This is a genomic window from Sphingobium sp. TomTYG73 (assembly GCF_055394245.1).
The window spans coordinates 1,956,182-2,010,735 of the sequence record NZ_AP027339.1 but is presented as its reverse complement, the minus strand read 5'-3'; the positions used below and the strand labels follow the sequence as shown (position 1 = coordinate 2,010,735).

The 54,554-nt window shown below is 61.5% G+C and carries 59 protein-coding genes, 1 tRNA gene and 1 other annotated feature (2 of these 61 running past the window's edge); of the genes, 29 read left to right on the top strand and 31 right to left on the bottom strand.

Annotated features, from left to right (window positions below; genetic code table 11):
* From ACZ5TH_RS10160 to ACZ5TH_RS10140, 5 genes are all read right to left on the bottom strand, one after another.
* On the bottom strand, positions 1-127 hold the beginning of the coding sequence (locus ACZ5TH_RS10160) for a UdgX family uracil-DNA binding protein (RefSeq protein WP_464793821.1). 1,274 nt of this gene lie to the left of the window's left edge; the window shows 127 of its 1,401 coding nt (coding positions 1-127); it begins with the start codon at positions 125-127; the stop codon falls past the left edge of the window.
* A gap of 6 nt (positions 128-133) precedes the next feature.
* Positions 134-598: a hemerythrin domain-containing protein gene (locus ACZ5TH_RS10155; RefSeq protein WP_464793820.1), complete on the bottom strand. Its 465-nt coding sequence runs from the start codon at positions 596-598 to the stop codon at positions 134-136.
* A 60-nt stretch (positions 599-658) separates the two neighbouring features.
* A complete protein-coding gene (locus tag ACZ5TH_RS10150) occupies positions 659-1,015 on the bottom strand; it encodes a hypothetical protein (RefSeq protein WP_449474688.1) in 357 nt (118 codons plus the stop codon).
* A 76-nt stretch (positions 1,016-1,091) separates the two neighbouring features.
* Complete coding sequence (locus tag ACZ5TH_RS10145) at positions 1,092-2,342, bottom strand: putative DNA modification/repair radical SAM protein (protein ID WP_464793819.1); 1,251 nt, start codon at positions 2,340-2,342, stop codon at positions 1,092-1,094.
* A 68-nt stretch (positions 2,343-2,410) separates the two neighbouring features.
* Complete coding sequence (locus ACZ5TH_RS10140) at positions 2,411-3,169, bottom strand: class II aldolase/adducin family protein (protein ID WP_464793818.1); 759 nt, start codon at positions 3,167-3,169, stop codon at positions 2,411-2,413.
* Between the two features lie 222 nt (positions 3,170-3,391).
* Here ACZ5TH_RS10140 and rpsU point away from each other — a divergent pair, with 222 nt between their 5' ends.
* The gene (gene rpsU / locus ACZ5TH_RS10135) at positions 3,392-3,598 is read left to right on the top strand and encodes a 30S ribosomal protein S21 (RefSeq protein ID WP_004208618.1); all 207 of its coding nucleotides are present in this window, start codon (positions 3,392-3,394) and stop codon (positions 3,596-3,598) included.
* Positions 3,599-3,671: 73 nt separating this feature from the next.
* Positions 3,672-4,232: an FKBP-type peptidyl-prolyl cis-trans isomerase gene (locus ACZ5TH_RS10130; protein WP_449474321.1), complete on the top strand. Its 561-nt coding sequence runs from the start codon at positions 3,672-3,674 to the stop codon at positions 4,230-4,232.
* Between the two features lie 52 nt (positions 4,233-4,284).
* Here ACZ5TH_RS10130 and ACZ5TH_RS10125 read toward each other — a convergent pair whose 3' ends face one another.
* Genes ACZ5TH_RS10125 through pyrE form a run of 5 tightly spaced genes read right to left on the bottom strand, consistent with a single transcriptional unit; the run spans position 4,285 to position 8,037 of the window.
* Positions 4,285-5,364, bottom strand: coding sequence for an AI-2E family transporter (locus ACZ5TH_RS10125; RefSeq protein WP_464793817.1), 1,080 nt, complete (start codon positions 5,362-5,364; stop codon positions 4,285-4,287).
* Between the two features lie 21 nt (positions 5,365-5,385).
* Complete coding sequence (lepB, locus tag ACZ5TH_RS10120) at positions 5,386-6,282, bottom strand: signal peptidase I (RefSeq protein ID WP_464793816.1); 897 nt, start codon at positions 6,280-6,282, stop codon at positions 5,386-5,388.
* A 32-nt stretch (positions 6,283-6,314) separates the two neighbouring features.
* Positions 6,315-6,716 carry a holo-ACP synthase gene (acpS, locus tag ACZ5TH_RS10115; protein ID WP_196224700.1) on the bottom strand — a complete coding sequence of 134 codons (402 nt, stop codon included), beginning with the start codon at positions 6,714-6,716 and terminating at the stop codon, positions 6,315-6,317.
* Entirely contained in the window at positions 6,713-7,450 is a 738-nt protein-coding gene (locus ACZ5TH_RS10110) for a pyridoxine 5'-phosphate synthase (protein WP_464793815.1), read from the bottom strand. Before ACZ5TH_RS10110 ends, acpS begins: the two co-directional genes overlap by 4 nt.
* 5 nt (positions 7,451-7,455) lie before the next feature.
* On the bottom strand, positions 7,456-8,037 hold the full coding sequence (gene pyrE, locus ACZ5TH_RS10105) for an orotate phosphoribosyltransferase (protein ID WP_449474318.1): 582 nt from the start codon (positions 8,035-8,037) through the stop codon (positions 7,456-7,458).
* Positions 8,038-8,319: 282 nt separating this feature from the next.
* Between pyrE and coxB the strand changes: the two genes are divergently transcribed.
* From coxB to ACZ5TH_RS10060, 9 genes are all read left to right on the top strand, one after another.
* The gene (gene coxB / locus ACZ5TH_RS10100; protein ID WP_464793814.1) at positions 8,320-9,330 is read left to right on the top strand and encodes a cytochrome c oxidase subunit II; all 1,011 of its coding nucleotides are present in this window, start codon (positions 8,320-8,322) and stop codon (positions 9,328-9,330) included.
* Positions 9,331-9,347: 17 nt separating this feature from the next.
* Positions 9,348-11,015, top strand: coding sequence for a cytochrome c oxidase subunit I (gene ctaD, locus ACZ5TH_RS10095; protein WP_196224696.1), 1,668 nt, complete (start codon positions 9,348-9,350; stop codon positions 11,013-11,015).
* A gap of 113 nt (positions 11,016-11,128) precedes the next feature.
* Positions 11,129-12,049 (top strand): heme o synthase, encoded by a 921-nt coding sequence (locus tag ACZ5TH_RS10090; protein WP_464795094.1) that lies wholly within the window; start codon positions 11,129-11,131, stop codon positions 12,047-12,049.
* Positions 12,046-12,177, top strand: a complete 132-nt coding sequence (locus ACZ5TH_RS10085; RefSeq protein WP_268934763.1) for a hypothetical protein — start codon at positions 12,046-12,048, stop codon at positions 12,175-12,177. Before ACZ5TH_RS10090 ends, ACZ5TH_RS10085 begins: the two co-directional genes overlap by 4 nt.
* Positions 12,177-12,752 (top strand): cytochrome c oxidase assembly protein, encoded by a 576-nt coding sequence (locus ACZ5TH_RS10080; RefSeq protein WP_464793813.1) that lies wholly within the window; start codon positions 12,177-12,179, stop codon positions 12,750-12,752. Before ACZ5TH_RS10085 ends, ACZ5TH_RS10080 begins: the two co-directional genes overlap by 1 nt.
* A gap of 43 nt (positions 12,753-12,795) precedes the next feature.
* On the top strand, positions 12,796-13,626 hold the full coding sequence (locus ACZ5TH_RS10075) for a cytochrome c oxidase subunit 3 (protein ID WP_449474314.1): 831 nt from the start codon (positions 12,796-12,798) through the stop codon (positions 13,624-13,626).
* Positions 13,627-13,854: 228 nt separating this feature from the next.
* The gene (locus tag ACZ5TH_RS10070; RefSeq protein WP_460986869.1) at positions 13,855-14,496 is read left to right on the top strand and encodes an SURF1 family protein; all 642 of its coding nucleotides are present in this window, start codon (positions 13,855-13,857) and stop codon (positions 14,494-14,496) included.
* Positions 14,497-14,540: 44 nt separating this feature from the next.
* Positions 14,541-15,941, top strand: coding sequence for a threonine synthase (gene thrC, locus ACZ5TH_RS10065; protein ID WP_464793812.1), 1,401 nt, complete (start codon positions 14,541-14,543; stop codon positions 15,939-15,941).
* Positions 15,938-16,807, top strand: a complete 870-nt coding sequence (locus ACZ5TH_RS10060) for a class I SAM-dependent methyltransferase (protein ID WP_464771387.1) — start codon at positions 15,938-15,940, stop codon at positions 16,805-16,807. The genes thrC and ACZ5TH_RS10060 overlap by 4 nt, the downstream gene beginning before the upstream one ends.
* A 57-nt stretch (positions 16,808-16,864) precedes the next feature.
* On the opposite strand, the gene ACZ5TH_RS10055 is transcribed toward ACZ5TH_RS10060, so the two are convergent.
* From ACZ5TH_RS10055 to ACZ5TH_RS10010, 10 genes are all read right to left on the bottom strand, one after another.
* Positions 16,865-18,100, bottom strand: coding sequence for a murein hydrolase activator EnvC family protein (locus ACZ5TH_RS10055; RefSeq protein ID WP_464793811.1), 1,236 nt, complete (start codon positions 18,098-18,100; stop codon positions 16,865-16,867).
* An 82-nt stretch (positions 18,101-18,182) separates the two neighbouring features.
* Complete coding sequence (locus ACZ5TH_RS10050; protein WP_196224688.1) at positions 18,183-18,605, bottom strand: 23S rRNA (pseudouridine(1915)-N(3))-methyltransferase RlmH; 423 nt, start codon at positions 18,603-18,605, stop codon at positions 18,183-18,185.
* Positions 18,606-18,687: 82 nt separating this feature from the next.
* A complete protein-coding gene (gene rsfS, locus ACZ5TH_RS10045; protein ID WP_449474303.1) occupies positions 18,688-19,074 on the bottom strand; it encodes a ribosome silencing factor in 387 nt (128 codons plus the stop codon).
* 12 nt (positions 19,075-19,086) lie between these two features.
* Complete coding sequence (locus tag ACZ5TH_RS10040) at positions 19,087-19,716, bottom strand: nicotinate-nucleotide adenylyltransferase (RefSeq protein WP_464771384.1); 630 nt, start codon at positions 19,714-19,716, stop codon at positions 19,087-19,089.
* A 47-nt stretch (positions 19,717-19,763) separates the two neighbouring features.
* Complete coding sequence (locus ACZ5TH_RS10035; protein ID WP_464793810.1) at positions 19,764-20,279, bottom strand: sterol desaturase family protein; 516 nt, start codon at positions 20,277-20,279, stop codon at positions 19,764-19,766.
* A 110-nt stretch (positions 20,280-20,389) separates the two neighbouring features.
* Positions 20,390-21,136 carry a TorF family putative porin gene (locus tag ACZ5TH_RS10030; RefSeq protein WP_464793809.1) on the bottom strand — a complete coding sequence of 249 codons (747 nt, stop codon included), beginning with the start codon at positions 21,134-21,136 and terminating at the stop codon, positions 20,390-20,392.
* 170 nt (positions 21,137-21,306) lie between these two features.
* Positions 21,307-22,572 (bottom strand): mechanosensitive ion channel family protein, encoded by a 1,266-nt coding sequence (locus tag ACZ5TH_RS10025; RefSeq protein WP_464793808.1) that lies wholly within the window; start codon positions 22,570-22,572, stop codon positions 21,307-21,309.
* The gene (gene metC, locus ACZ5TH_RS10020; RefSeq protein ID WP_464793807.1) at positions 22,569-23,777 is read right to left on the bottom strand and encodes a cystathionine beta-lyase; all 1,209 of its coding nucleotides are present in this window, start codon (positions 23,775-23,777) and stop codon (positions 22,569-22,571) included. The genes ACZ5TH_RS10025 and metC overlap by 4 nt, the downstream gene beginning before the upstream one ends.
* Positions 23,774-24,622 (bottom strand): 3-mercaptopyruvate sulfurtransferase, encoded by an 849-nt coding sequence (gene sseA, locus ACZ5TH_RS10015; protein WP_464793806.1) that lies wholly within the window; start codon positions 24,620-24,622, stop codon positions 23,774-23,776. Before sseA ends, metC begins: the two co-directional genes overlap by 4 nt.
* 164 nt (positions 24,623-24,786) lie before the next feature.
* A complete protein-coding gene (locus ACZ5TH_RS10010; RefSeq protein ID WP_464793805.1) occupies positions 24,787-26,052 on the bottom strand; it encodes a hypothetical protein in 1,266 nt (421 codons plus the stop codon).
* A 74-nt stretch (positions 26,053-26,126) separates the two neighbouring features.
* Here ACZ5TH_RS10010 and queF point away from each other — a divergent pair, with 74 nt between their 5' ends.
* From queF to ACZ5TH_RS09995, 3 genes are all read left to right on the top strand, one after another.
* Positions 26,127-26,573, top strand: coding sequence for a preQ(1) synthase (gene queF, locus ACZ5TH_RS10005; protein WP_464795093.1), 447 nt, complete (start codon positions 26,127-26,129; stop codon positions 26,571-26,573).
* A 118-nt stretch (positions 26,574-26,691) separates the two neighbouring features.
* Positions 26,692-26,979 (top strand): GIY-YIG nuclease family protein, encoded by a 288-nt coding sequence (locus ACZ5TH_RS10000; RefSeq protein WP_464793804.1) that lies wholly within the window; start codon positions 26,692-26,694, stop codon positions 26,977-26,979.
* 238 nt (positions 26,980-27,217) lie between these two features.
* Positions 27,218-29,848 carry a M1 family metallopeptidase gene (locus tag ACZ5TH_RS09995; RefSeq protein ID WP_464793803.1) on the top strand — a complete coding sequence of 877 codons (2,631 nt, stop codon included), beginning with the start codon at positions 27,218-27,220 and terminating at the stop codon, positions 29,846-29,848.
* A gap of 123 nt (positions 29,849-29,971) precedes the next feature.
* On the opposite strand, the gene ACZ5TH_RS09990 is transcribed toward ACZ5TH_RS09995, so the two are convergent.
* The 4 genes from ACZ5TH_RS09990 to hspQ all read right to left on the bottom strand — a co-directional run bounded on the left by ACZ5TH_RS09990 (position 29,972) and on the right by hspQ (position 34,881).
* Positions 29,972-31,468 (bottom strand): SulP family inorganic anion transporter, encoded by a 1,497-nt coding sequence (locus ACZ5TH_RS09990; protein ID WP_460986855.1) that lies wholly within the window; start codon positions 31,466-31,468, stop codon positions 29,972-29,974.
* Positions 31,469-31,523: 55 nt separating this feature from the next.
* Positions 31,524-31,579: a sequence feature (sul1 is cis-regulatory element that is thought to sense ions involved in sulfur or methionine metabolism; They are found in Alphaproteobacteria), on the bottom strand.
* Between the two features lie 121 nt (positions 31,580-31,700).
* Positions 31,701-33,638 carry an OPT family oligopeptide transporter gene (locus ACZ5TH_RS09985; RefSeq protein ID WP_464795092.1) on the bottom strand — a complete coding sequence of 646 codons (1,938 nt, stop codon included), beginning with the start codon at positions 33,636-33,638 and terminating at the stop codon, positions 31,701-31,703.
* Between the two features lie 105 nt (positions 33,639-33,743).
* Positions 33,744-34,553: a GDSL-type esterase/lipase family protein gene (locus tag ACZ5TH_RS09980; protein ID WP_464793802.1), complete on the bottom strand. Its 810-nt coding sequence runs from the start codon at positions 34,551-34,553 to the stop codon at positions 33,744-33,746.
* The gene (gene hspQ / locus ACZ5TH_RS09975) at positions 34,510-34,881 is read right to left on the bottom strand and encodes a heat shock protein HspQ (protein ID WP_196224676.1); all 372 of its coding nucleotides are present in this window, start codon (positions 34,879-34,881) and stop codon (positions 34,510-34,512) included. The genes ACZ5TH_RS09980 and hspQ overlap by 44 nt, the downstream gene beginning before the upstream one ends.
* A gap of 124 nt (positions 34,882-35,005) precedes the next feature.
* Here hspQ and ACZ5TH_RS09970 point away from each other — a divergent pair.
* Positions 35,006-35,095 (top strand) — tRNA-Ser (locus tag ACZ5TH_RS09970).
* 194 nt (positions 35,096-35,289) lie between these two features.
* Positions 35,290-36,810 carry a site-specific integrase gene (locus ACZ5TH_RS09965; RefSeq protein WP_464793801.1) on the top strand — a complete coding sequence of 507 codons (1,521 nt, stop codon included), beginning with the start codon at positions 35,290-35,292 and terminating at the stop codon, positions 36,808-36,810.
* A 56-nt stretch (positions 36,811-36,866) separates the two neighbouring features.
* Here ACZ5TH_RS09965 and ACZ5TH_RS09960 read toward each other — a convergent pair whose 3' ends face one another.
* Entirely contained in the window at positions 36,867-37,949 is a 1,083-nt protein-coding gene (locus ACZ5TH_RS09960) for a hypothetical protein (protein ID WP_464793800.1), read from the bottom strand.
* A 34-nt stretch (positions 37,950-37,983) separates the two neighbouring features.
* On the opposite strand from ACZ5TH_RS09960, the gene ACZ5TH_RS09955 reads away from it, so the two are divergent.
* The 4 genes from ACZ5TH_RS09955 to ACZ5TH_RS09940 all read left to right on the top strand — a co-directional run bounded on the left by ACZ5TH_RS09955 (position 37,984) and on the right by ACZ5TH_RS09940 (position 41,825).
* Positions 37,984-39,153: a DNA cytosine methyltransferase gene (locus ACZ5TH_RS09955; RefSeq protein ID WP_464793799.1), complete on the top strand. Its 1,170-nt coding sequence runs from the start codon at positions 37,984-37,986 to the stop codon at positions 39,151-39,153.
* 254 nt (positions 39,154-39,407) lie between these two features.
* Positions 39,408-40,979 carry an HNH endonuclease family protein gene (locus ACZ5TH_RS09950; protein ID WP_464793798.1) on the top strand — a complete coding sequence of 524 codons (1,572 nt, stop codon included), beginning with the start codon at positions 39,408-39,410 and terminating at the stop codon, positions 40,977-40,979.
* A gap of 85 nt (positions 40,980-41,064) precedes the next feature.
* Positions 41,065-41,637 (top strand): recombinase family protein, encoded by a 573-nt coding sequence (locus tag ACZ5TH_RS09945; protein ID WP_464793797.1) that lies wholly within the window; start codon positions 41,065-41,067, stop codon positions 41,635-41,637.
* Positions 41,634-41,825, top strand: a complete 192-nt coding sequence (locus tag ACZ5TH_RS09940) for a hypothetical protein (RefSeq protein WP_464793796.1) — start codon at positions 41,634-41,636, stop codon at positions 41,823-41,825. The genes ACZ5TH_RS09945 and ACZ5TH_RS09940 overlap by 4 nt, the downstream gene beginning before the upstream one ends.
* Positions 41,826-42,195: 370 nt before the next feature.
* On the opposite strand, the gene ACZ5TH_RS09935 is transcribed toward ACZ5TH_RS09940, so the two are convergent.
* Both ACZ5TH_RS09935 and ACZ5TH_RS09930 read right to left on the bottom strand, forming a co-directional pair.
* Positions 42,196-43,569 (bottom strand): reverse transcriptase domain-containing protein, encoded by a 1,374-nt coding sequence (locus ACZ5TH_RS09935; RefSeq protein ID WP_464793795.1) that lies wholly within the window; start codon positions 43,567-43,569, stop codon positions 42,196-42,198.
* A 79-nt stretch (positions 43,570-43,648) separates the two neighbouring features.
* Complete coding sequence (locus tag ACZ5TH_RS09930) at positions 43,649-43,855, bottom strand: helix-turn-helix domain-containing protein (RefSeq protein ID WP_464793794.1); 207 nt, start codon at positions 43,853-43,855, stop codon at positions 43,649-43,651.
* Between the two features lie 133 nt (positions 43,856-43,988).
* On the opposite strand from ACZ5TH_RS09930, the gene ACZ5TH_RS09925 reads away from it, so the two are divergent.
* From ACZ5TH_RS09925 to ACZ5TH_RS09915, 3 genes are read left to right on the top strand one after another with little or no spacing between them, the layout of a single operon-like run.
* Positions 43,989-44,816, top strand: coding sequence for a hypothetical protein (locus ACZ5TH_RS09925; RefSeq protein WP_464793793.1), 828 nt, complete (start codon positions 43,989-43,991; stop codon positions 44,814-44,816).
* Positions 44,817-44,831: 15 nt separating this feature from the next.
* A complete protein-coding gene (locus ACZ5TH_RS09920; protein WP_464793792.1) occupies positions 44,832-45,491 on the top strand; it encodes a hypothetical protein in 660 nt (219 codons plus the stop codon).
* Positions 45,492-45,547: 56 nt separating this feature from the next.
* Positions 45,548-46,387 carry a DUF6998 domain-containing protein gene (locus ACZ5TH_RS09915; protein WP_464793791.1) on the top strand — a complete coding sequence of 280 codons (840 nt, stop codon included), beginning with the start codon at positions 45,548-45,550 and terminating at the stop codon, positions 46,385-46,387.
* Positions 46,388-46,694: 307 nt separating this feature from the next.
* On the opposite strand, the gene ACZ5TH_RS09910 is transcribed toward ACZ5TH_RS09915, so the two are convergent.
* The 3 genes from ACZ5TH_RS09910 to ACZ5TH_RS09900 are packed head-to-tail and all read right to left on the bottom strand — an operon-like array spanning position 46,695 to position 49,124.
* Positions 46,695-47,351 carry an anti-sigma factor family protein gene (locus tag ACZ5TH_RS09910; protein WP_464793790.1) on the bottom strand — a complete coding sequence of 219 codons (657 nt, stop codon included), beginning with the start codon at positions 47,349-47,351 and terminating at the stop codon, positions 46,695-46,697.
* A complete protein-coding gene (locus ACZ5TH_RS09905) occupies positions 47,344-47,877 on the bottom strand; it encodes a sigma-70 family RNA polymerase sigma factor (RefSeq protein WP_464793789.1) in 534 nt (177 codons plus the stop codon). The genes ACZ5TH_RS09910 and ACZ5TH_RS09905 overlap by 8 nt, the downstream gene beginning before the upstream one ends.
* Positions 47,865-49,124: a glycosyltransferase family 4 protein gene (locus tag ACZ5TH_RS09900; RefSeq protein ID WP_464793788.1), complete on the bottom strand. Its 1,260-nt coding sequence runs from the start codon at positions 49,122-49,124 to the stop codon at positions 47,865-47,867. Before ACZ5TH_RS09900 ends, ACZ5TH_RS09905 begins: the two co-directional genes overlap by 13 nt.
* A 213-nt stretch (positions 49,125-49,337) precedes the next feature.
* On the opposite strand from ACZ5TH_RS09900, the gene ACZ5TH_RS09895 reads away from it, so the two are divergent.
* The 4 genes from ACZ5TH_RS09895 (at position 49,338) to ACZ5TH_RS09880 (ending at position 52,444) form a co-directional block, all read left to right on the top strand.
* Positions 49,338-49,970, top strand: a complete 633-nt coding sequence (locus ACZ5TH_RS09895; protein ID WP_449474685.1) for a peptidylprolyl isomerase — start codon at positions 49,338-49,340, stop codon at positions 49,968-49,970.
* Between the two features lie 59 nt (positions 49,971-50,029).
* Positions 50,030-50,773: a DUF72 domain-containing protein gene (locus ACZ5TH_RS09890; RefSeq protein WP_464793787.1), complete on the top strand. Its 744-nt coding sequence runs from the start codon at positions 50,030-50,032 to the stop codon at positions 50,771-50,773.
* A 304-nt stretch (positions 50,774-51,077) separates the two neighbouring features.
* Positions 51,078-51,464, top strand: a complete 387-nt coding sequence (locus tag ACZ5TH_RS09885) for a gamma-glutamylcyclotransferase family protein (RefSeq protein ID WP_464793786.1) — start codon at positions 51,078-51,080, stop codon at positions 51,462-51,464.
* 65 nt (positions 51,465-51,529) lie between these two features.
* Positions 51,530-52,444: a dienelactone hydrolase family protein gene (locus ACZ5TH_RS09880; protein WP_464793785.1), complete on the top strand. Its 915-nt coding sequence runs from the start codon at positions 51,530-51,532 to the stop codon at positions 52,442-52,444.
* 106 nt (positions 52,445-52,550) lie between these two features.
* Here ACZ5TH_RS09880 and ACZ5TH_RS09875 read toward each other — a convergent pair whose 3' ends face one another.
* Positions 52,551-53,084 carry a peroxiredoxin gene (locus ACZ5TH_RS09875; RefSeq protein WP_464795091.1) on the bottom strand — a complete coding sequence of 178 codons (534 nt, stop codon included), beginning with the start codon at positions 53,082-53,084 and terminating at the stop codon, positions 52,551-52,553.
* A 107-nt stretch (positions 53,085-53,191) separates the two neighbouring features.
* Here ACZ5TH_RS09875 and ACZ5TH_RS09870 point away from each other — a divergent pair, with 107 nt between their 5' ends.
* Both ACZ5TH_RS09870 and recF read left to right on the top strand, forming a co-directional pair.
* Entirely contained in the window at positions 53,192-53,716 is a 525-nt protein-coding gene (locus ACZ5TH_RS09870) for a hypothetical protein (protein WP_464793784.1), read from the top strand.
* 40 nt (positions 53,717-53,756) lie between these two features.
* Positions 53,757-54,554, top strand: the 5' portion of a protein-coding gene (gene recF, locus ACZ5TH_RS09865) for a DNA replication/repair protein RecF (protein ID WP_464793783.1). It continues 273 nt past the right edge of the window; only the first 798 of its 1,071 coding nucleotides appear in the window; the start codon lies at positions 53,757-53,759; its stop codon lies beyond the right edge, outside the window.

The following is a 54,554-nucleotide window of genomic DNA, read 5'->3' as shown; positions in this document are numbered from 1 at the left end:
TCGACCCGCCTTCTCCTTCGACCCGCCAATCAATATCGTGAGCAGGCACAGCAGCCAAAGCGAAGCGACGGGCGGCATTGCGCCACCCGTCGAAATCATCCGGCCTGCTCAGCAGCACCTGATACATGAGAGATCAATCCGACGATTCCGCTCGCTCCAATTCGGCGGGCTTGCGCCGGGCAAAGGTGGCGGCGAGTTTCAGTTCCTCTTCATCCGTCAACTCCGCAGCCGCATCGGGAAACATCTCCTCTTCCTCCTCCTCGATATGGTGGAGATAACGCTTCTTCAGGTTGGCGAAGGTTTCCCGCCATTCAGGGCCGTTGAAGGGCTGCTCCTGCAGCTCCTCCAGATAATCGTCGATTTCCTTATGCTCGGCTACACTATGCTGTGCATCTTCGCGCAGGTCGGGACGGGCGAGCATCGTTGCATATAGCGTTTCTTCCTCCGCCGCCGCATGTGCGGTGACTTCCACACGGAACTGCTCGAACAGCTTCTCCAGCCGATCATTATCCTCCTTCACGTCAGCCATTTTCTCAAACAGCTGGCGATGGGCGTCATGATCTTGCTTCAGTTTGTCGAAAATCGTGGCATTGGCCATGATGTGCTCCTCTTGATTTAGAGGGCACAACGAAAGGCGAGGAGCTTTGGGTCCGCTGGTTCAGCCGAACAGGAAGCGGAAGATGATGGCGACGGGAATCCATAGCAGGCTGCTGGCGATGCTCGTCAGCCACACCTGTGCTACATCTCTGCGAAAGCGAAGGTCCAGGCCCGACATCGACAGGCCGCTCTCATCCAGTAATTCCCACCGGCGTTCCATGTCCCTCGCCACCATTGCAAAGCCGCCGATTGCGATGATCAGGGCGAGGTGTAGCACCAGCGAGCCGCCCATCCTGGCGACGATGCCAATTTGAAGAAGGCAAAAAACAACAAGCGCAATAGCCAGATGGCTGCTCATGCGCTTGGCATACCGCCCGCCATGAGATCGTGCGGAATCATTGTTGAATGCCGTTGCCACCAGCGCCTTCCCCTCGATTTTTATTGAATCTCAAGAAATCACGAAGTGCCGGACTTATCAATAAGGAAAACTACCGTCAGTCGAAAAGCTCCAGTTGCGAAGGGGGAGGGGTGAGCTGCCGTTGAAGGTCTGCCTTGTCGGTGAGGTGAACCGGCCTCCAATCGCTGGCGACCAAAAAGGGCCGCAGCTTGGCAATCGAATTTGTCACCCGCGCGACATCATCCAGCCGAAGGCGGCGGACCCTGCGGCTCGCCAATATGCGATCGACGGCTTTTACGCCAAGGCCCGGCACGCGCAGCAACATCTCACGCGGCGCGCGGTTCACATCTACCGGAAATATGGCCCGGTGCCGCAAGGCCCAGGCCAGCTTGGGATCAATGTCGAGGGGCAAATGCCCCGTTGCGGGGTCGGTCGCTTGCTCAAGATCATCCACTGAAAAACCATAAAAGCGCATCATCCAGTCCGACTGATACAGGCGGTGTTCGCGCAGCAGTGGAGGACGCTTTAACGGAAGGACGCTGCTCGGCGAGGGAATGGGCGAAAAGGCGCTGTAATAGACGCGCCGTAGAGCATGGCGGTCATATAGAGATCGCGCACGCCGGATGATGGCCCGGTCATCTGCTCCGTCGGCCCCTATGATCATCTGCGTGGATTGTCCTGCGGGGGCAAATCGCGGCGCGTGGCGGTAGCGCTTTCTCGCATCGCGCGTATCTTCGATGGCTGTGCGCAGCCCGCTCATCGCGCCTTCGATCCGTGTTCCATCCTTTTCGGGCGCCAGTCGTCGAAGCCCCTGCTCGGTCGGCATCTCGACATTGATCGACAGCCGGTCAGCAAAAAGACCGGCCTGATGCGTCAGTTCCGGATCGGCATCAGGGATCGTCTTGAGATGAATATAACCGCGAAAGTCATGCTCTTCCCGCAACGCTCGGGCAACGCCCACCAGCTGTTCCATCGTATAATCGGGCGATCGTATGATCCCGGAGGACAGGAAAAGTCCCTCGATATAATTGCGCCGGTAAAAGCTCAGCGTCAGTTCGACCACTTCGCCCACAGTGAAGCGCGCCCGGCGAACGTCGCTCGACCGGCGATTGATGCAATAGTGGCAATCAAAGATACAACTGTTCGTCAGCAAAATCTTGAGCAGCGATATGCATCGTCCGTCAGGTGCGTAGGCATGGCAGATGCCCATGCCTTCGGTCGAACCCAAGCCGCCCTTCTGCCCTGACAGGCTATCGCGCTTCTTCGTTCCGGAGGATGCGCATGATGCATCATATTTGGCCGCGTCGGCGAGGATTTTCAATTTCTGCGGAATGGAAAGGGCAGTCATTAGTTCACGCTATGTTCTTTTTCTCCGCTTGTCGTTGATCCAGATTGCAAATCGCGTTGAGTCGGACATCAGTTTTTCCATCCTGGATCGATCCGATCGATCAACCGAACCATTGCTTCAAAATCGGGAACGCCCGGTCCAACAGGCAACTGCACACCGCTGATATCGCGTTGATGCACGGCAATCACTTCGTCCGGAATGTCGACCGGGGTGCCTGCCGAACCCGTCGCTACCTGTATCTCGCAGGCGCGCTGAAGCATCCAATGCATGAGGAATGCCTTGGGAAGGGTGTCCGCCATGACCAGCGTGCCGTGGTTGCGCAGCATCATCAACCGCCGGTCACCAAGATTGGCGATAAGTCTCTCGCCTTCTTCACGGCGCAGGGTGATGCCTTCAAAATCGTGATAGGCGATTCGCCCGGCAAAGGCGGCGGCATAGAAATTGGTGGGACGCAGCCCCTCCTGTGTCGCGCTGACCGCCATGGCGGCGGTCGTGTGCGTATGAATGACGCAATGGGCATCGGGCAGGCGGCGGTGGAAGACGCTGTGCTGGGTAAAACCGGCGCGGTTCACTGGATAGGGACTGCCGTCCAATATGTGCCCGTCAATGTCGATCTTGACGAGGTTGGACGCCGTCACCTCGGAATAAAGCAAGCCGAACGGGTTGATCAGGAACGCGCTGTCGTCGCCGGGCACGCGCAGCGTGATATGATTGTAGATAAGTTCTGACCATCCCATGTGGTCAAATATGCGGTAGCATGCAGCAAGTTGCTGGCGCGCTTTCCATTCTTCGATGGGCATGTCATCAGCGGAAGCGGCGGTTGCCATGGTGGTCCTCCTATACCCTGTCGCCGTAACTATCCTCCCCGGCGGCGCTGCTGTCGAGCGAAACGGCTTTGGGGTTGAATTTGGCCGACTCTGCTGGTAGGGCGCGCCCCACACGGCGCAGGCTGCCCTGCGACGACTCATCGCTATTACTTTCGGTAGGCCCGTCGGGAAGGGTTTTTTTCCTGACGAACCGCCCGTTTTCGACTGGAGTTTGACTGGATTATGCAAATCATCGTTCGCGACAACAATGTCGACCAGGCCCTGCGCGCGCTCAAGAAGAAGCTGCAGCGTGAGGGCGTGTATCGCGAGATGAAGCTGCGCCGTCACTACGAAAAGCCCTCGGAAAAGCGCGCCCGCGAAAAGGCCGCTGCGGTTCGCCGCGCGCGCAAGCTGGAGCGCAAGCGCGCTGAGCGTGACGGCGTTCGTTAAGACGTTCGTTTTTAAGGGGCGGCGGTTCTCCGCCTCTTTCTGCTGATCATCCGCATCTGCGAGGCTTAGGTCCATGTCCACGACCGCTGTTCCCCTTCGTCCCATCGCCAAGGGGTCGCTGACGCGTCTCTGGATCGGTGTTGCCGCCGTGGCGATCGCCGCGGGTGGCTTGGCCTGGGCCGGGCAGCGCGGGGTCGAGCCTTCGCCTGCCAGCTACCTCGCCCGCAATGCCGGGGAGGAAGGTGTAGTCACGACCGAATCGGGCCTCCAGTACAAGGTTCTGGAAGAGGGCACTGGCCCCAGCCCCACCGCAGCGGACGTGGCGCTGGTTGGATATAAGGGCACTTTGCTCGATGGCACTGTCTTCGACGAAAATGCCCAGACCGCGATGCCGGTCGATGGCGTTGTGCCGGGCTTTTCCGAAGGTCTGCAAAAGATGAAGAAGGGCGGCAAGTACCGTCTCTGGATCCCGCCGCAGCTCGGCTATGGTGAGCAGGCGGCTGGACCTATCCCCGCCAATTCCGTGCTGGTCTTCGATGTTCAACTGCACGATTTCAAATCGAAGGCAGACATCATGCGGATGCAGCAGATGATGCAGCAGGGCGCGGCTCCTCCGCCGCTTCCCGGCCGCTGATCGCATCGCCGAAATGTAAAGAATAGAAGGGTCCGGTTTTCGGACCCTTTTTTTATTCGGCGACGACGATCCCCTTTGATTCGGAACCATCGTTCATCGCCTTGGACCGTTCCTCCAGATAGACCTTGATCATCGCCACGATCGGGTCGGCCAGGAACAGGCCCATTATTCCAAACAGCGCGCCGAACAATATCTGCGCGGCCAGGACCAGCGCGGGGGCAAGGTCGGTTGCCCGCTTCGCCACCATGGGAACGATCAGGTAACCATCGACGATCTGCACTACTAGATACACGAAAAAGGCGTAGATCCCGGCGTCCACCCCCGCCGAAAATCCGACGAGCACGATCAATACGCCCGATATGATCGACCCGATGTTCGGCAGAAAAGCGAACAGCCCGGTCAGGATTCCCAGCAGGCCAGCCATTGGGACACCCCCCGCGAGCAGCAGCAGCCAAGTTCCAACGCCCTCTACCGCCATGCCAATCAGTCGGCCGAACATCAAACGTCGTAGCGTCCAACCCATCCTGTCGACGACATTATAGAAGCTTAAACGGCTGCTCATGGGCAGCATCCAAGCGACGCCGCGCTCATAGAGACGTGGCTCCACCGCAATGAAAATCGCGAGCACCAGCATCATTACGCCGCTGGTCACGGCGCCCATGACGGTGCCGACCGCCGCAGTGACCCGACCGATCGAATTGAAAGCCTGCGTCGCCAGGCTTTTGAAATCATTAGGTGTCGTCGTCACGCCCAATTGCTGCATCCAGCCACCGATGCGGGTGACCTGAGTCTCCACGATCGTGCGCATGGCCTGCGCCTGCGCGGCCAAACTCGCGCCTGTCAGGTAAAATGTATAAGCTAGGAACAGCAGGGCGGAGAGGAGCACGATCGCGAGGCGCCAGCCTCGACCTATCGGCAAGATACGGCTGAGTAGCCGCGTGCCGCCGTCCATCATGCTGGTCAGGACCAGTGCTCCAAGGATGAGCATGATCGGTTGCGCGAGCAAGGCCAGCAGTGCGACGGCGACCGCCATGGCGATCCACACGCCGGCGCGTTTTATCTCATGCTGAACGAGCGGGCTGCGCAGTTCACTCGGACCCGGTTGCTCAATGTGGACGTGTTTCCCGCTCAATCACCAGCCCCTTCAGATGTATTATTTCGGGGGTGGAACGCTCTCCGGGCGTAAGCTGTTCCCCGCCCGGCCACTACGCAGCGCGTGAATCCAGGTAACGGGATTCCAGCTGGAATTGCCGTCGAGCGAAAAAGTAATGAACTCCGCCCGTCCGCCAATCGCTTCCCAAGGGACAGGCCCACCAAGGCCGTTCTCCTCAAGCGGCGCGCGGCTGTCAGCGCTATTATCCCTGTTGTCACCCATCAGGAAGACATGGTTGCGTGGAACGCGCACCGGACCATACCAATCCAGCGCGCTCGGCCCCATGTCGATCGTCACATAGCTTTTGCCGTTCGGTAGAATCTCCTGCCGGACAGGCAGCTGACAATATTCCCGCCCGTCTGCCCCCGTGATGCGGGCGCCGGGGAACTGGGTGGGGGAACAGGGGGCGTTGCCATCGACCGGGATCAGGACCGGCTTGATTGCCTTCTGGGGAACAGCGGTGCCGTTCAGGATTACCTGTCCGCCCCGGACCTCGATGATGTCACCCGGCAGGCCGATCACACGCTTTATATAGTCTTCCCGCCGGTTATGCGGCGACACGATGACGATGTCGCCCCGCTCGGGCAAGCGACCGAAAATGCGGCCCTTCAGAAAGGGCAGGGGGTGGAAACTCGGTGAAACATAGGACCAGCCATACGGGAATTTGCTGACCACCAGCCGGTCGCCCTTCAGCAGCACCGGCATCATGGATTCGCTCGGGATGTAGAAGGGTTTGGCGACGAAGCTGTGAAAGGCCAGGACCGCAAGAATCAGAAGCGCGATGCTCTTCACCTCATGCCACCAGTCGATCGCACTTTTGTCCGTTCGGGCTGGCGATGCCGCCGCCGGTTCTTCTGTGGAAAGCGGGTCGTTCTCGCTCATGTCGGCTGCCGTCATGGATGGCTTCTCGGATGCTGGTGGTGCCGTGGTCACTGGGGCTGGGCCTCAAGGATGACGAATGCCTGCGCCCATGGATGATCATCGGTTAGCGTGACGTGAATGACCGCCTTGTGTCCATCGGGCAGCATTGTTTGAAGCTGTGCGAGCGCGCCGCCGGTCAGCTCGAGCGTCGGTGCGCCGCCGGGGCGATTGACGACGCCGATGTCCTTCATGAACACGCCACGATTAAAGCCCGTCCCCACGGCTTTGGAAAAGGCTTCCTTGGCGGCGAAACGCTTGGCGAGCGTCCCGGCCTTGGTGAACGGTCGGCGGTTTGCCTTGGCGCGTTCGACTTCGGTGAAAACGCGCTGCTCGAACCGCTCGCCAAAGCGATCGAGCGAATTTTGGATCCGCTCGATGTTGCATAGGTCGGAGCCGAGGCCGATGATCAACGCGCCAGGTCCATCTGCCGCCGCATTTCGCGGATGCTGCTTTCCAACCCGCTGAAAATGGCCTCGCCAATCAGGAAGTGGCCGATGTTGAGTTCGGCCACCTGCGGAATTGCCGCCACCGGGCCTACATTGTCGAAAGTGAGGCCATGACCAGCATGGGGTTCGATACCGTTTTTGGCCGCCAGCGCCGCAGCATCTGAGATTCGCCGCAACTCTTTCGCGCGCGCTGAGCCAGAAATATGCGCATAGCGCCCCGTATGAAACTCCACCACCGGAGCGCCTAGATGCATCGCTGCCTCGATTTGCGCCGAATCAGGTTCGATGAAAAGGCTGACGCGAATCCCCGCGTCCCCCAAGGCGCCGACGATCGGTCGCAGCGTCTCGATCTGTCCGGCGGCATCCAGACCGCCCTCGGTCGTCCGCTCCTCGCGTTTTTCAGGGACGATGCATGCCGCATGCGGCCGATGCTTCAATGCAATGTCCAGCATCTCCCGCGTTGCGGCCATTTCCAGGTTCAGCGGAACGGTAAGAGCCGCCATCAGCGTGGCGATGTCCTCGTCCCGGATGTGCCGCCGGTCCTCGCGCAGGTGCGCCGTGATGCCATCGGCCCCCGCCTTCACGGCCAGCAACGCCGCCTTGACGGGATCAGGATGTTCTCCCCCCCGCGCATTCCGGATGGTGGCAACATGGTCGATGTTGACACCCAGGCGCAGGTGGGCGGGAGTTTGCTGCATGATGCCTATTGTTTCCGGCTTCCAGGTTTGATCGCGGGGATGGCCGCTAGTTCCGGCGGGACATCATCTGCTTCATATACAGGGAAATTGATGCTGACGAGCGGGTAGAAGGGGACGCCCAGATCCACTTCTCCTGCGGATCGATCGACTAGCGCTACCTCGGCGACAACGATGCCGCCTTCGGCTTCCACGGCTTCGATCGCCTGGCGCGACGACAGCCCGGTCGTGACGACGTCTTCGACCATCAGCACCTTTTGGCCGGGTGTTATGGCAAAGCCGCGCCGCAGCTCGAACTTTCCCTCGGGCCGTTCCAGAAATACAGCATCCTTGTCGAGCGCGCGACCGACTTCATGGCCGATGATAAGGCCGCCCATGGCAGGCGAGACGACAAGGTCGATGTCCTGCCGCAGTTCGCGGGGCAGCTTCTGCACGACTGCGCGCGCGAGGCCGCCTGCGCGTTCGGCGTTCATCAATACCCGCGCGCATTGCAGGTAATTGGCGCTACGGCGGCCCGAGGACAGAATGAAATGTCCCTCCAGCAGCGCTCCTGCGGCCCTGAATTCTGCCAGTACTTCCTCGTCGGTCATCCGATTCTTCGATCCATCAGTATATGCCCAGGCCTATTTCGGGGCCATCTGGCACATCAACTTCTAACATGGGTAATGCCCATGAACGCGCCCCTGCGCGCGAGGTGCGAGATAGGCGGACGACCGGGGCGTTGCAACAGCGAAGAAAATCTGCTCCTGCCCGCTTGAGGCAGGAAAAAAGCATGCCTATAAGCCGCGGCAGACCGACCGGGCGGAGGGGGATGCGCATGCGCGCGCCTTCGTTGCAGCGGCGCCAAGGGGTTACGGGGTAAGAAGACGCTTATGAAAATGGTGAAATCGCTCGTTCTCGCCGGGTTGCTGGCCTTTGCGCCAGCTGCGGTGTTGAACAGTCAGGCGCTGGCGCAGGACAATGCCGCCGTCGCAGCCGCCGCTGCGGGCAATGCCGCCGCACCGGCCGACTCGGGCGCCAATGCGGCCGCTGCCGAGGCTGCGCCTGCGGCCAAGGTTGCCGCGCCGCCCCGCATGAAGCCGACCGAAGGCATCGGCATGCCGCGCCCCGGCGAGATCACCCTACAGGAACAGTTCACCCCCACGGGTCATACCGCTCGCTGGTTGCACGACGTGCTGCTTCTGCCGCTCATCACGATCATTTCGGTCTTCGTGGCCCTCCTGATGCTCTATGTGATGATCCGCTTCCGCCGCAGCGCCAATCCGGTGCCGTCGAAGACATCGCACAATACGCTGATCGAAGTGATTTGGACCGTGGTTCCGGTAGTGATCCTCCTTGTTATCGCGGTGCCCTCGATCGGCCTGCTGGCTGACCAGTACAAGCCCGCGCCCAAGGATGCGCTGACCGTGAAGGTCACCGGCTACCAGTGGTATTGGGGTTATGAATATCCCGACAACGGCATTCCTGAATATGTCTCGAACATGCTTCCCAGGGAAAAGGCCGAGGCGAATGGCGAGCCTTATCTGCTCGCGCCTGACAACCGCATGGTTCTTCCTGCTGGCCGCCCGATCAAGCTGATCATCACCGGTGCTGACGTGATCCACGCCTTTGCGGTCCCGTCGCTCTGGGTGAAGATGGACGCTGTTCCTGGCCGTCTCAATGAGAAGACCTTCACCATTGAGAAGCCGGGCGTCTATTACGGGCAGTGTTCTGAACTGTGCGGCGCGCGTCACGGGTTCATGCCGATCGCGATCGAGGCGCTGCCTCCTGCCCAGTTTGACCAGTGGGTTCTCTCGCAGGGCGGCAAGCTCCAGGGCGCTGACCCAGCAGCCACGGCTGCCGCTCCCGCAGCGCCTGCCGCCGCTCCCGCCGAAAAGCTTTGATGTAAGGGCATAACGCCATGACCACGATTACTGCAGATCATCACGGCGATCATGCTCATGATCATCATGACGCCGATCACAAGCCAGCCTTCTTCCAGCGCTGGTTCATGTCGACGAACCACAAGGACATCGGCACTCTCTATCTGATCTTCGCGATCCTTGCCGGCGTGATCGGCGGCGCGATTTCGGGTCTGATGCGTGCTGAGCTTGCGCAGCCCGGCATTCAGTATCTCCACACTTGGGCCCAGATGACTGATGGTCCTTCGGCCACGATGGACCAGGCCTATCACCTCTGGAACGTGCTGATCACCGCGCACGGTCTGATCATGGTCTTTTTCATGGTCATGCCCGCCATCATCGGTGGCTTTGGTAACTGGTTCGTGCCGATCATGATCGGTGCGCCGGACATGGCCTTCCCGCGCATGAACAATATTAGCTTCTGGCTGCTGATCCCCGCTTTTTCTCTGCTGCTCGGTTCGACATTCGTTCCTGGTGGTACGGGTAATGGCGCGGGCACGGGCTGGACGGTCTATGCTCCGCTCTCGACCAGCGGTTCTGCGGGGCCAGCTGTGGATATGGCTATCCTGTCGCTGCACATCGCGGGCGCCAGCTCTATTCTGGGTGCCGTCAACTTCATCACCACCATCCTGAACATGCGCGCGCCGGGCATGACCCTGCACAAGATGCCGTTGTTCGTATGGTCGGTTTTGGTCACCGCCTTCCTCCTGCTGCTCGCGCTGCCGGTTCTTGCCGCCGCTATCACCATGCTGCTGACCGATCGTAACTTCGGCACCACTTTCTACGATGCCGCCGGGGGTGGCGATCCGGAGCTTTACCAGCATCTTTTCTGGTTCTTTGGGCACCCTGAAGTGTACATCATGATCCTGCCGGGTTTTGGTATCGTCAGCCAGATCATCTCGACCTTCAGCCGTAAGCCGGTGTTCGGCTACCTCGGCATGGCATATGCCATGGTCGCGATTGGCGTCGTCGGGTTCGTCGTCTGGGCGCACCATATGTTCACCACCGGCATGTCGGTGAACGTGAAGATGTACTTCACGGCCGCGACGATGGTCATTGCCGTTCCCACCGGCATCAAGATCTTCTCGTGGATCGCGACGATTTGGGGCGGTTCGATCAGCTACAAGACCCCCATGGTCTGGGCGCTGGGCTTCATCTTCCTGTTCACCGTGGGTGGTGTTACCGGCGTGGTCCTGGCAAATGGCGGCGTCGATGACGTGCTGCACGACACCTATTATGTTGTTGCTCACTTCCACTATGTGTTGTCGCTGGGTGCCGTTTTCGGGCTCTTCGCGGGCTTCTACTATTGGTTTCCGAAGATGTCGGGCCGCATGTACAGCGAATTCCTCGGCCACCTGCACTTCTGGGTGTTCTTCGTGGGCGTGAACCTGCTGTTCTTCCCCATGCACTTCCTCGGACTGTCGGGCATGCCTCGTCGCTATCCCGACTATCCGGAGGCCTTTGCCTATTGGAACAGCGTGGCCAGCCATGGCTATGAGATCATGGCCGTGGGCGTGTTGATCTTCTTCGTGAACGTCTTCTGGTCGCTTGCATTTGGCAAGAAGGCAGAAGGCAATCCGTGGGGCGAAGGCGCGACGACGCTGGAATGGACACTGCCCAGCCCGCCGCCGTTCCACCAGTTCGAAACATTGCCGGTCATCGACTGACGATCGGCGAAAAGAATGCATCCAGCAGGATGCCGGGTGGCGACGAATATCGCGGACCCGCAGTTAGCAGCCCCGGCGCCTGTGATGGTGCCGGGCTGCCGCATGAGGAGCATATGGCAAGTTCGCCGTTCATGACCGGGAGCGCCGCTTCCACGATTCCCGCGCACTGGCGCGACTTTGTCGCGTTGACCAAGCCGCGCGTGATGACATTGGTCGTTTTCACCGGTCTTTGCGGGCTGCTCGCGGCGCCCGGTCAAATCCATCCCGTACTCGCCTTCACTGCCATCCTGTGCATAGCGCTGGGCGCTGGCGCAGCGGCGGCGCTCAACCAATGGTATGAGGCGGATATTGACGCAAAGATGAAGCGGACCGCCAACCGTCCACTGCCCGCTGGCCGTATGGACCGGCAGTCGGCGCTTCATTTCGGCGTCGGCCTTTCCTTCTTCTCGGTCCTGCTGATGGGCGTGGCGACGAATTGGCTCGCCTCTGCCATCCTGGCGGTGTCGATTCTTTTCTATGTTTTCATTTACACTATTTGGCTCAAGCCCCGGACAACACAGAACATCGTCATCGGCGGTGCTGCGGGGGCCTTTCCTCCCGTTATTGGCTGGGCTGCAGTCACAGGTGACGTCGGCGCCCTCCCGGTGGCGCTTTTCATGCTCACCTTCTTCTGGACGCCGCCGCATTTCTGGGCACTCGCGCTGTTCGTGAAGACCGACTATGCTGCGGCAAACATCCCGATGTTGCCCGTCGTATCAGGTGAAGTTGCTACGCGCCGTCAGATATGGTTGTACACCGCAATCATGGCCGCCGCGGCGATGGCACCCATTCTGCTTCGCCTTACGGGTCTGATTTACGGTCTCACCGCTCTGTTCGGTACGGGCCTGTTCGTGATCTTCGCCTTTCAGGTTTACCGGCGCCGTGAAATGGATCCGAGCCGCATGGGTCCTGAACGCCGATTGTTCAAATATTCGATCCTCTATCTTTTCCTTCTGTTCGGAGCGGTTGTCATTGATCGTTGGTTGCTGGCATGACGCCTGAGGAGGAAAAGCAGGTACGCAGTCGGCAGAAGTCGCGCGCCATTGTCACTGGACTGCTGCTCGGGGCGCTCGTCATTCTCTTTTACGCGATCACGATCGTGAAGATTGGCGCGGGGCAATAATGGCCAGCTTGCCGCCGTCGCCTTTTGATCGGGATCGCCGGAACCGCCGCACCCTCATCACTATGACGGGGGTAGGATTGGCCATGCTTGGGCTCGGTTTCGCATCGGTCCCGCTCTACCGGATTTTCTGCCAGCAGACGGGATATGGCGGCACGACGCAGCGCGCCGCTGCTGATGTCAAGTTGCAGCCAGCGGTCGGCCATACAATGTCGATCCGGTTCGATTCCAATGTTCAACCTGGCATGCCCTGGCAATTCTATCCCGAACACCGGACGGATACGGTGACCGTTGGCGCGCGCGACATGGCGATCTTCATCGCAAAGAATATGTCGGACAAGCCGGTTACGGGCACGGCCAGCTTCAACGTGACGCCGATCCAGTCTGGCGCCTACTTCACCAAGATTCAGTGTTTCTGCTTCACCCAGCAGACATTGCAGCCGGGCGAGCAGGTCCGCATGCCGGTGATTTATTATGTTGATCCCAAAATACTGAATGATCCCGACAATAGGGACACTCAGCAAATTACGCTAAGCTACACCTTCTATCCTGTTGAGCAGGACAAGAAGCCGAGCTAAGGCAATCCACGATAACGCGAACGCGAACAGGGAAGAGTACGTCATGGCAGGCGCCAAGCAGCACGATTATCATATTCTACCGCCCAGCATCTGGCCGCTATTCGGGTCCATGTCGGCGCTGGTAATGGCGCTCGGCGCGATCATGTGGATGCACCCTGATGCCATGCCTGCCGGTGGTGGCTGGGTATTCCTGATCGGCGTCGCGGGCGTGCTGTTCACCATGTATAGCTGGTGGGCGAACGTGATCGCAGAGGCGCATGCCGGTGACCATACGCCGGTGGTGCAATTGCATCTGCGCTATGGGATGATCCTGTTCATTGCTTCGGAAGTCATGTTCTTCGTCGGCTGGTTCTGGGCGTTCTTCGACTTCTCGCTCTTCCCGAGCCAGCTTGCTCCGATCGAAGGGTTGTTCCCGTCCAAGGGTATCGAGGTGATGAACGCGTTTGAGCTGCCGCTGCTCAACACGCTGATCCTGCTCTGCTCGGGCACGACCGTCACCTGGGCGCACCACGCGCTCATTCATGGAGATCGTGAGAGTCTGAAAACCGGCCTGTGGTTGACGGTGATCCTCGGCCTGCTCTTCTCTTCGATCCAGGCCTATGAATATATGCACGCGCCGTTCCCGTTCGGCGGCAGCCCCTACAGCTCGGCCTTCTACATGGCGACGGGCTTCCACGGCTTCCACGTTCTGATCGGTACGATCTTCCTGATCGTCAATCTGGTCCGCGTCTATAAGGGGCACTTCACTCCCCGCCAGCATTTCGGTTTTGAGGCCGCTGCCTGGTACTGGCACTTTGTCGACGTCGTCTGGCTGTTCCTGTTCGTCGCCATCTATGTGTGGGGCGGCTGGGGCGCTCCGATGCACGGCGGCTAAGGCCTCTGTCTTATCCATCAAGCAAACGGCCGGTAACAACCGGCCGTTTTCTTTTGGGCGGAAGATAATTATGCCTGTCGTTATGCTTCTTTCCACACCAGTGCTTCTCCAGCCGTCCAGCCTCTCTCTGCCCGGCGTTCGGCTGCCGAATGCGAGTGCCGTGCCTGCCTGCCGGCAACTCGGCCCGTCCGCTTTGACCGGGGCGACCATATCGTCGGCGGTCAAGCTATGACCGCGCGTCGCGTCCCCCTTTTTGCCAGCATTATCGTGGCAGGCGCCGTGCTGGTCATGATCGCCCTTGGCATCTGGCAGTTGCAACGCCGCGGCGAGAAGGAGGCGATGCTGGCCCTTGCGTCGGCTAATCCAGCCAAGCCGACTGTCAGCTTCCCGCAAATGCCACCTGTTCCGCCCGTGCTGCTGTTCCGGCGCTCTTCCATTCATTGCCTGAATGTCGTCGGCTGGCAGACGGAAGCGGGGCGGGCCGCCGATGGGTCGGTCGGCTACCGCTATATCGCGCAATGCGCCACCGGAGCAGAAGGGCCTGGAGCGCTCGTTGCCTTGGGCGTCGCCAAGCAGCCGGACCTGAGGCCAAATTGGAAAGGCGGCCAAGTCACCGGCTGGATATCCGAAGAGCCTGATCATCGGACGTTGTTGTCGCGGTTCACGGCCAATGTCCTTCCGCTGCGGCCGATGTTGATCGCGGAGCGCGCGCCGGAAGGGTTGAAACCGGTCGCCCCGCCGAGCGTCAACGACGTTCCGAACAATCACCTCGCTTATGCCATCCAGTGGTTCTTCTTCGCAGCGGTGGCCGTGGTTATCTACGTTCTTGCGCTTCGCAAGCGGATGCCTCCATCGGCCGATCCGTCGTAAAGGCTTGCTCCAACGCTCCAGCCTCGTTACCGCGCTTCCCCATCATGCAATATGTGAGCACCAGGGGAAGCGCGCCTGCGCTGGGTTTCGAGGATGTGACGCTGGCAGGGCTGGCGTCCGACGGCGGCCTTTATGTTCCGGAAAGCTGGCCGCGCTTTTCGGAGGCGGACATACGCGCGCTCGCCGGGCTTTCCTACGTGGAAACCGCCGTTCGCGTCATGGCCCCCTATGTCGCGGGCTCGCTCAGCGAAGATGAACTGCGCGAGCTGTGCACTGCCGCCTATGGCCGGTTCAGCCACAACGCGGTGACGCCGCTGGTTCAACTGGACCACCAGCATTGGCTGCTCGAACTTTTCCATGGCCCGACCCTGGCGTTCAAGGATGTCGCGCTGCAATTGCTGGGGCAGCTGTTCGAGCGGTTCCTGTCTCGCCGCGATGATCATCTGACGATCGTCGGTGCGACGTCGGGCGACACCGGGTCGGCGGCGATCGACGCCGTTGCAGGGCGCGAGAAGATCGACATCTTCATGCTGCACCCCGAAGGCCGCGTGTCCGACGTGCAGCGCCGCCAGATGACCACAGTGCGCGCGCCCAACGTCCATAATATCGCGATCGAGGGCAGCTTCGACGACGCGCAGGCACTCGTGAAGGCGATGTTCAACGACCCTGCCTTTTCGAAGAAGTTCAATCTGTCGGCGGTGAACAGCATCAACTGGGCGCGGCTGATGGCGCAGGTGGTCTATTATTTCTACGCCGCCGTAAGACTGGGCGCGCCCGAGCGGCAAATTGCCTTTTCAGTGCCGACCGGCAATTTCGGTGACGTGTTCGCTGGTTATGTCGCGGCGCAGATGGGCCTTCCCGTTGCGAAGCTGATGGTCGCGACCAACGTCAACGACATTCTGCACCGCGCGCTGGCGGATGGTGACTATAGCCAGGGCCAGGTCGTTCAGACGTCCACGCCCAGCATGGATATCCAGATTAGTTCGAATTTCGAACGACTGCTGTTCGACGCTGGTGGCCGTGGCGGTCCGGCGCTTGCTGAGCAGATGAAGGGGTTTGAGACCAGCCGGGCGATGCGTCTGACCAATGCGCAGCGGGCTGGCGCGGCTAAGCTGTTCGCTTCGGCGCGCGTCGATGGCGATGCAATGAACATGGCGATTCGTTGGGCCTTTGATGGAGCGGGTCAGGTCATTGACCCCCATACCGCCGTGGGCCTTGCCGCCGCGCGCGAGATGGAGGTTGAGGCAGGCGTTCCGATCGTCACGCTGGCGACGGCGCATCCAGCCAAGTTCCGCGAGGCCGTGGAGCGCGCCACCGGGCTTCGTCCGCCTCTGCCTGCCCGCATGGGTGACCTGTTCGCCCGAGAGGAAGCCTATGCCAAGCTGCCCGCGACCTTTGAGGCGATCACCGCCTATGTCGCGGAGCGCGCTACGCCGCGAGCATGAAGCTCGACACGCTCATCGGTGAGCCGTGGGCCGATTATGGCCTGCTCGATTCGGGTCATGGCCGCAAGCTGGAACGCTATGGCCGTTATCGTTTCATCCGACCCGAGCCGCAGGCGATGTGGGCGCCCGCGAGTGCCGACTGGCAGGCCGATGGCGAATTCGTGCCGGGATCGGATGAAGAGGGCGGCGGGCGCTGGTTCTATGATCGCCCGGTGCCCGCTGAAGGTTGGCCGCTCAGCTGGAACGAGGTGACGTTTCAGGCGAGTTGCACGCCTTTCCGGCATCTCGGCTTCTTTCCCGATATGGCGCCGGTGTGGAACTGGATGCGCGAGCAGACGGCCGGGCTGGAGCAGCCGCAGATCATGAACCTGTTCGGCTATACCGGCGTCGGGACATTGGCGATGTCGGCTACCGGCGCGCAGATGGTGCATGTCGATGCGTCGAAGAAGTCGGTGGCGCAGGCGCGGGCTAATGCCGCCGCATCGGGGATGGAAGACCGCCCCGTTCGCTGGATCGTTGACGATGCGGCCAAGTTCGTCGCTCGCGAGGTCCGACGAGAGCGGCGCTATGACGGCATATTGCTTGACCCGCCTAAATATGGCCGTGGGCCGGACGGTGAAATCTGGAGGCTGGAAGAGGATCTGCCTCGGCTGATCGCGGATTGCCGCCGTCTGCTGGATGCCGACAGCCGCTTCCTGTTCCTGACCGTTTATGCCGTCCGCATGTCCGCGCTGGCGATCGGGGAATTGCTGAAGCAGGCCTTTGCTGACCTTCCGGGCACGGTCGAAGCGGGCGAATTGGCCGTGCGGGAGGAAGCAAGAGGGCTGGAACTGCCAACGGCCATCTGGGCGCGCTGGCGGCGCTAGCGCGCACTGCGCAACACTTTTGCGCCCGATACTAATCAGCGGCGCGTCCGAACGCTTTCAGCCTAGCCCGACCAACGGCACGATGTCGACCGGACGGCCATTGCGACGCAGTTCGATCGTGATGGTCGGACGCCCGCTTCCGGCGTTCCCCAGCGGATCACCCTGTCGCACATCATCGCCCACGGCGGCGGAAAGCCGATGCAATCCGGTGATCAACGTGGTCCAGCCGCCGCCATGATCCAGGATCATGATCTGGCCGTAGCCGCGATAAGGCCCTGCGAAGACGACGCGCCCCGCCGTAGGTGCGACGGCGAGCGCGCCCGATTGGGTGACGATGGTGAGGCCCCGCGATCGTACGCCGCTTTCCGACAATTCACCCATGCCGGTGACCAGTTGGCCCATCACCGGCAAGCGATAGGGTGGAGGTCCGCCCGCACTGCGCTGCCTTGCCTGTGCGGGCGCCATGGCGAGGTCTGGGCGTGCTGGCCTGAGCAGGGGGCCGGGGAGCGCCGCCAGTTCCTCCCGCAGATCGCCTGCGGCCTGGAGGCGATCCATCAGGTCGACAATGTCGCGGGCTCTTTCGCCCAGGGCGAGAGCGCGGTCACTCTCCAGATTGGCGTTGGAGCGATAGTCCCTCGCCGCCAGCCGCTTTTGCGTTTCCAACGTGCGTAAAGCGGCTTGGCTATTGCGGAGGTCGGCTTGGCTTTGTGCGAGTGAAGCGGCCGCCTGCTCGGCGGTCTCACGCAAGGCGCGGCTGCGCTCCAGTTCAGCGCGTAAGCCAGCTGTGCGCTCCTGAATGACGGGCAATATCTGTCCCAGCACGGCGCGCATGTGGACGGCATCGCTCAGCGACCCCGGTTGCACCAGCGCCAGAGCCAAAGGTCGCCGCGCCATCATCTGGAGAGCGGCGGTCAAGCGGACAACCGGCTCCTGCTTGGCCGCCAGCCGAGCCGCCTGCGAACGCTGCATGCGGGCTATGATCGCGATACGCGCTTGGGCCGCTTGAATGTCGGCCTCGGCCTGCTGGATACGGGCAGCCATGGCGGCGGCGCGGCGGCGCGCCTGTTCGGCCTCGTCCCGCGCGACCGTTGCCTGCTGTTCCAACCGCTGGGAGCGCTCGCGCGCTTGTTCGGACTGTATGCGGGCCGCCTTCAGCGCAGCCTGTTCCTGACGCAGGCTGGTTTCGCCCGTGCCGCCAAGGATGATGCCTGCTTGAGGAGCCGCCGCCAGGCGCGCGGCGGCGATGACCGCTGCGCCGCCGATGATCGCCGCGAAGGCTGTTGACCTTTTCACACCTTGCCCCCTGCCGGTCCTGCTGGCGACCGGCGATATCTGACTAGGCGCAAACGCCCATCCATGTCGAGCGGTGGCGGCATCAGCCTTCGCGATGATAGGGGTGGCCTGAAAGGATGGAACAGGCGCGCCACAATTGTTCGGCTAGCATGGCGCGGGCCATCATGTGGGGCCAGGTCATCGCGCCAAAGGCGATCAGCAGGTCTGCCCCGGCGCGGGCTTCGTCGTCAAAGCCGTCCGCCGCGCCGATCAGAAAGCGGCATTCGCGCGCGCCCTGGTCTCGCCAGCCTTCGAGCCGTTTGGCGAAGTCCATGGAGCTGAGCTGGCGGCCTTTCTCGTCGAGCATCACGGTGATCGTGCCAGTCGGAGCGGGCGGCAGCTTGCCGCCACGGTCGGGCAGTTCGGTGATCCTGTGCGGCATGGTCAGCCGTTTCACATAACGTTCGACCAGTTCCGCTTCGGCCGAACGTCCGATCTTGCCGCGCGCGATGATGTGGAGGAGCATGGCTCACGCTCCTAACGGGTCAGTGCGCGCTTGTCGAAGGTCTGCATGCATCGGCGGGACGAAGCCGATGCAGCAGAAGCCTTCAGGCCGTGCCAGCTACCGGCGCGTCGACAAAGCCCCACATCCGTTCCAGATTGTAGAAGCTGCGCACTTCGGGCCGGAACAGGTGGACGATCACGTCGCCCGCATCGATCAGCACCCAGTCGGCGACCGGCAGTCCCTCCACGCGCGCGGAGCGGCCGGTGGCCTGCTTGATGCGCTCGGCAAGCTTCTGCGCCATCGACGCGACCTGACGCGATGAACGCCCGCTGGCGATCACCATATGGTCGGCAATGCTGCTCTTGCCTTCAAGCGGGATGGAGATGGTTTCCTGCGCCTGGTCATCGTCGAGCGATTTCAGGACAAGGTCGTGCAGGGCGGCAACGCTGTCGGCATCAGCCGGGTCGTTGGCAGGATGTGGTCTGGTCAAAAATGCTCCATTCTAGACAATCAACCGGCGCGTGAGCGGATCGCGCACGCGTGCATGTTCATATTCGCGATGCCAGAGGGGTTTCGCCTGCCGCAGCAGGGTCGCCGATCTTGGATCAGGGCGAAAGCGCAAAAGCACAAGCGCCGGCGGTCTCCAATCCGTCCAGTCTGCACTCTGGCGCGCGGGCCGGACGAAACGCCGCAGCCAGGCCATGGCCCCAGAGCCACGGGCAACTCCATCATAGCCGGGCCGGGCGATTACGGCAATGGGCATCTGTCGCGCGATGCCGCGCCAATCTTTCCACTGGCCGAACTGGGCCAGATTGTCCGCGCCCATCAGCCAGATAAACTGATTGCGGGGGAAGCGGTGCCTGATCATCTTAAGCGAATCGACGGTGTATCGGGTGCCCAGCGCTTGCTCGATCGCGGTGGACCGAATCGGCGCGCCTCTAGCGACATGGCGGGCATGGGCGAGGCGCGCGGGGAGGGACGCCATGCCAGCACGGGGCTTGAGCGGATTACCCGGCGAGACCAGCCACCAGACTTCGTCCAGCCGCAGCGCCTTCGCAGCGAACAGCGAGATTGCGCGATGGCCGCCATGTGCCGGATTGAAGGAGCCGCCCAGAAGGCCGATGCGTGCCATTCAGCTTGCCGCCGTCGCTGCCAATGGGCCAGAAATGAACCGATTGCTCACTCTGCTTCCATGAGCCCGCGTGCCTTCCGCACGCCCTTCCGCCGATTCTCTTGCGCCAGTTGCCTTTTGAGTTCTTCCGGCCGCGGGGCGACCAGGAAGCCGAAGCTGACGCAGCCCTCGCGCGTTTCGACCGCATGATGCAGCCGGTGTGCCTGAACGATCCGCTTCATATATGGAGCGCGGGAAACATGCCGGTGGGTGATCCGCTGATGGACGAGGATGTCGTGAAAGCCGAGATAGATGAGGCCATAAGCCGCGATGCCCGCGCCGCAGGCTGTCGCCCAATCGCCCCAGCCCCATTGCACGCCCCCCAGCAGCAGCAGGATCGAGGGGAGCGCGAAGATCACGAAATAGAGGTCATTCGCTTCCCACATTCCGTTGCGAGGACGATGATGGCTGGCATGCAGGAACCAGCCCGGCCCATGCATCACCCAGCGGTGCATGACATAGGCAAAGCCCTCCATCGCGGTGACGGTGGCGGCGAAGATCAGGAACAGCAGGAACGCGGACATGGTGCCCTGTATAAGCGCGCGAATGGAGGTGCGCGACCCCGTATAATTCCGGACACGAAAAAGGCCGCGATCATCGAGATCGCGGCCTCTTCATTCAATAATCGAAGAAATCAGAAGGAGGCGGTGATCGAACCCACTACGCCAGCCTTGCTGATGTTACGGCCGCTGGGGCTGTAGAGCGACTTGTCGGTGTCAACATAGCTGACGCCGAAGGTCAGGTGGCTCCAGGTGTAGGTGGCGCCAATGTTCCAGTCGGTATATTCCTTGCCGATGGTCAGGTAGCTGGGGCCGAAGCTGTGGCCCAGATGCGCCGAAACGCCCAGTGGCGTGTTGGGAATGCTGCCCGACAGGTCGCCCGCGACATAGAGATTGTCTTCGCGGGTCAGGCCGCCATCGACCGAAAGGGCGCGCGACTTGGGTGCATAGGCGGCGCTGAGCTTGGCCGTTGCCGGGCCGAAGGTGCCCTTGACCGAAGCGTAGGGCTCAACGAAGTCGGTGTTCGCACCGCCCGAACCGGGATAGTAATAATAGAGCACGCCGACATCGACGGTCGCGGCGCCGAAGGTCCGCGAATAGCCTGCGATCAGGTCGAGTTCCTGATCGCTGCCAGCGGCCACATAATCGTCGATGGACGAGCCCCAGGTCGAGACATAGAAGCCCGATTCATGGGTGACGGTGATGCCGCCCTGCAGCGCGAAACGCTTGTCGGTCTGTGAAATGCCACGGAAGCGATAGTCGCTGACTACGGCTGCATTGCCGGTGACGGTGAGCGCTGGCGTAGCTTCGTCCTGGGCGAGCGCCGGGACGGACAGAGCAGCGAGAGCGACGGCCGAGAGGCCGAGAATGGACTTACGCATTGGATTCCCCTTGATGGTTTTCTGCGATGGTCCCGCCTGCGTCAGGATCCCGAATTCTCTATTCCCGCAAAGGGCCGGATCGGATGACCTGAACAGGCACGACATGCCGACGCATGCCGCGCTGCACAAGAAATTATTGCTACTGGTTGTCTTTTACGTCCATAATGTTGCTACTCTGCAACAAAAGGCTGAGCGCTTGGCGCAGCCTGATGCACCACCCGCTGGGGATAGGGGATCGTGATCCCATGCTCGCGAAACAACAGCCAGAGGCGGTTCAGCACGTCCGATTTGACACTTCCGACGCCCCCTTCCGGGTCGCTGATCCACACCAATATGTCATGTTCGACGCGGTTTTCGCCAAAGCCCGTCAACCAGACATTGGGCTTGGGATTGCGCAGGACGCGGGGGCTTTCCTGCGCGGCGCGAAGCATGAGCTCCTGCGCGAGCTTGAGGTCGCTGTCGTAACCGATGCCGACTGGAATGCGGATGCGGACATTGCGGTCGGAATAGGACCAGTTTTCCACCTCCTGCGTCATCAGGTTTTCGTTCGGGATCAGATGTTCCTTGCCGTCTCGGGTCAGGACGGAGACGGCGCGAACACCGATCTTGTTCACCCAGCCAAAGCTGTCGCCGACAACGATGACGTCGCCCGGCTTGATCGAGCGGTCCATGAGCAGGATGATCCCGGCGAACAGATTGCCGAAGGTTTTTTGCAGGCCGAAACCGACCGCCAGGCCCAGTGCGCCGGAAAAGACGGCAAAGGCCGTAAGGTCGATGCCGAGCAGATCGACGCCGATGAAGAAGGCGGCGACGACGGCGGCGATGGCGGCAAGCTTTTGGGCCAACAGCTTTTGCGTGGGATCGAGCCCTTTTGCTCGGTCGATGCTGCGGGCGAACAGGCGATTGGCGAGCCGCACCAGCGCAAAGAGCAGGACGCAGATCGCGGCGGTGCTGACAAGGCCAAGCAGCGTGATCCGTCGTTTGCCAAGGTCTATGCCAATGCCGTCGAGCATGTCGGCAACGGGCGCGAAGCCGCCGCTGCTGCCGGAAAGGATCATGATGAACAGCAACAGGGCGAGCGGAACGACAGCCCAGCGCGGAATGGCGAGGCTGCGCAGGATATGGACGGCGAGCAAGGCGACGGAGAGCGCGAAGGCTCCGCCAAGGATGAGGTGGGCGAGCGCGCCGACGGGCCATAGCATGACAGCTAGGGCGAAAAGACCGCTTCCAAGGCTGTGGCGAAGGATGGGGCGGAAATGTCCGGCCAACGCTTCCCCTAATGGTCGTGCCCGGCGGCGCAGGGGCGGGGCGGCGATATGGGCAATTCCATCGGCGATCAGGAACAGAACCCCCACGATCGTGAGCGCTACAAGGGGATGAACGATCGCCGGATTTCCGGGCAGAAATGCCAGCAGGTTGGGGAGGCCCCGGCTCATCCCCGGACCTTGCGGAAACGAGCGAGACCAGCATCGAGGTCGGCAATGAGATCGGCGGGATCTTCTAGACCGATCTGCAGCCGGACGAGAGGACCTTCCGCCTGCCATATGGTGGCGGTGCGGTAGCGTGCTGGATCGACGGGCAAGGCCAGGCTTTCGAAACCGCCCCAGCTATACCCTATGCCGAAATGTTCGAGGCCATCGATCAGCGCGGCGCGGGCTTCTTCATTGCCGCCTTTCAGGACGAAGCTGAAAAGGCCGCTGGAGCCGGAAAAGTCACGCGCCCAGTTCTCATGGCCGGGACAACTTGGCAGCGCGGGGTGGAGGACGCGGGCGACGTCGGGCTGGTCGGCGAGCCAGCGGGCGACCTGGAGCGCGCTGTCCTGATGCTGGTTCAGGCGGACGCCGAGGGTGCGGAGACCACGGCTGGCGAGCCAGGCGTCATCGGGGCTGACCATTTGGCCCAGGAGATAGGCGGTCTGGCGGAGCTTCGGGAAATGCTCAGGTGTCGCGGTGACGGAGCCGAGCATGACGTCGCTGTGTCCGACGATATATTTGGTGCAAGCCAGGATGGTGATGTCGATGCCGTGGGCGAGGGCGGGGAAGAAGAAGGGCGTGGCCCAGGTATTGTCGAGGAGAGTGACGATGCCCTTTTCCCTGGCGAGGGTGGTGATGGCGAGGATGTCCTGCACTTCGAAAGTCAGGCTGCCGGGGCTTTCCAGGAAAATGGCGCGGGTGTTTTCATTAAGGAGTTGGCGAATTGAAACGGAATCGGCGAGGGGGTCATAGTAGACCGTTTCGATACCGTAACCTTTTAGCATCTGTTCGCAGAAGTTGCGGGTGGGGTCGTAGGCGCTGTCGACCATGAGCAGCTGGTCGCCGGGTTTCAGGACCGAAAGCAGCGCGCAGGCGATTGCGGCGACGCCGGAGGGGAAGAGCATCGTCCCTTCCGCGCCGGGCTCCATCTCGGTGAGCGCGTCGGCGAGGCTCCAGGCGGTGGGCGTGCCCTTGCGGCCGTAGAAGAGCCGTTCGTGCGTGCTGCTGCGGGCCGCGCTGCGCAGATGGGCGACATCGTCATAGAGGATAGTCGAGGCGCGCCAGACCGGCGGGTTGACGATCGCGCCGGGCTGGCCGGGCATGCCGGTCCATTCAGGTTTGCGTCCCGCCTGCGCCAATTGGGTGAGCGGCTTGCGGTCCTTGCTCATGCGGCTGGCCCTGTCGCCTTTGGCGTCGAGGGATCGAGGCCCCATTCCGACCAGCTGCCGTCATAGAGGGTGACGTCCGTCTTGCCGAGCAGCTCAAGTCCCGCCAGCAGGATCGCTGCCGTCACGCCGCTGCCGCAGCTGGTGATGATGGGGCGGGCGAAGTCCGCGCCCGCGTCGAGGAACAGTTGCCGCAGTTCCTCGCCCCTTTTCATGCTGTTGTCGGCGTTGAAGAGGGAGGCGGACGGGATGTTGCGGGAGCCGGGTATATGGCCCGATGCCATGCCGGGGCGGGGTTCTTTCTCCTCGCCGGTGAAGCGGGCCGCGCCGCGCGCGTCGAGGACCTGCGCTGTATGGCTGTCGAGATTGGCGAGCAGATCGTCCTTGGTGCGGACCTGACCCTCCGCACGCCGGGCTGTGGCGTTACCGCGCGGGATGACGGGCCAGCCGCTTTCCGTCGGGCGGCCTTCGGCGAGCCACTTTGGGAGGCCGCCGTCAAGGATCGCGGCGGACTTGCCCACGCCATAGAGGCGCATCATCCACCAGGCGCGGGCGGCGCTGTGGGTGGGGCTGTTGTCGTAGAGGATGACGCGGCTGTCCGCGTTGAGGCCGAGCGCGCGGCAGCGTTCGGTCATGAAGGCGTCGGTCGGCAACATGCCGGGGCGCGGGTCGTCTGCATCGGAAAGGCTGGGGAGGTCGAGATAGGCGGCGCCGGGGATGTGGGCGGCTTCGAACTCGGCGCGGGGGTCGCGTGGCGTGCCGGGAAGGAAGAGGCTGGCGTCGAGTATCTTGAGGTCGTCCTGGCCCAGTTCTGCTGCGAGCCAATCGGTGGAGATGAGGATGTCCATGCCGCCTCTTTTGTTAGTGCGTGGCGACCTTTTTAGGCGGGTGATGAGGGTGTGGGAAGGGTGTTGGGGGCATTCGTCATTCCAGCGGAAGCTGGAATCTTGGGAGGGGCGGCGTGACGGGGCCTGAGATCCCAGCTTTCGCTGGGATGACGACTTGGGCGGACTTAGCTCGCGAGTTCGAGCGCGGTGGCGCGGCTGCCGGGGGTGCGGAACTGGCGTGGTCCCTGATCGACGCGGAAGGGGGCGAGGCGGTCGGCGGGCGGAGTTTTTTCCTGTCCGACGATGAAGGCGCGGCCGGTGCGGCCTGATCCGACAGGAGCGCCATCCGGTTCGTCGGACCAGCGATATTGGGCGTCGAAGGCGACAAGCGGGATGAGCAGCGCGCGGTCGCCCATCTGCACGGGCGCGATCTGGTCGGGCAGGAGGCGTAGCTCGCCGGTCAGGCTGTGGCTTTGCCCCGGTGCGAGCGAGACGGCGGAATGAGCCGGTAGTCCGGTGGCTCCGGCGAAGAACTGCTGTAGCTGCGCCTGCTGGTTGGCGTCCGCATTGGCCATGAAGGTGCGGATCAGAATGTCGTCCGCGCTGCGTTCGCCGCGATTGTGGAGCGTCAGAGCGTAGCCAATGGTGGCGCCCATCAGCGAGAGACGGGCGCTGCGGACTTCAAGGGTCAGGTCTATCCATGGCCGCTGGATGGTAGCGGCGGCGGGTGCGGGGGGTGGCGCCTTGGGTTGGGGCGCGGGAGGCACAGGAACCGGCTTTGCAGCTACTGGCGCGGCCTCCCGCTCTTCGACGAAGGGCTGCTGTTCTTCTTCGGGACGGCGGCGCAGGAAAAGCCAGGCGGCGGCCACGATCGCCGCGAGCAAGGCGATGCTTCCTGCGATCCAGCCCCAGGAAGAGGCATCCGCAGGCGCGCTGAGCGGGGGTTCGGCGGCGGGAGTGGTGGGCGCTGGGGCAGGGGCGGCTTGCGGTGCGGCGGGTTCCGCTGGCGCGGGCTGAGGTGCCAGAGACTGGGGTGCCGGAGATTGCGGTGCCTTGGGCTGGGGCGCGGGGCGGCTGCTTTCGGGCTCGCGGGCGGGCGTGGCGGGTTCAGCGGGGGCCGGGCGCGGCGCCGTTGTGGTCGGGCGCTGCGGCGGGGCTGGGCTCGCTGGTTGGGGTTGCGCGACGACTGGCGGAGGCGGGGTGATGACAGGCGTGCTGGCTGGCGGCGTCACCGGCGCGCCACGGAATACGTCCAGCTCTGGCCCTTGTCGGCTGGGATCAGCAGGCGGCTGGGACGTGCGCGGCAGGGTGAAGACGGGATCACTGCCGCCTTGTTCCTGCGCGAGCGAAGGCGTGGCCAGCAGCAGCGGCAAGGTGATCAAGGCGGCAGGACGCATCCCCATGGCAAGCAGCCAAGGCAATGATGACGCTGAACGGGAGATGAACGGCATGGCGGGATCAGGTTGCGGTGACATTAGGCGTGCAATGGCGTAGATGGCCGGGCATGACCGATATACCCGAAAACATGGCACCGATCCATCTGGGGCAGAGCAGTGCGCTGCCTGCGAGTCCAGAGGAAGCGGTCCTCGATTATGTACCCAATCCACGGCCGGGGAAGCCCTATCTGGTGCGCTTTACCGCGCCGGAGTTTACGTCGTTGTGCCCGGTGACGGGGCAGCCTGACTTCGCCCATTTGGTGATCGATTATGCGCCTGCCGCGACGATCGTCGAATCAAAGTCGTTGAAGCTGTTTCTGGGGGCATTTCGTAATCATGCCGCTTTCCATGAGGATTGCACGGTAGGGATTGGCGAGCGGCTGTTTGCCGAGATGCGGCCTTTGTGGTTGCGGATTGGCGGATACTGGTATCCGCGTGGGGGGATTCCGATCGATGTGTTCTGGCAGTCGGGCGAGCCGCCTGCGGGACTGTGGCTGCCTGCGCAGGATGTGCCGGGGTATCGGGGGCGGGGTTGAGGCCGCGTCTGTTCGGTATAGCGGCTTGAGATCCCAGCTTTCGCTGGGATGACGGATCAAAATTAGCGTCATGCCAGCGAACGCTGGCATCTCGTGAGGCTCGGAGTGAGCTTGTTCAATGCGCCGCAGTTGGACTTACATCATGACCAACAGGCCGCGTGGCGTGCTGTATGTAGGGGTGACGACTGACCTTGCGGCGCGGGTGGATCAGCATCGGCGGGGCGAAGGTTCGGCGTTCTGCCGGAAATATAATCTGCACCGGCTGGTGCTTGCCGAAGAACATGGGGAGATCGACTTCGCCATCGCTCGCGAGAAAGCGCTGAAGGCGTGGAAGCGCGATTGGAAGATTGCGTTGATTGAGGCCAGCAATCCGGAGTGGCGGGATTTGTTTAAGTTCATCATGTAGCGGCCTGAGATCCCAGCTTCCGCTGGGATGACGGAAATCAAAATTAGCGTCATGCCGACGAATGCTGGCATCTCGGGAGAGGTCGAGTAACTCATCCCAAGCCCTCCCTGTTAAACAAACGAACAACAAAATTCCGACAACCGCTTGACCGCAGGCGAGAAAGGTTCGATCCCGCAACTATCATGGCACATGGCCGCACGGGCCGTGCCGTTCTCAACGTGTCGGAGTTGCGAACCTGATGTCTCTTTCCAAAATTTCGTCCCTCTTGCTGGCCGCCGCGCCGCTTGCCCTTGTTCAGCCTGCTATCGCCCAAACGCCCGCCGGGCCTGCGCCGGAGATCACGACGCAGTTGCCGCGTGGGGCGGCTCCCAGTCATTATGCCATTGAGGTGGTGCCGGATGCGGCGAACCTCAAATTCACGGGCAAGGTGACGGTCGACCTGAATGTCGCGCAGGCGATGCCGGTGCTGGTGTTGAATGCGGCTGACCTTAGCATTGGCGGTGTTATGCTGACGCCTGCGCAAGGCAAGGCGATGGTGGGTGCCGCGAAGATCGATGCCAATGCGCAGACCGTAACGCTGGATTTTGGCAAGCCGGTGCAGCCGGGCGCCTACAAGCTGGACATTGCCTATGGCGGTGTCATCAACACGCAGGCGAACGGGATGTTCGCGCTGGATTACAAGGACAATGCGGGGGCGCAGAAGCGGGCGCTCTTCACCCAGTTCGAGGCGCCCGATGCGCGGCGGTTTGTGCCGAGCTTTGATGAGCCGAGCTATAAGGCGACGTTCGATCTTTCCGCGATCGTGCCGACGGGACAGCTGGCGGTCAGCAACATGCCGGTCAAGGCGTCGCAGGATCTGGGCGGGGGCAGGACGCGGGTGACGTTTGGCACTTCGCCGAAAATGTCATCCTATCTGCTGTTCTTCGGGCTGGGCGATTTGGAACGCGCCACCAAGATGGCTGGGGCGACCGAGGTGGGCGTCATCACCGGCAAGGGGAATACGGGCAAGGCGCTGCTGGCGCTGGATGCGTCGGCGGCGATCCTGCCCTGGTATAACGACTATTTCGGCGTGCCTTTCCCGCTGCCCAAGCTCGATAATGTCGCGGGGCCTGGCCAGAGCCAATTCTTCTCCGCGATGGAGAATTGGGGGGCGATCTTCACCTTTGAGCGGGCGCTGCTGGTCGATCCGAAATTCACGTCGGAGGGGACGAAGCGGACCATTTACTCGATCGTCGCGCATGAAATGGCGCATCAGTGGTTCGGCGATCTGGTCACCATGGCCTGGTGGGACGATTTGTGGCTCAACGAGGGCTTTGCGAGCTGGATGGCGACCAAGGTCAGCGACAAGTTGCAGCCCGATTGGGAAATGCTGCTGACCCGCGTGGGCGGGCGTGAGCGGGCGATGGCATTGGACGCGCTGGTGACCACGCATCCCGTGGTGCAGAAAATCCATACCGTCGATGAGGTGAACCAGGCGTTTGACGACATCACCTATGAAAAGGGCGAGGCGGTCATCACCATGCTGGAAGGCTATGCGGGCGAGGATGTGTGGCGCGAGGGTATTCGCGGCTACATGAAGGCGCATGCCTATGGGAATACGGTGACGGACGATCTGTGGAAGGCGGTCGAGGGCGCGGGGGCCAAGGGGCTGGTCGGTATTGCGCATGACTTTACCAGCCAGCCGGGTATCCCGCTGGTGAAGGTGGACAGCGCGTTGTGCAAGGGCGGCTCGACGCTGGTGTCGCTGAGCCAGGGCGAGTTCAGCCGCGATCGCAAGGACAAGGCGCCGCTCCGCTGGAATGTGCCGGTGATGGCGCAGACGATCGGCGGGGCGCCGCAGCGGCTGATCCTGAATGGGACGGCTTCTGTGACGCTGCCCGGTTGCGGGGCCTATGTGATCAATGGGGGGCAGACGGGCTATTATCGCTCGCTCTATCCGGAGGCGAATGTGAAGGCGCTGGCGGCGGGCTTTACCCGGCTGTCGTCGATGGACCAGATCGGGCTGATGGCGGATAATTTCCAGCTGGGGCTGGGCGGTTATCAGCCGATCGGGCTGGCGCTGGACATGGTGGACGCGGTGCCCGCCAACGCAAGCCCGGCCGTGCTGGCCGAGGTGCCGGACTATTTGGACAGCGTCTATACGATGCTGGAGGGCGACAAGGTGGCGCAGGCGCGGGTGGCTGCCTATGCCTCGCGCAAGCTGGGGCCGGTGCTGAAGGGCGTCGGCTATGATGCGAAGCCCGGTGAAGGGGCGCAGGTGCCGGTGCTGCGGTCGGCGCTGATCGCGACGTTGGGAAGCGTGGGTGACAAGGCGGTCGTGGCCGAAGCGCGGCGGCGCTTTGCCGAGCCTGCGTTGATGGAAGGGCCGCTGCGCAATGTGTGGCTGCGCATCATCGCCCACAATGCCGGTGCCGCGACATGGGACAAGCTGCGCGCGATGGCCAATGGCGCGAAGAGCGATCTCGACAAGAGCACGCTCTTTGCGCTGCTCGGTTCGGCGAAGGATGAGGCGCTGGCGCGCAAGGCGCTCGACCTCGCCATGACGGATGAGCCGGGCAAGACGACCAGCGCGGCGATCATCTCCTCCGTGGGTGGGGAGCATCCGATGCTGGCGGTGGACTATGTGCTGGCGCACCGGCAGCAATATGAGGCGCTGATCGATGTGTCGGCGCGGTCCCAGGCGATTGCGCGGCTGGGCGGCGGGTCGGCTGATCCGGCGATGGCGGCGAAGCTGGATGCCTATGCGACCCAGTATCTGACGCCCGAATCGCGCAAGGTGGTGGATCGGTCGATCTCCGCCATCAAGACCCGGATCGAAACGCGGGCGCGGTTGAAGCCTGCGCTGACGGCGTGGTTTGCCAAGAGGTGATTGGAGGGGCGGCGAAATGATTTGCCGCCCTATTCATTGCTGCGGCCTAGAGGGGGCGACGGTTTTGGGTGGAGAGCGGAAGGGCAGTCTTTAGCTGTTTATCGTCAGAAGCTGCCCATCGGCTTAGTGGGGGACCACGCCCAGCTCAACACCGGTTTTGTCATGCAGTGCGAAGCGATCTACAATGTCTGCACTGGCGCGGTTGTAGCCGACCACCTCGACTGAACGACCGTCTCGGCGCAACCGTGCTACGATCTTGTCGAGTGCGCCGACACCGGAAATATCCCAGAAGTGCGCATCGGCGACATCGATACGCACCTTCTCTGCGGTGTCCTCTGCGTTGAACGCGCGCCTGAACCGCTCCACGGATGCGAAGAAGATCTCACCCCTGACACGATAGGTCGCCTGTGCGCCATCGACCGATACTTCGCGCTGGACAGAGAACATGCGCTGCACCTTGCTGGCGAAGAAGATGCCGGAGAGCAGCACACCGGCCAGTACTCCGAGCGACAGATCATGTGTGGCGACGACCACTATTACGGTGGTCAGCATAACGACCGACGAGGTGGGCGGATGTCGGCGCAGGTTTGGAATCGAGTTCCAGCTGAACGTCCCAATCGACACCATGACCATTACGGCGACCAGAGCAGGCATCGGCACGCGACCGACATAAGGTCCTAGCACCGCCAGCAAGAAGAGGAGAAACGCGCCAGCGACGAAGGTCGACAGCCTACTGCGGCCGCCCGAGGTTACGTTGATCACCGACTGGCCGATCATCGCGCAGCCGCCCATGCCGCCGAACAGAGCCGCAACAATGTTAGCACCGCCCTGCCCGGCGCATTCCTGCCGCTTGTCGCTGTCAGTGTCCGTCATATCGTCGACGATCTGCGCAGTGAGAAGCGACTCCAGCAGTCCGACCGCTGCCATCGTAAGCGAATACGGCAGGATGATCCGCAGCGTGTCCATTGTCAGAGGGACGTTGGGCAGGACCAGGCTGGGCAGACCCTCTGGCAGCTTACCCATGTCGCCCACAGTATTGACCGGGAGACCCAGACCAATGCTAATCGCGCTCAGCACCAGAATTGCGACCAGCGGCGAAGGAATCGCCTTTGTGATGCGGGGGAACCCGTAGATGATCGCAAGGCCGCCAGCCACCATCGCGTAGGTCTCCCATCCGACATTGGTAAGTTGCGGAAGCTGAGCCATGAAGATCAGGATGGCGAGCGCGTTAACGAATCCGGTAATGACCGAGCGCGACACGAACTGCATGACAAGATCTAGCCGCAATAGACCAGCGATGATCTGAATGACGCCCATCAGGATGGTGGCGGCGAACAGATACTCGACACCGTGATCCCGCACGAGTGGCACGACAAGGACTGCGACGGCTGCTGTAGCTGCCGAAATCATCCCCGGTCGACCGCCTATGAGAGCGATGGTCATCGCAATGGCGACAGAAGCATACAGACCGACACGCGGATCGACGCCCGCGATGATGGAGAAGCCGATCGCCTCAGGGATAAGCGCGAGCGCGACGACGATGCCTGCCAGGATGTCACGGCGGGCGGCGATACCGTCAGTGAACCAATGGCGACGGTAAGTAGTAAGATCTAATGTCATTGAAAATCCACAACAGGGCACGAGCGCTGAACAGCGCATAAGGAGCAGTGCATGTTGTTATCCGGCGGATCAGCGGCCGGAATAGCCACCCGGACTTTCACCGGGTCCTTGCGAATGCGAGCCCTATAGAGGGTGCACCTGGGTGAATCAACAAGCCTGCAGTGTGTCGGCTATCCGAAAGTATGCGTGAAGCTCTAGCGACCGAATGTGGTCGAAACGGGTCGCTTCCCCCCTAACCAAGCGGTGCGCTCGCCCAGTGGCGCAGCCGCGCATAGAGTGCCGCGATCACCGCCGCGAAGATCAGCAGCGCGGCGGGCACGGCCCACTCATTTTCCGCCATCAGTGCAAGCGGGGCGTCGCTGTTCGTCGCCGCTACGATGCCGGCGAAGGCGACGCCGAACAGGCTTTCGCCCACGATGAAGCCGGTCGCCATCAGGACGCCCATGCGTTCGGCGAAGTCGGGGTTGGATTGGCGGCGCGCCCAGCGATTGTAGAGGTGGCCGATCACCGCGCCGACCGGGATCAGCAGGGTTAGCGCCATCGGCAGGTAAATGCCCATGCCGACCGCGAGCGGGGGCAGGCGGAGCTTGCCTGCCTTGCCGAGCAGTTCATCGATGGCGACGACCACGGCGCCGATCAGCGCGCCGGTGCCGATCAGGCCCCAATCGAGATCGCCGCCCAGCACGCCCTTTGCCAGTGCCGAGATGAGCGCGGCCTGGGGCGCGGGCAGGGCGGTTGCTTTGGCCCCCGGCGCGCCTGCGAAGCCGAAGGCGCTGTTGAGGAGATCGAGCACTGGCGGAATGACGAGCGCGCCGAAGATGACGCCGAGGACCAGTGCGACCTGCTGCTTCCAGGGGGTCGCGCCGACCAGCTGGCCGGTCTTCAGATCCTGAAGATTGTCGTTGGAGATGGTGGCGATGCCGAACACGATGGCGGTGACGAACAGGGCATAGGCGATGAGCGCCTGGCTTTGTTTCGGATCGCCGCCCGAGCCGTAGATGGCAGCGAGGATCAGGGAGGCGCCCAGCACGGCGAGGATGCCGACGCCGGAGATCGGGCTGTTCGACGCGCCGATCAGGCCCGCCATATAGCCGCAGACCGACGCGATGACGATGCCCGCGACGAGGATATAGGCGAGCGTCAGGATGAGGATCGGCACCGGATTGGCCGCGATCGGCCCGCCCTGTGCGAAATACCAGAGCAGCACCGCGATCGGCGCGAGGGAGGCGAGGATGGTGCCGCCGACGATGCCGATCGGCAGGTCGCGCTCGGTGAGTTCGAGCAGGGCGCCTTCGCCAGCCTTGCGCCGTTGCGCTGCTGCGATGGCGGAGCGGATGCCGCTGATGATCGGTCCCAATATCTTGAGCAGGGTCCAGATCGCCGCGACGCCGATGGTGCCCGCGCCGATGAAGCGCGCTTTCATGCGGAAGGTGGTGCCGACAACCTCGGCGATGTCGGCTCCCGCTGGCAGGGGCGCGGTGAGCCAGGGGACGAGGCCGACCCAGCTGATCAGCAGGCCGACGAACATCGCGACGCCGACCGACAGGCCGACGAGGTGGCCGACGCCGATCAGCGCCATGGAAAAGCTGGTCGAGACAGATGTCGCGCCTGCACCGAATTTGAAGAAGGTAGCGGCCTCTTCGGCGATCAGCTTCGTCTTTGCGGTGATGGAGAAGGCGGCGGCGGCGAGGGCGCTTATAAGGATGGCGGAGAGGCCGCGCTTATTCTCTTCCAATCCTTCGCGGGAGCCTGCGCCCACTTTAAGCACTTCGGCGGCGGCGACGCCTTCGGGATAGGGAAGGTCGGAGCCGGTAACGAGCGCGCGGCGGAGCGGGACGGAATACATGACGCCCAATATGCCGCCCAGCGCGATGGTGAAGGCGGACAGCCAATAGGGAAAGCCGTGCCACCAGCCGATGATCACGAGGCCGGGCAGGACAAAGATGATCGCCGAGAGCGTGCCCGCCGCCGACGCGATCGTCTGGACGATGTTGTTTTCTAGGATCGTTCCGGTCGCGAACAGGCGCAGCACCGCCATGGAGATGACGGCGGCGGGAATGGAGGTCGCGAAGGTAAGGCCGATCTTCAGCCCCAGATAGACGTTGGCCGCGGTGAACAGCAGCGTGATGAGCGCACCCAGAATGACGCCGCGAAGGGTCAGTTCCGCCATGGGAGCGGGCATGGGCAGGGCCTTGGCCGAATCAGTGGTCACCAGCATCGTCCCCCTTTGGGTATGTTTTACAGATGTATGGTAATAATGTTGCTGGGCCGTGGATCAATTGGAAAGTGATGCCGAACGCGATGCCGGTGCCGCCGCCATCTCCATCCGGTCGAGCCAGCCATCGACCAACCTGTTCCAGCGGCTGTATCCGCGCGGGTTCATGTGCAGCCCGTCCGGGCCGAACAGCGATGCGTCGGGCAGGCCGTCATGGGCGAGCAAACTGCTGCCGACGTCGAGATATTCAAAACCGCTGACCCGGCTACGCGCCGCCACGGTCATGTTGACCGCCGCCATCTTTGGCCAGAGCGTCCATCGGATGGGCGAGGGTTTGAGCGACAGATAGGCGATGCGCGCCTTGGGATAATCGGCGCGCAACTTCTTCAGCAGCGTCAATATGTTGCGCGCGACGGTGTCGGGGGTGGCTCCGGCTGCGAGGTCGTTCTCGCCGATATAGACGAGTACCGATCGGGGCGCGGCTTTGGGGAAGAGCCGGGCATAGTGGCGCAGGACGTCGGGCGTCGTCGCACCGCCGAAACCGCGATTGACGGTGCTTCGGTCAGGGAAGCCCGCGTTTGTGTCCCACAGCCTGATGCTGGAACTGCCGAGGAAGAGGACGGCGCCGGGCGCGCCGCTGTCTCTCTCATTCGCCTTGGCGAAGGCGGCGACTTCATTGGCGAAGGGGAAGGTCGGATCGGCATTGATCCGGGGTTCCGGTGCGGGGCGCTCGGTAGGTGCCTGCGCAGCCGCGAGTCCGGCGAGGCCGGGCAGCAGCGCGAGGGCGGCCGCGACCCGCCACCATGCCCGTGCGCGGGACGGCGCCTTAATGGCGATGGAGCGGGCGCAGCTGATATTTGCCGTTGGCATAGGTCCCGAACATCCCCGCGATCGCCGGATGATCCACCGGCTCCCCGCTGTCGTCGGCCATCAGATTCTGCTGGCTTACATAAGCGACATAGCTGGTTTCGCCATTTTCGGCGAGCAGATGATAGAAGGGCTGATGCTTGTCCGGCCGGGATTGTTCGGGAATCGCCTGATACCATTCCTCGCTGTTGGCGAAGACGGGATCGATGTCGAACACCACGCCACGGAAGGCGAAAAGGCGATGCTTTACGACATCGCCGATGCTGAAATGCGCGTGGACAACAGGTGGCGCGCTGACATCGGCGCCGAAGATTGCAGTGGTGTCGGTCATGAAAAGCAATTTAGGGTGCTTGCTGAGTCTTACAAGAAAAATACGGTGCGGGCCGCTTGGCAAGCCGGTCATCATTCGCTAATGGCCGCCGCTCGACCGGGACGGCACATGCTGGACCTTCTGCGGAGAGGTGGCAGAGTGGTCGAATGCACCGCACTCGAAATGCGGCGTGCCGGAAACGGTACCGAGGGTTCGAATCCCTCCCTCTCCGCCAACCTTTCTTAAAGCCGCCGGAAACTCTCAAATCCCTTGATCTAAGGGATTTGTCGCGGCATTTCTGCTACAAAATCTGCTACAAATGGTTGAGAGGCAATGGGCGCAGCCAGCCAGTTCAAAGCGGTCAAGGGCCACAGGTATCTTTATCGACGCGGATCGCGATATTATTTTCGCAGGTTCGTGCCGCCATCCATGCGCGCAGCCTTCGAGGGCAGGGCGGAGGTGCAAATCACTTTGGGCGATGTGTCGCTTGCCAAGGCGCGTCAATTGCTGGCGAAAGCACTAGAAGTCTTTGAAAGCACGTTGGAACCGGCGACAGTCGGCATTTCGCCTCTACCTGATCTGATGCCAGTTCCTTCAAAAGACGAGGTGGATGCGGCGGTTCGCGAATGGTGGAAAGAGCGAACGGATAAGGATTTGCTTCCTGATTTTGCCGACAATGATGGGTTTGACACCGCGAAGAAGCACATTCTTGAATTGGAGGCTGTGGCGACAGACATTCAACGAGGCATAGCATTTGGTGCCGCATCGCCAGCACTCGGCACAGAATGGATAGCCGAGGCGCTCGCTGAACGACATGAATGGCGAATAGACGCTGGCAGCCCGATACAGCGGCACTTAGCGCGGGCGATAGGTCGGGGTCAGATGGAATGGGCGCGGCAGCGCATCCAAGACATCAAAGGCGAACCCCGGACAAGCGGGGATGCTTTCTTTGCACCGGACCAATATCGCCTCGACAGCCATCGAGAACAGCAGCGAGCAGATGCCAAGGCGGTTTCGATCCGACAGCTTTTTAGCGGCTATTTGGAAGAGCGTGCCCCCGCACCGGCAACTGCAAAATCCTATCATCGCTTCGTTGAAGCCCTGATTACGTTCGTGGGGCATGATGACGCCCTTAAAATAAAGCCGGAGGATGTGGTCAGATGGAAGGATCATCTGCTGACACAACCGAAATCTGATGGGACGCTGCGTTCGAGCAAAACAGTCAGCGATACATATCTTTCGTCAGTAAAGACGGTTTTCCAATGGGGATTTGAGAACCATCATATCTCCGAAAATCCAGCTAGTCGGGTGCGGGTCCGCGCCCGCCGCACCGTTCAAGTTCGCTCGAAGGGATTTCTGGATAATGAGGCGCGTCTCATCCTTGCCGCTACGTTTCGCGAGCCATCGACGCGCTGGTCGCCGGAACGGAAGTTCGCACATCGCTGGGTGCCTTGGCTTTGTGCCTACACAGGCGCGCGCGTTGACGAGGTAGCGCAACTACGCAGCCAAGATGTTCAGAAGCATGAGGGCATCTGGTGTATCCTGATTACCCCCGAAGCCGGGTCAACCAAAAATCATGCTGCGCGCCTAGTGCCGCTTCATCCTCATCTCATAGAGAGCGGCTTCGTGGACGAAGTAGCGAAGCGCAAGGGCAATCTCTTTTTTGATCCCAGTCAGCATCGCGGTGGGAGCAACGCTCATCGGCAAAGTAAGAAAGTGGGCCAGCGGCTATGTGATTGGGTGCGGGAACTCGGCATTGAAGGCGTCGCACCAAATCATGGATGGCGTCATCGGTTCAAGACGCAGGCGAGGTTTGTGGACATGGACCGTGAAATGCGCGACGCCATACAGGGCCACGCTCCGAAGACCGAGGGTGAGGCGTATGGCGATTTCCCGGTGCGCGCACTGATGCGCGAAATTGAAAAGCTGCCCCGCTATGAGATCGCATAGCAATCAGGCGCGACGATTGCAGTTTCATGGTCATCGGGGCGATACGCTGACCTCCCTTAGCCAAACGATGCAGCCCATCCCTGTTTGGTTTTCACGGCGCGGGCTGGATCGGTAACGAACGAACTAATCTGTTGAAGGACCAACAGTCGCTTGTCTGCCGTGAGGAGGGTGAAGTTGATCTCGATAAATGAGGCGAGATCAATGAACTGAAACGGCATCCCTCGATGTGTGACCACGCCATCATCCACTGGCAGCGAAGCGCAGTCTGCCGGGATGCGACAAATGAAGGTGATAGGAGTAGTGGGCACCCCCAACTTAGAAAACGCATCGACTGCTGCATCGAGACGATTTTCATCAACCTTCTTGCAGGTTACTTCATAGAGATTTCCGAAGTTTCCGGTCGCAAGAGTTTCCCACAAGTCCGCAGGCTTGTTTGATGTGGTGTTGGTTCCGAACACGCTCGCATCCACGCCTTGAAGCGGAGAAAAGTCCGCGTCCGAACTGCGTGCCGCCGCTATTATTGTGCCGACGACGAATTGCGGCATTGAGCCACCTTCAGGGTAGGCCAGCGCAAACTTCGCCAGCCGCTTTCCAAGTGTGATCGGCGGGATTTCATCAATGGGCGCGAGTTCTACATCATGGGCGGCAACCTCATCAGCATAGCGGACGAGCCGCTGAATGAAGATCATTATAAGATCATCACGATGGGAGGGGTCGGCCCAATGGCGGTTAATCATGCGGATATATTCGACGGCGGCGCGGGCCGCGCTTTCGGGCTTGCGGCCTTCTGCCCACTTTTCGTCAAGCACCTGGACATTTTTCGCCACGTTCAATGGCGCGCTGCCGCTGCTGGGGATGCGGAAATGGCGCAGCACTGGGCGGATGCCACGTTCATAAACACCGCGCGGATTGATCGAACTGAACTCCGTCCCGGTGTTGATGTCTTCGCGAACCAACTTACCCATAATGGCGGTTAGGGTCACGCCCCGGAACCCATCCGTCGCGATGGGGATCATCTGTTCCAGAACCTTGCGTTCATGCTTGTAACGGTCCCCTGCGGGACCATCCCCGGATACCGCTCGTTCGATATACGTTTGCAACGTCGCACTTACGAACTTGTCCCGCTCCGCAGGTTTCACGCTTTATGCCCCTATAAACTTTCGGACGGCCTACATGCTCGATCTGGCCCGGACTGTCACGACCTTGGTTGATGTGGTGCGTATTGCTCGGTATGTCACGGCTCAAAGGGAGTTCATGATGACAGCGCCAACCGCAGTATCATTGTTCACGGGTGCGGGCGGCTTGGATGTCGGTTTCGGTCAGGCTGGTTTTGAAACAGTCTGGGCGAATGACCTCAATCCCGATGCTTGCGCCACGTTCGAGGCTAATCATGGACCGGGCATCATTCGTTGCGGTGACTTGCAATCCTATTTTGGGGAAATCAAAGCGTTAAGCGCGCCGGATGTCCTTATAGGCGGCCCACCCTGCCAAGGGTTTAGTGTGGCAGGCTATATGGACATGAATGATCCGAGGTCGGAACTGGTGTTCAGCTACATGAAAGTGCTGAAGCGGCTGAAGCCTCGGTCGTTCGTGCTTGAAAACGTCAAGGCACTGGCTGCGCTGGCGAAGTTTCGGCCCATCCGCGAACGGTTGATCCGTGAGGCTGAAAAATTGGGCTATGATGTTCGGTTGATCGTTGTCCGCGCCACAGATTATGGTGTCCCGCAAGCGCGCGAACGTATGCTCATTGTCGGGTTTCAAGATCATCGTGCCGACGACTTCGTTGCGCATTTGGCTACGCAACGCCAGCCAGCGCCGTCGCTCCGCGACGCCATCGGGCATCTCGGACGGGCTGGCAGCCCCACCAATCCTCGCATTTGCAAGGCGAAGATCACGATAGCGGCCCGACCCGTTCTCCGTTCGTCACCATATGCTGGGATGTTGTTTAACGGCCAAGGCCGCCCCCTTGATCCAGATGGCTATGCATCGACCTTGCCTGCCTCCATGGGTGGGAACCGCACGCCGATCATTGATGAAGAGCATCTGTATGGCGACGGAACCGCTTGGGTCGAACAATATCATTCAAGGCTCATGCAGGGTGGAAAATCGCTTATAGGGCAAGTAGCCCCTTCGCGCCTGCGTCGATTAACTCTTGATGAGGCGGCGACCATCCAGACATTCCCGGAAGATTATGAGTTTGTCGGGCGCACATCTTCCATCTTCACGCAGATCGGAAATGCAGTTCCCTGCGAATTGGGACGAAGAGTAGCCTGTTCCGTGAGGGCAGTCCTTGATGGCTATCGGTCAAACCATGTGCATGATGATGCGCGATTGGTCGCCTGAAATAGCCATCCGACTATTCGCTATGAGATGACAGGCGTGTGCGGTTTCATATGGCCCTGCCCATGTGAAACGTCACGATACCCTGCCGATCCCGTCCCACTGAAGTGCGCGGTTGGTCAGTGAGACATCGTCTCGCAAAGTCTGGGGGCGAGTGACGCAATCAGGTCTCACGCTCGGAAGCACACGTCGCTGGCGCTTTCAGATTGAACCACGTAGACCTGCCAGATGACGACAAGTGGCTCCTTGGAGATGGCATGGCGACGACGAACGTAGTGAACCTCGATGCTCTCATTAAGCGTGCAGATTTGGCCACGCGAGGAGAGGATGGAGAAGACATCACTTCGTTATCAGTGGCGGGATTAGAACCGCGCGGCTTCCTATATCCGGCCCTCCGCAAACCTGATTTTCAGCGTGAGACCGCAGGCTGGTCGCCAGAGCAAGTAGCCGACCTAATCAGCACGTTTGTGCGCCGTGACCTTATTCCGGCAGTCATTTTATGGCGGGCCGGTCAGAATGTTTTCGTGATCGACGGTGCACACCGTCTTAGCGCACTTATCGCATGGGTTCATAATGACTATGGGGATGGCACGGTCTCCCGTGCCTATTTCCACGACTTTATATCAGACGAGCAAAGGCGCGCTGCTACTAAGACGCGCGATTTAGTGGCAGCGGCTGTCGGTTCTTATGAGGATCACAAGATCGCGATAGATTATCCCGACAACGCAAGAGCGGATATTGCGGCGCGCGCCCAACGCATTGGCTGGCAAGACATACAGGCGCAATGGATCAGGAACGCCGATCACCATAAGGCTGAAACATCCTTCTTCCGTATCAATCAGGGCGGCACGAAGATCGACCCTGTTGAGCAGCGTATTTTGAAGGCACGTCGATCACCGACGGCGCTGGCGGCACGGGCGGTCACTCGCGGAGGGACAGGTAACAAATACTGGAACAACTTCTCGGAAGATCGGCAGGCTGCAATTTCTGCTTTGGGCAAAGAGATATACGACCTGTTGTTTGAACCGTCGCTGATCCAGCCCATCAAAACGCTAGATTTACCCGTTGGGGGTGCGGGATACGGGCAGAAGGTTCTTCCCTTTGTCTTCGACCTTATCAACAACATAAATCGGTCGCCCGCAGCAGATGCGACCAACAAGCGGGTTAAGAAAGAGGATTTCGTAGCGGATGAAGATGGAGAGCAGACCGTCGCTTATTTGACGGAGACGAGGCGGACTATCTGGAGATTGTGTTCAAATCACCCGTCGTCTCTTGGGCTGCATCCTGCTTTGTATTTCTATGCGAGGAGTGGAGTGTTTCAGCCGTCGGCTCTATTAGCGTTCATTGATCTGTTTAGAGACTGGAAAACTGAAGATTTTCTGCGCCTTACAAACGTGCGGGCGCAGTTTGAGGACTTTTTGCTATCCAACCGAGGCATAACGGAGGCTGTGCGTCGGCTGGGAAGCGGATCGCGTAGCCGACCCCGGATAGTGGCCCTATACCGGCGTGTTATCGCCGACCTTCAGAGCGGTCTAACAATCGCCGACCTTGCTAAGGCGCTTTCGGATGATCCAGCCTTCGACTTTTTGATTTCGATCCCGGAAGAGATGCTAGAACTAGGCGACGGCTCATTTTCGCGAGAAATGAAAGGGGCGGCCTACTTGCAAGGGGCGTTGCCTGCGTCACTTAAATGCCCGACCTGCGGCGGTCTTATCCACCGAAATGGTATGCAGGTAGGCCATGTCCAGCCCAAACGCGAAGGCGGGCCGGGCGTTCTAAGCAATTCGCAAATGCAACATCCCTTTTGTAACAGCACCGTCGCCAACTAAATTGTTCATGCCCGACGTAGGTAACCCGTGACCAACGATTAGCCTTTCGTTATATTCCTCGCAGAAATAATGCAAGGAAAACAAGATGTTGGTTGGGTATGCGCGCACTTCCACGACAGATCAGGTCGCGGGCCTAGACGCGCAAATTGACCTGCTTCGTGCAACGGGTTGCACCAAGATTTTTTCTGAACAGGTTTCGTCTGTCACTGTGGCAAAGCGCGAGCAACTGGCGGCTGTGCTCGATTTTTGCAGGGAGGGAGATACTCTCGTTGCCTGTAAGATCGACCGCCTCGCACGCTCAACTTTGCACCTATTGGAAATCGTGGATTTGTTGGAGCGCAAGTGCGTCGCTCTCCGAGTGCTGGATTTTGCGGGCAGCGAACTGGATACCAAATCGCCCTCCGGTCGTATGCTGCTGACGATGTTCGGCGCGTTTGCCGAGTTCGAGCGCGCGACGCTGTTAGAGAGGCAGGTCATCGGCATTGCGCGAGCCAAAGCTGCGGGGCGGTATAAGGGAAGAGCGCCCACGGCTCGACGGCTATCGGGGCAGGTAAAGGAACTGCGTGCGTCCGGCATGGGCACGGCGGCGATAGCAAAGCAACTAGGGATCAGCCGCAGTTCGGCCTACCGCATCCTTGCTGATGTTCCAGCCGCATGAGTAGCCCGGACATCTCCGAACTGTTCGCCGGTTTGACGGCCCTCATTGAAGATATGCACGGCATCGTGATGGAGGGGCGGGGTGCGGACCTGACGGTGGACATGGCGCGCGGCCTCGCAGGCCATGTCCGAACGGGGCTGTCGAGAGGCGAACAGATGGTGAAATCCATCGAAGCTGCTCTGCCATGAGCGAGTTCCCCGGCAGGCCCGGTCAGCGATGGTATAATGGCGCGAACCCGGCGCAGCGGGCATGGAAGCTGCGGATGGTCAAAGCTGCTCTGGCATCCGGTCAGATCGCTCCATCACACACTTGCTCGGTCTGCGCGCGGACCTTCCCTCATGCGGTCGGGATGCACAGTGAAGATTACGCGGACAGATTAGCGGTTTATGCGGTTTGTCGCCCGTGCCACTTTGCGATCCATATCAGGTTTCTCCGCCCGGACTACTGGCGCGGCTATGTCGCCCGGCTGCATCCAAACGGATGGTTCCAGCGCCTGTCGCTTGATCCCGCCACGCTCACCCGGCCATTCCGGGAAAGTTATCCGAACGGCTTGCCGGGTTAAGCGGCTTGCGTTCGCGGCAACATCGACGCCGACATATGCAAGGCGTCAGTGATAAGGGCTTCCCGTCGCTGACGATGCAACACGGTTGCTCCGTCTGGAATAGCGTCGGTCACATCTTCGCGCGCGCCAAGAAGGCAGGCCAAGATGACGGCCTGCAATGCCGACATGCGGTTCTCCGGGCGCGCATCGTGATAAAACCGCAGGCAGGCCAGTTCGGCCAGTTGGGCTTGCACCCACCGATCTCCGGTTCGCCACATCGGATAAGACCGCTGCCAGTGAAGCAGCCGCTGATGTGCCTTCTCAATGCCGACGAGTGTCACGGGTCGTGACGGTTCCCAGTCGGCGATCTGAAATGCATGTTGTCGTGTAGCATCCGGTGCCCAGTTCAACCGATGCCTCATGTGCGTGCCAACCTGCTTGGCGAATTGCACGCCGTCCGAGTGCAGGAAGCAACCCACGTCCCGCATCCTTATCTCCAGTGCCCCGGCTTCGGGCTGCGCAGCCTGCTCCCGTAGGCGTTCTGCTCTCGACCGTGTCTCCTCCTCTACTGATCCGAGGATCAGCAGATTATCGGCATACGTCACCACTTTGCCGATGTCGGCATCGGCCAGCAGTTTGCCGATGATGATTTCGCCGATGATGGGGGAGGTGGCGGCACCCATGGGAAGCCCCGCCGAAGCACTGGAGGAAGGAGGAACCCCGCCGAGGGGTCCGCTGCTATCACCACACACCGTAGTATGACACACACGCTCGTCACGGATCACGTTGGCTATGACCGAGGCGGGCAACGGGTGCAGCAGTTCAGCCAGTCGGTCGTGGCGGATCGAGCCGTAGAAGTTGGTGATGTCCAACTCTACCGCATAGATGTCGCCGTCTCGAAAGGCTGCTTCGATGGCCACAAGAGCCTTCGGCATCCCCCCGTGGAACAGGAACTGGTCCGGTCGGGGAGGATGTAAGTTGACCAGCACCTTCGACACCAACCTGTGATGGAGGCGTCGCGCTGGCCCAAAATCCTGAACAATGCGTGGTCTGCCGTTTTTGACCACCGTATGCGCTCTAACACGCTCATGCAGCGGGCCGTATGGATCGCATCTGGCGGCAAGGGCTTTGATGGAGGCAGGCGTGGCGCTGTGCAACCGTTGCAGATCGCGCATGACTTCGTAAGCGTAGAGGGTCGCCAGCCGAGGGCTATGGAGCAAGGTGCGAACGTGGGCGCGGCGACCGCGCGCGTTGAGGGAAGCCAGCTTGCCAAGGGACAGCTTCTCGAACCGCCGCATTTCCTCGACTTTTGCGATAAAGTCCGGGAACCGCTCTCGGAACGCTCTGAAGCCGGAACCTGCCCCGCGCTGTGTTTCCGCCGTGATGGTCATCTTGCGGGCACGATGGCAGCGGCAAGGTTAAAATGACCCTAATCTGGCTCTGGTTCGATAGGTGGAACAGCGCGCCGGGTTATTCAAGCAACGTGGACAACGGCACGCCCAATGCCTGCGCAATGGCTTCCATAACCCTCAGGGTTGGGTTGCGGCCCCCGCGCTGCTCCATCGACACCACATATGTCCTATGCACGTTTGCCTGATGCGCAAGTTCTTCCTGTGAAATCTCTTTCGACCGCCGGACACGGCGGACGTTCGCCCCGAACTTCTCGCAAATGTCCATGGGCCTCTAAGGGCCACTGATCCTTCGGTTTGGCTACATCCTGACAGTATCCATTATGTGACTATGGGTAACGTATTATTTGGTTTTGGTTGGTATTCGCATTTTAGGATTTGCGATTGATAGAGGGAATGAGATGACAGGAACGCCTGCGCTGGGAGAGGACGGTAGCCTCCCCATGAATGAGCAGCAGAAGCTGGCGTGGAAGATCGGCGGCGTGGTGATCGCCGGACTGATGATCGCGGGCGTTGTGTCCTGTTCGAGCGGCAACGATGCCGGTGACGGCACAGGAGGCGGATCGGTTGCATCCGGTACACCGGCGTCCAAGCTGGACCAGCTAGGCAAGAAAGTGGGGCAGGACGCGGTGATGCCGATGACGCGCGCCGATTTCTCGAAGACCTATGCCAAGCTGGGCAAAGTCCAGTTCGATAATGCCAACGCGCTGATGCGCTGGGCTGCGCTCGCGGCGGCGGAGAGCGACAAGTGCGACAAGGTGGAAATGGTGGCCGTGTCTGACGGCGCGACCCGGAAGCGGATAACCTTCTATGCCGATTGTGCCAACGGGGAGCGGTTCATGGTCGATGAGGGGCAGGCCCGCGCCACGCGCGACCGCCTCGACCCCGCTGCCAGTGCTGACGCCCGCAAAAAGGCAGAGGGGCTTCCCGTTGCCGAACCTAAATCGGCACGCTGGGCAAAGTTCAACGAGACCAGCGCCGTGACGGCCTGCGATCTCCTGACCCAGCAGGCCATGCTGGTGCCCGGCTCCTTCAGCACGGGATGGAGCCGCTGGGCCATCGACAAGAATGACGACACCGGCATCGTGACCATCGAGCGCGATTTCAAGTCGGAGAACAGCTACTCGATGAAGATCAACGGGCGTTACCGCTGCATCCTCTACGGCGATGAAGGCCAAGTGAAGAGCCTGTCCATCCGCGAGCCTTCGGGCTGGCGCAAGCTGATCTGATCCCGGAGACCTGATATGTTGTATTTCATCCTCGCCCTTGGCGTGCTGGGCTTCCTGTCAGCCCGTTTCATGCCCGACAACAGCGACCGGACCAAGATGGGTCGTTTGCTGGACGCCGCGACCGATTTCTCTCCGACCTTCAGCGTCGAAGAGATGTATAATGCCCGCATCTTGGCCATGGACACGGAAACCAGCCGATTGGCCTTTGCGGAAGCGGGCCAGCCGCTTCGCCTCTTCCGGTTCGATGAACTGGTGGCGGTAGAAGTCGTTCGCGACGGCATGACCATCGAGAAAACCAACCGGGGATCGCAAGCCGTGGGTGCGGCTGTCGGTGGCGCTCTCCTTGGACCGGCTGGTTTCCTGCTGGGCGGCCTTACAGGATCGAAGAGGCATGAAGGCTCCCTATCCCGGCTGGTGCTGAAAATCACCGTCAATGACCTTCAGCGCCCGATTATCGACATGGTCTTCCTCGACACCAAAGCGAAACTGAAGATGCCGCTGGCCAAGGGTATGAAGCCCATCAAAACTTCCGCCGAAGAACGAATATCGGAATGGTATGGCAGGCTTCGGATCGTGCTGCATGGGCAGCAGAGTTCCCCGGCGGTTCCTCCTTCCGACGCACCGCCGTCTTCTCCCCCGCCGTTCGGTCGTCGGCGTGGGTTATTGGCAAGCTGAAATAGGATGTTCCGGCATGGCCTGCTAGGCTGATCTCCAGCTTCAGGAGACAGAGTGTGCTGAACCCCGATTGGTATTTACTGGACGTGGTCGATGGAGTGGACCTCAATCGGCCCGGCATCTACCAATGGGAAATCGCTGGGTCGGGCCGCTACATCGGCAAATACACGCGCTCCAGCCGCCCGCTGAAGGAATATGAGCGCAATGTGCGTCGGCTGCTTGCCGGGGAAGCCTATCGTCCCGCCAAGCCCGATGGGTTCCGTTATATCCATCGTGCGCTTGCCGAAGCGGTTGGCGAGGGGCGCTCGATCACCCTGTCGATTTTGGAAAATGTCGATCCGGCACTGCTAGGCGCTAGGGAACGCTCTCTCGTTCGAGAGCGGCAATGCAACCTCAACGGCTCTGGCCCTCTGCAACGGGTTGCAGCGGAGCCTGTCGCTGTATCCCTTGACGAAATCGGCCCCCTGATCGAAGCGGCCAAGCAGACCGCAAAGCGATATTATGCGCTCACCGGCAAACCGCTGGGGATCACGGGGGAAGTGGGCGAGTATGAGGCGGCGCGTCTGCTCGGCCTTACGCTGCTGGACGCCCGTTCCCCCGGATATGATGCCATCGACGCGCAAGGTCGTCGTATCCAGATCAAGACCCGGATGTATGATCCCGGTAAGGCGCTGGGCGGCCAGCGTATGGGGGCTATCAAGGCGGCCAGCATCTTTGATGAGGTGATGCTGGTCATGCTCGACATGGATTATAGCCCATGGATCATCTGGCGGGCTGGGCGCGGACAGGTGCTGGACGCCCTTGCCGCGCCCGGTAGCAAGAGCCGTAATGAACGTGGCGCGCTTTCGGTCTCGAAGTTCCGCAGCTTCGCTGAACCTGTGTGGGTGCGAGAGTGATGTCCGAACAGGATAACCGCTATGGCTTGCTGGCGTGAATTGCGCTGCTCCTGTGCGATTTGCGGTCGTTCCTCGCGGTGAGGAGCAACAGTAAATAGACAACGAAAGTCTGCTACAAAATCTGCTACAAAACGCTGGGGATCAGGGTAAAAAAATGGCTGTTTTCCGCCAAAAATCAAAGCTGGCGTGGTTTCCCTCCCTCTCCGCCACTTGATATCAAAAGCTTCCGTATCCAGCCGGGGTCAGGACCAATATTGGTTCAGCCGTTCCGCCTCCTGGTCGATCGTGCCGGGATCGCCTTCGCCGGTCAGGGCATAGGACATGTCGCCGCGTCGCCAGTAGGCGACGGACTGTTTGCCTTCCCGTACCGTGTCGGGGATGGCGGGGCGTCGCTTTTCTGTCGTGTCGCGAAGATGGACAGGCGCTCGCCCGCGCCGGTTCTGATCGCGACGAGAAGGGCGGGACTTTTCCCCGCCGGGAAAAGCTGAACGTCGGTCACGTTCCAGTCGGCGGGCAGTGTGGGCAGGAAGATGTGGGTTCGCGCCAGAAGCTCATGATGGTCGAGCGCCTGCCCTTCGATTTGTGAAGCCATGTGCGCCCGGATCAGCGCGACCCGGTGAGAGGCGACGGCCATATCGACATAATCGGGCGGGCTAGGTCCGGTCGCCAGCAGCAATGCCAGCGCGGCCGCTGTTCCGGTCCCGCCGACCGTCGCTGCCCTGCGCCAGAAAGGCCGGGCTTTCGAGGGCGCAAGCGCCGCGCTGTCGTCGAGCAAATGGCCGGAGAGCTGTTCCTTCCTGTGCGCCAGCAGACGGAGTCCCGTCCGCGCGCTGAGGTCGGCCATCACCCGCGCCGCGAGGTCAGGGCGGGCGGCAAGATGCGTTTCCACGGCAAAGCGTCCGGCATCGTCCAGTTCATCATCGATATAGGCGTGCAATTCGTGATCGGCGGGTTCCTCAGTCATCCTGTCCTCCAACCAGACGCAACGTCGCCCGCCCATCGACGCTGCCAGAGCTCCGCAAGCCCGCCCGCGCCCGCGCCAGCCGTGACATGATGGTGCCCACCGGCACGTCCAGCACCTCGGCCGCTTCCTGATAGGTCATGCCTTCGACAGCGATCAGGTGCAGGACCGATCGATGATGGTCCGGCAGCGCGGCGAAGGATTGCCCCAATTGGGCAAGCTGCACCCTATGTTCCTGCCCGGCATCGACATGCGCCATCACCGTTTCGGCAAAGCGCGCGTCGCGCCGCGCCTCGGCGGCTTCGCGCCGTTTGCCCGATATGAAGACATTGTGGACGATGGTGAGCAGCCATTGGCGCCTGCTACGGCTGGGTTGAAAGCTGTCCTGCCGCTCGATCGCGCGCACCAGCGCGTCCTGGACCACGTCGTCCGCGTCCTGATCGTCGCGCGCGAGGGAGCGGGCATAGCGGCGCATGGCGGTGAGGTCGTCGCCGATCGGGCCGCCGGTCCCGCTTTTCAGCCAGCGCATGATATCAGTTCCCGGGCCATGGCGGACGGTGGGGCATCCGCCAGGCAATCGGCATAGGCTTGATAAACAGGCGCAAGGACATCGTCCCAGTCATAGCGTTCGGCAGCCGCGCTGGCCATCGCGCTCATGCGGCGGCGGCGGCGGGGGTCGCCGATCAAATGTTCGACCGCGGCGGCATAGGCGGCCGCGTCTTTCGGTTCGACCAGCAGGCCCGTGACATCATGGGTGACAAGAGCGGCGGCGCTCGGCACGTCCGCCGACACGACGGGCAGTCCACTCGCCATCGCTTCGAGATTGACGTTGCCAAAGGCTTCGGTGACGCTGGGATTGATCAATATGTCGGCGCTGGCGATGGCGGTGCCGAGCGCTTCCCCCTCCAGATGCCCGGCAAAGGTCGCATTGGGCAGGCGTTGCGCCAGCCAGCTGCGGGCCGGCCCCTCTCCCACGATCAGTGGACGCAACCCAGGGTGACGCTGACGCAGAAGCGCGATCGTCTCGGCAAACACGTCCAGCCCCTTTTCCAGGACGAGGCGGCCAAAGAACAGCGGCACAACATCGTCGCGATCATAGCCATAGGCCGCGCGCACAGCGTCGGATCGGAGTGACGGATGGAAGCGCGCGCGATCGACGCCCCGGCCCCATATCGAAACCTTTGCCTCTCCATAAGCGCTGGCGAACTCATCGGCGATGGGCAGCGTCGGCGCCAATATGCGGTCACACCGGCCATAAAAGCGGTCGAGATAGCGCTCGATCGGCTTGCGCAGGAAGGACAGGCGATAATAGTCCGCATAGGTTTCAAAGCGCGTGTGCACGCTGGCGATCACGGGCAGATCATTTTGCCGGGCGTAGCCGAGCGCCTGCCATCCAAGCCAGTCGGGCGCTGATAGGTGGATGATGTCGGGGGCGAAGCTGTCGAGATCGGCGCACGCGGCGGACGTAAGGCCCAGGGCCAGCCGATATTCGGGCCGTCCCGGCAAGCCGAGCGAACGAACGGCCTGGATATCTCCAACGGCGGCGAAGGCGGGCTTTGGCGCGCGCGGGGTGTAGATGCGCACTGTTACGCCATGGCGCGCCTGAAGATAATCCACCAGCCGGTTGAGCGCCTGATTCGCGCCGTCCCGTACGCAGTCATAATTGCCGGAAAATAGGGCGACCCGCATTGGCCGCTTTGCATCTCGGGCGGCGATCGGCGGGCGGGGCGAGCGGTCGAGGTGGAGAAGCGTTGCCATGATGCGACGCTTACGCATGCCGTCGCGCTTTTATTCCGGCTCACCTCCTTTTTTCAACAGGCAGCGTAAGGCGAACTGATCGGGGACGGGAGGCGTCCCGTTGGCCACTGGCGAGCGCACGGTTCGTCCTGTAGCGCGATCATCGCCCGTGTGCTTTGGAATGGAGACGATAGATCCTTGGTTAGACCGCCGATTTCTGCTGCCCTGTTGCGCGCACTTGCCCTGTTGTTGATGGTGTTTCCGGCGGCTGCATGGAGCATGCCCGGCAATCGTCCTACCCCCGGCTATACGCGCGTTGCGATAGAGACGTCGGTTGGCACGATCGTGGTTGCAGTCGACAACAAGCGGGCGCCGCGCACTTCGGCCAATTTCCTTGCCTATGTCGATGATGGCCGGTTCGATGGCGTCACCTTTTACCGGGCGGCGCGGCGCAAGAGTGATGCGAGGCTGGGGCTGATCCAAGGCGGGATCGATACCGACGCGCGCCGGTCCCTGCCGCCGATCCCGCATGAGCCGACCAGCAAGACCGGCATCCGGCATCTCGACGCGACCCTGTCGATGGCGCGGCCCAACCGGCCGAATTCGGCGATGGGCAATTTCTTCATCACGGCGGGTGCCACCCCCAATATGGACGCGCGGGGGGACTATATCGGCTATGCCGCTTTCGGCCATGTGGTTGCTGGCATGGATGTCGTGCGCCGCATCCTGGCCATGCCGACCTGTTGCGGATCGGGGCCGATGCGGGGGCAGATGATCGTTAAGCCGGTGACGATCATTCGCGCAAAGCGGCTGGATGGAACGGCGCGGCCGACGCGCGGGGTGAAGCCTTGGCTGATCGGCCTGCGGCGCAAGGCGGCTTCCTGACATTTCCTCTGTTCCGGGCAGCGTTCAGCCGTCAGGATAAGTGCTGAAAGGAGAGTGCCATGGCGGCGGGACGCATCAGGGTAGGCATTGGCGGATGGACGTTCGAGCCATGGCGCGGCACCTTTTATCCCGAAGGGCTGCGGCAGAAGGATGAACTGGCCTATGTCGGCCAGCATCTGACCGCGACGGAGATCAACGCCACCTATTACAGCACGCAAAAGCCCGCGACCTTCGCCAATTGGGCCAAGGCGGTGCCCGACGGCTTCCAGTTCGCGGTGAAGGCGTCGCGATACTGCACCAATCGTCGCGTGCTGGCGGAGGCCGGGGAATCGATCGGCAAGTTCGTGGGGCAGGGGATCGCGGAACTTGGCGACCGGTTGGGTCCGATCCTGTGGCAGTTCATGCCGACCAAGAAATTCGAGCCGCAAGATTTCGGTGCTTTCCTGAAGCTGCTGCCTGATTGCGTCGATGGCGTCCCGCTGCGCCATGCGCTGGAGGTGCGGCACGAAAGTTTCGATGATCCCGCCTTTTTGCAACTGGCGCGCGATGCGGGTGCGGCGGTGGTGCTGGCCGACCATGACGAATATCCTGCCATTGTCGGCCATGATGTGGGCTTTTCCTATTGCCGCCTGATGCGCACGCGGGAGGAGGAAGCGACCGGCTATTCGCCCAGGGAAATTGGCGGCTGGGCAAAAAAGGCGCAAGCGATGGCGGATAATGGTGACGTCTTCGTTTTCTACATCAGCGGGGCCAAAGTGCGTGCGCCCGCCGCGGCCCAAGCGATGATCGTTGCATTGGGGTAACAGGGCTGTTGCATTTGCTGCAACTGCGAACGCGTCCTTTGCGATTGAGGCAAAGGGCGTGTTCCATCATATGCGTTCTTGTCCAAACAGGGCGCAAAACAAAAATTGCAGGAAACGAAACATGCGGCACACTATGCAGGGCGTTGCGTTGATGGTTGCGGTCGGTGCGCAGATGCTGACCTTCTACTCGGTGCTTTTCGCCTGAGCGATTAATCGCTCCCTTCATTCCTCGTCTTGGGGGAATTTCAAAAAGGCCGCCCGGCTATTGTCAGGGCGGCTTTTTTATTGCTAGCGATTGCGTGCAATGAGCCAGCCTCTGCTATTCGTCTACGGGTCTCTCCGGCCTGGATTTTCAGGGGATATGGCTCGCTGGCTGGCATCAGTGGCGGAATTTGCGGGTGCTGCCATTGCGAGCGGCGCGCTTTACCGGATCGATTATTATCCCGGCTTCGTTCCCGGTGCTGACGGAATTGTCACGGGTGAGCTGTACCGGCTGCCTGATCCTGACGACATCCTTGCCATTCTTGACGAGCATGAGGAGTGCGCGGCGCATTTTCCCGCGCCTCATGAATTTGCGCGGGAGCAGATTAAGGTGCGCGGCGCTGCGGGGTCGATCGATGCATGGACTTATGTCTATGCGCGCGATGTCGCGGGGCTGGAGCAAATCGCGAGCGGCGATTTCTTGGCCTGACCGCTTGCGCTGGGCGGACGGGCCGATAATCTGCGGCGGCCGGGGGGCTGCGGAGAGGAAGCGCGATGAGCAGTGAGAATGCAGAACCCGGCCCCATGGATCGCCTGCCCGAAGACCGCAGCTGGATCGACAGCACAGGGCTCGACCGGCGCAAGCTGCTGATGACCGGCGCCTTCGCGGCTGGTTTCGCCGCCGCATGCCGCCCGGTGTCGAGCAGCGCCGTGCAGACATCGGGCGAGGGGCTGGCCCTAGAGACGGTTTCGATCGCGGCGAGTGATGGCTTTGCCATGCCCGCCTATGTGGCGCGGCCGGAAAAGGCGAAGAACGCGCCGGTTATCGTCGTGGTGCACGAGGTTTTCGGCGTCCATGAATGGGTCCGCGACATGTGCCGTCGCTTTGCGCGAGAAGGCTATTATGCGATCGCGCCCGATCTGTTCGCGCGCCACGGCGATGCCACCAAGATAGCCGATATCCAGAAGCTGATCAGCAGCATCGTGTCGAAGGCGCCCGATGCGCAGGTGTTGTCCGACATTGATACGACCTATGATTGGGCGGGCAAGCATGGCGGCGATGCGACGCGGCGGGGCATTACAGGCTTTTGCTGGGGCGGGCGGATCGTGTGGCTTTATGCCGCGCACAGTGCGCAACTGGATGCAGGCGTTGCATTCTATGGGCGGCTGGTCAGTGAGAAGACAGCGTTGCAGCCGTTGAGCGTGGTGGAGCAGGCGGCTGCGCTAAAGGCGCCGGTGCTGGGACAATATGGCGGGTTGGACAAGGGCATCCCCGTCGCTGACGTCGAGGCTATGCGCGCGGCGCTGATGAAGGCGGGCAAGTCGCCGCCGGACGAGGTTACGGTCTATCCAGATGCTGATCACGGCTTCATGGCCGACTATCGGCCGAGCTATAATGAGGCGGCGGCTAAGGAAGCCTGGGCAGCTACGCTGGAGTGGTTTGGGCGCTATGTGAAGGGCGTCGGATAAGGGTGATGCCCGTTCGTGTCGAGCGAAGTCGAGACATAGGATGTGCCAGCGCTTCTCGACTTCGCTCGAAGCGAACGGAGGTTGGGGGAGACGGGGGAGGCGTTCCCTATTTCGCCTTCATCGACTGCACGGCAGCGAGGGTGCTCTTTACATGGCCGGTATAATTCATCTCGCTGTGAACGAAGACGATCCGGCCGTTGGGCGCGATGACGTAAGAGGTGCGGTCGGTTATGCCCGGTGCCATCTTCAGCGCGACGTCATAGCCCGCGATGATGTCTGGCCCGGCCGAGGCGACCGCGAACTTGCCCGCGCACTCCTTGGTCGAGAAAGCGACAAGGTCGTCCACCGGATCGGCCGACATGCCTATCACCGTCGCGCCCGCTTTCCTGAAATCATCGATGTGCGTCGCGAACTCGCGCGCCTCGGCGGAACAGCCGGGCGTGAAAGCCTTGGGGAAGAAGTAGAGGACGACCGGGCCATGCTTCAACTGGTGGGACAGGGTAAGGGTGAATGTCTTGCCCGCCCGCGCGCCGCGCGTGGTGAAATCGGGCGCCTTGGCACCGGCAGACAGCGCCGCCATGGCGCCGGTCGATCCCAACATGGTGGCGGCAAGGGCCATTGCGATCATCGCACGCTTCATCATCACCCGTCTCCATCCTTTGCGGCAGAGCAAGGGTGATGGCCCCAAGCCGTGCCGCTGACAAGCCTGTAGCTGGAACCCTTCACCGCCCCGCCGGTTCATTACGGATGCGCTTGCTTTTCGCCATGCCGTTGCTGTTGCTCGCCGCCTGTGACGACAAGGGCGGGGAAAAGCCCCGCATGTCGACCAACATCGTCGATGAGCAGGCGACCTATGATGTCAGCAACGAAACGCCTGCGCAGGATGAAACGCTGGCGGCAGGCAATGAGACGCAGCCCGGGCGGACTGACAACGCATCTGTTTCCGCCGGTGCGGACGGGACGGGAACGACATCGCGCGTTGATGCAATCCCTACGGCATTGCAGGGGAGCTGGACGGGCCTTAACGACCGTTGTGGCGATCGGTCGGCTGAACTGGAACTCAAGGTGACGTCGGACAGCCTGATCTTCCATGAAAGCGTCGGGACGGTGACGGGAGTTGCGACCGGAGTCGGCGGCAAGGTGAAGGTCGATGCCGCCTTTACCGGAGAGGGGGACAGCTGGACCAAGAAGCTGGAACTGCGCCCGTCGGCTAATGGTCGGGAACTCACCATCATCAATGACGGGGCGGCGGTGACGCGCAAGCGCTGCTGAAGCGCTTTCCGTTTGTCGCGAGCGTCGCTAGAGCGGGGCGATGATCGGCCGCCTGACCTTGAGCGATTTCCGCAATCATGCGGATGCGCTGATCCTTCCCGATCATGCTTTCATCGTGCTGACCGGCGAAAATGGCGCGGGGAAGACCAACATATTGGAAGCGGTGTCGATGCTGGCGCCCGGACGCGGCCTGCGCGGCGCGGCGTTGCGCGACATGGCGCGGCAGGGTGGGCCGGGTAGCTTCGGTATCGCGGCGGAAGTGGACGGGGTGGTGCTGGGGACCGGCACTTCGCCCCAAGCGCCCGATCGACGTCAGGTGCGGATCGGCGGCGTTGCTTCGTCGGCCAATGCGCTGGCCGATCATCTGGCGATCGTGTGGCTGACCCCGGCGATGGACCGGCTATTCATGGATAGCCCCGGCGGACGGCGGCGGTTTCTGGACCGGCTGACGCTGGCGCTGCATCCGGGGCATGCGGTGCACAGCGCCCGTTATGAGGCGGCGATGCGGGCGCGCAATCGGCTGTTGTCGGACTTGCCGCGCGCCGACCCGTCATGGCTGACGGCGCTGGAGGCGCAGATGGAGGAGCATGGCGCGCTATTGTCCGCCGCGCGTGCTGATCTCGTTACCCGGCTGGGCGTGGAACTTGTTGGCCAGCCCGATGAGCCTTTTGCCCGTCCGCTGCTGGCGATCGACGGGGAGGAGGAGGGCGATGGACCGCTTGCCCAGCGGCTGGCGCGGGAGCGGCGGCGGGATGCGGCGGCTGGGCGTACATTGTCGGGACCGCACCGGCAGGACCTTGCAGTCACCCATGCGGCCAAGGGGCAGGCGGCGGCGCTT

Excerpts from the sequence above, each read along its gene's own strand:
- ACZ5TH_RS09875 (WP_464795091.1), bottom strand. The coding sequence starts at position 53,084 with ATGAAGCGTGCGATGATCGCAATGGCCCTTGCCGCCACCATGTTGGGA.
- ACZ5TH_RS10080 (WP_464793813.1), top strand. The coding sequence starts at position 12,177 with ATGGCCAGCTTGCCGCCGTCGCCTTTTGATCGGGATCGCCGGAACCGC.
- ACZ5TH_RS09910 (WP_464793790.1), bottom strand. The coding sequence starts at position 47,351 with ATGACTGAGGAACCCGCCGATCACGAATTGCACGCCTATATCGATGAT.
- ACZ5TH_RS09985 (WP_464795092.1), bottom strand. The coding sequence starts at position 33,638 with ATGGCGGAACTGACCCTTCGCGGCGTCATTCTGGGTGCGCTCATCACG.
- ACZ5TH_RS10010 (WP_464793805.1), bottom strand. The coding sequence starts at position 26,052 with ATGCCGTTCATCTCCCGTTCAGCGTCATCATTGCCTTGGCTGCTTGCC.
- ACZ5TH_RS09870 (WP_464793784.1), top strand. The coding sequence starts at position 53,192 with ATGCGCTTGCTTTTCGCCATGCCGTTGCTGTTGCTCGCCGCCTGTGAC.
- coxB (WP_464793814.1), top strand. The coding sequence starts at position 8,320 with ATGAAAATGGTGAAATCGCTCGTTCTCGCCGGGTTGCTGGCCTTTGCG.
- hspQ (WP_196224676.1), bottom strand. The coding sequence starts at position 34,881 with ATGACCGACACCACTGCAATCTTCGGCGCCGATGTCAGCGCGCCACCT.
- ACZ5TH_RS10140 (WP_464793818.1), bottom strand. The coding sequence starts at position 3,169 with ATGGCAACCGCCGCTTCCGCTGATGACATGCCCATCGAAGAATGGAAA.
- ACZ5TH_RS09880 (WP_464793785.1), top strand. The coding sequence starts at position 51,530 with ATGAGCAGTGAGAATGCAGAACCCGGCCCCATGGATCGCCTGCCCGAA.
- pyrE (WP_449474318.1), bottom strand. The coding sequence starts at position 8,037 with ATGACCGACGAGGAAGTACTGGCAGAATTCAGGGCCGCAGGAGCGCTG.
- ACZ5TH_RS09980 (WP_464793802.1), bottom strand. The coding sequence starts at position 34,553 with ATGCCAACGGCAAATATCAGCTGCGCCCGCTCCATCGCCATTAAGGCG.
- ACZ5TH_RS09885 (WP_464793786.1), top strand. The coding sequence starts at position 51,078 with ATGAGCCAGCCTCTGCTATTCGTCTACGGGTCTCTCCGGCCTGGATTT.
- ACZ5TH_RS10090 (WP_464795094.1), top strand. The coding sequence starts at position 11,129 with ATGGCAAGTTCGCCGTTCATGACCGGGAGCGCCGCTTCCACGATTCCC.
- ACZ5TH_RS09890 (WP_464793787.1), top strand. The coding sequence starts at position 50,030 with ATGGCGGCGGGACGCATCAGGGTAGGCATTGGCGGATGGACGTTCGAG.
- ACZ5TH_RS09930 (WP_464793794.1), bottom strand. The coding sequence starts at position 43,855 with ATGGACATTTGCGAGAAGTTCGGGGCGAACGTCCGCCGTGTCCGGCGG.
- ACZ5TH_RS09945 (WP_464793797.1), top strand. The coding sequence starts at position 41,065 with ATGTTGGTTGGGTATGCGCGCACTTCCACGACAGATCAGGTCGCGGGC.
- ACZ5TH_RS10085 (WP_268934763.1), top strand. The coding sequence starts at position 12,046 with ATGACGCCTGAGGAGGAAAAGCAGGTACGCAGTCGGCAGAAGTCGCGC.
- ACZ5TH_RS10060 (WP_464771387.1), top strand. The coding sequence starts at position 15,938 with ATGAAGCTCGACACGCTCATCGGTGAGCCGTGGGCCGATTATGGCCTG.
- ACZ5TH_RS09965 (WP_464793801.1), top strand. The coding sequence starts at position 35,290 with ATGCGCGCAGCCTTCGAGGGCAGGGCGGAGGTGCAAATCACTTTGGGC.
- ACZ5TH_RS10155 (WP_464793820.1), bottom strand. The coding sequence starts at position 598 with ATGGCCAATGCCACGATTTTCGACAAACTGAAGCAAGATCATGACGCC.
- ACZ5TH_RS10030 (WP_464793809.1), bottom strand. The coding sequence starts at position 21,136 with ATGCGTAAGTCCATTCTCGGCCTCTCGGCCGTCGCTCTCGCTGCTCTG.
- ACZ5TH_RS10040 (WP_464771384.1), bottom strand. The coding sequence starts at position 19,716 with ATGGCACGCATCGGCCTTCTGGGCGGCTCCTTCAATCCGGCACATGGC.
- ACZ5TH_RS09895 (WP_449474685.1), top strand. The coding sequence starts at position 49,338 with ATGGTGTTTCCGGCGGCTGCATGGAGCATGCCCGGCAATCGTCCTACC.
- ACZ5TH_RS10050 (WP_196224688.1), bottom strand. The coding sequence starts at position 18,605 with ATGCTCCTCCACATCATCGCGCGCGGCAAGATCGGACGTTCGGCCGAA.
- sseA (WP_464793806.1), bottom strand. The coding sequence starts at position 24,622 with ATGGACATCCTCATCTCCACCGATTGGCTCGCAGCAGAACTGGGCCAG.
- ctaD (WP_196224696.1), top strand. The coding sequence starts at position 9,348 with ATGACCACGATTACTGCAGATCATCACGGCGATCATGCTCATGATCAT.
- ACZ5TH_RS10130 (WP_449474321.1), top strand. The coding sequence starts at position 3,672 with ATGTCCACGACCGCTGTTCCCCTTCGTCCCATCGCCAAGGGGTCGCTG.
- ACZ5TH_RS09940 (WP_464793796.1), top strand. The coding sequence starts at position 41,634 with ATGAGTAGCCCGGACATCTCCGAACTGTTCGCCGGTTTGACGGCCCTC.
- thrC (WP_464793812.1), top strand. The coding sequence starts at position 14,541 with ATGCAATATGTGAGCACCAGGGGAAGCGCGCCTGCGCTGGGTTTCGAG.
- ACZ5TH_RS09950 (WP_464793798.1), top strand. The coding sequence starts at position 39,408 with ATGGCGACGACGAACGTAGTGAACCTCGATGCTCTCATTAAGCGTGCA.
- ACZ5TH_RS10070 (WP_460986869.1), top strand. The coding sequence starts at position 13,855 with ATGACCGCGCGTCGCGTCCCCCTTTTTGCCAGCATTATCGTGGCAGGC.
- ACZ5TH_RS10110 (WP_464793815.1), bottom strand. The coding sequence starts at position 7,450 with ATGCAGCAAACTCCCGCCCACCTGCGCCTGGGTGTCAACATCGACCAT.
- ACZ5TH_RS10025 (WP_464793808.1), bottom strand. The coding sequence starts at position 22,572 with ATGAGCCGGGGCCTCCCCAACCTGCTGGCATTTCTGCCCGGAAATCCG.
- ACZ5TH_RS09920 (WP_464793792.1), top strand. The coding sequence starts at position 44,832 with ATGTTGTATTTCATCCTCGCCCTTGGCGTGCTGGGCTTCCTGTCAGCC.
- ACZ5TH_RS09990 (WP_460986855.1), bottom strand. The coding sequence starts at position 31,468 with ATGACATTAGATCTTACTACTTACCGTCGCCATTGGTTCACTGACGGT.
- ACZ5TH_RS09995 (WP_464793803.1), top strand. The coding sequence starts at position 27,218 with ATGTCTCTTTCCAAAATTTCGTCCCTCTTGCTGGCCGCCGCGCCGCTT.
- ACZ5TH_RS09935 (WP_464793795.1), bottom strand. The coding sequence starts at position 43,569 with ATGACCATCACGGCGGAAACACAGCGCGGGGCAGGTTCCGGCTTCAGA.
- ACZ5TH_RS10035 (WP_464793810.1), bottom strand. The coding sequence starts at position 20,279 with ATGTCCGCGTTCCTGCTGTTCCTGATCTTCGCCGCCACCGTCACCGCG.
- ACZ5TH_RS10000 (WP_464793804.1), top strand. The coding sequence starts at position 26,692 with ATGCGCCGCAGTTGGACTTACATCATGACCAACAGGCCGCGTGGCGTG.
- ACZ5TH_RS09955 (WP_464793799.1), top strand. The coding sequence starts at position 37,984 with ATGCTCGATCTGGCCCGGACTGTCACGACCTTGGTTGATGTGGTGCGT.
- ACZ5TH_RS09925 (WP_464793793.1), top strand. The coding sequence starts at position 43,989 with ATGACAGGAACGCCTGCGCTGGGAGAGGACGGTAGCCTCCCCATGAAT.
- queF (WP_464795093.1), top strand. The coding sequence starts at position 26,127 with ATGGCACCGATCCATCTGGGGCAGAGCAGTGCGCTGCCTGCGAGTCCA.
- ACZ5TH_RS09900 (WP_464793788.1), bottom strand. The coding sequence starts at position 49,124 with ATGCGTAAGCGTCGCATCATGGCAACGCTTCTCCACCTCGACCGCTCG.
- ACZ5TH_RS09905 (WP_464793789.1), bottom strand. The coding sequence starts at position 47,877 with ATGCGCTGGCTGAAAAGCGGGACCGGCGGCCCGATCGGCGACGACCTC.
- ACZ5TH_RS10075 (WP_449474314.1), top strand. The coding sequence starts at position 12,796 with ATGGCAGGCGCCAAGCAGCACGATTATCATATTCTACCGCCCAGCATC.
- rpsU (WP_004208618.1), top strand. The coding sequence starts at position 3,392 with ATGCAAATCATCGTTCGCGACAACAATGTCGACCAGGCCCTGCGCGCG.
- ACZ5TH_RS10145 (WP_464793819.1), bottom strand. The coding sequence starts at position 2,342 with ATGACTGCCCTTTCCATTCCGCAGAAATTGAAAATCCTCGCCGACGCG.
- metC (WP_464793807.1), bottom strand. The coding sequence starts at position 23,777 with ATGAGCAAGGACCGCAAGCCGCTCACCCAATTGGCGCAGGCGGGACGC.
- lepB (WP_464793816.1), bottom strand. The coding sequence starts at position 6,282 with ATGACGGCAGCCGACATGAGCGAGAACGACCCGCTTTCCACAGAAGAA.